Consider the following 57,167-nt stretch of genomic DNA (forward strand, 5'->3'; position numbering starts at 1 on the left):
CCCGTAGGAAGAGAAAACACTGGTGATTCCGTGAGTAGTGGCGAGCGAAAGCGGAGGAGGCTAAACCGGGCGCGTGGGATACCTGGCAGGGGTTGCGTGTTCGGTGTTGTGGGGCATTACTGGAGGAGGCTGCCGGCTCTTCAGCGTGGTTGTGTGTGTTAGTTGAACAGGTTGGGATGCCTGGCCGGAGTGGGTGAGAGTCCCGTAGGCGAAAATGCACATGGCGCGTGTGGTGGTGTTCCCGAGTAGCAGCGTTTCCGTGGAGGGTGCTGTGAATCTGGCGGGACCACTCGCTAAGCCTAAATACTTCCTGGTGACCGATAGTGGATAGTACCGTGAGGGAATGGTGAAAAGTACCCCGGGAGGGGAGTGAAATAGTTCCTGAAACCATGTGCCTGCAATCCGTCAGAGCGTGACCTTTTGGGGTTGTGTGATGGCGTGCCTTTTGAAGAATGAGCCTGCGAGTTGCTGCTGCGTGGCGAGGTTAACCTTGTGTGGGGTAGCCGGAGCGAAAGCGAGTCTGAAGAGGGCGTTGAGTCGCGTGGTGCAGACCCGAAGCGGAGTGATCTACCCATGGCCAGGGTGAAGCGCGGGTAAGACCGTGTGGAGGCCCGAACCCACCAGGGTTGAAAACCTGGGGGATGAGTTGTGGGTAGGGGTGAAAGGCCAATCAAACTCCGTGATAGCTGGTTCTCCCCGAAATGCATTTAGGTGCAGCGTTGCGTGTTGCCTGGGTGGGGTAGAGCACTGGTTGGTTGATGGGCCTTATGGGTTACTGACGTCAGCTAAACTCCGAATACGCCTGGGTTGAGCGTGGCAGTGAGACGGTGGGGGAGAAGCTTCATCGTCGAGAGGGAAACAGCCCAGAACACCGGCTAAGGCCCCTAAGTGTGCGCTCAGTGGGAAAGGATGTGGGATTGCCCAGACAACCAGGAGGTTGGCTTAGAAGCAGCCATCCTTGAAAGAGTGCGTAATAGCTCACTGGTCAAGTGGTCCTGCGCCGACAATGTAGCGGGGCTGAAGTGCACCGCCGAAGCCGTGTCAATCAAGTTTTGCTTGGTTGGGTAGGGGAGCGTCCTGCATGCAGTGAAGCGTCGCCGTAAGGCTGGCGTGGAGTGTGTGGGAGTGAGAATGCAGGCATGAGTAGCGAGAGCAGAGTGAGAATCTCTGCCGCCGATTGACTAAGGGTTCCTGGGGCAGGTTCGTCCGCCCAGGGTGAGTCGGGGCCTAAGGCGAGGCCGACAGGCGTAGTCGATGGAGAACGGGTTGATATTCCCGTACCCGTGTGCACGCGCCCATGGTGAAACGGTTGAGACTAACCATCCGCGAGCATGGTGGCTCTTCGGAGTTGTTGTGTGAGTGCATGGGACCTGATTCCGCGGTAGTCAAGTGATGGGGTGACGTAGTGGGGTAGCTGTGCCAGTGAGTGGTAGTACTGGTGTAAGCCTGTAGCCTGTCGTCTAGGTAAATCCGGGCGGCGTGAAGGGTGAGGGGTGATGCGTAGCCGTTGTGGTGAAGTCAGTGATCCCGTGCTACCGAGAAAAGCCTCTAGCGATGTGTGTGCATGGCCCGTACCCGAAACCGACACAGGTGGTCAGGTAGAGTATACCGAGGCGGTCGGGTGAACTGTGGTCAAGGAATTCGGCAAATTGCCCCCGTAACTTCGGGAGAAGGGGGGCCACGGCTGGTGATCATCCTTGCGGTGGGAGCTGGTGGTGGCCGCAGAGGCCAGGGAGAAGCGACTGTTTACTAAAAACACAGGTCCGTGCGAAGTCGTAAGACGATGTATACGGACTGACGCCTGCCCGGTGCTGGAACGTTAAGAGGACCCGTTAGCATCTTTTGGTGTGAAGCGGAGAATTTAAGCGCCAGTAAACGGCGGTGGTAACTATAACCATCCTAAGGTAGCGAAATTCCTTGTCGGGTAAGTTCCGACCTGCACGAATGGCGTAACGACTTCTCCGCTGTCTCGACCACAGGCCCGGTGAAATTGCAGTACGAGTAAAGATGCTCGTTTCGCGCGGCAGGACGGAAAGACCCCGGGACCTTTACTATAGCTTGGTATTGGTGTTCGGTGCGGCTTGTGTAGGATAGGTGGGAGACTGTGAAGCGTTCACGCTAGTGGGTGTGGAGTCGTTGTTGAAATACCACTCTGGTCGTTCTGAGCATCTGAACCTCGGACCCTGATCGGGTTCAGGGACAGTGCCTGGTGGGTAGTTTAACTGGGGCGGTTGCCTCCCAAAGGGTAACGGAGGCGCCCAAAGGTTCCCTCAGCCTGGTTGGTCATCAGGTGTTGAGTGTAAGTGTATAAGGGAGCTTGACTGTGAGACTGACAGGTCGAGCAGGTGCGAAAGCAGGGACTAGTGATCCGGCACTGGCAGGTGGAAGCGGTGTCGCTCAACGGATAAAAGGTACCCCGGGGATAACAGGCTGATCTTGCCCAAGAGTCCATATCGACGGCATGGTTTGGCACCTCGATGTCGGCTCGTCGCATCCTGGGGCTGGAGTTGGTCCCAAGGGTTGGGCTGTTCGCCCATTAAAGCGGCACGCGAGCTGGGTTTAGAACGTCGTGAGACAGTTCGGTCCCTATCCGCCGCGCGCGTAGGAGATGTGAGGAAGGCTGTCCCTAGTACGAGAGGACCGGGACGGACGGACCTCTGGTGTGCCAGTTGTTCCGCCAGGAGCAGGGCTGGTTGGCTACGTTCGGGAGGGATAACCGCTGAAAGCATCTAAGCGGGAAGCCTGTTCCAAGATGACGTCTCCCACCCTTTGTGGGTTAAGGCCTCCTAGAGATGATGGGGTTGATAGGCTCGGCATGGAAGCACAGTAATGTGTGGAGTGGACGGGTACTAATAGGCCGAGGACTTGTTCACAAAGATTGCTACGCATCCACTATACGGTGTCTGAGACAACAACTTTGGGTTGTTGATTTCTGAATAGGTTTCACCACGGTGACCGGTGTGCTGGTTGTTTTGTGGTGTATGTGGTTTGTCGGTGGTTTTAGCGGAGCGGGGAACGCCCGGTCCCATTCCGAACCCGGAAGCTAAGCCCTCCAGCGCCGATGGTACTGCACTCGATAGGGTGTGGGAGAGTAGGACACCGCCGACAATACTCATCGGGAAACGCCCCACAGTCATGGACTGTGGGGCGTTTTCGCTATTCCAGGGCGTTCCGGACATCGGCCGCGTTCCACTTCGCCCTCCAGATGACCACCTGGAGGGTTTTGTCATGCCGGAATCCTCCTCGTGGCCCCTCGGCTGTGGTGTCCCATTCGGTCGCCGCAGCTACAGTCGGCCAGATGACTAGCGGCGAGCACACCGGACCACGGAACTTGAAGCCTCGCAGTCACGAGGTGACCGACGGGATCGAACGTTCCCCGGCCCGCGGCATGTTGCGGGCGGTGGGCATGCAGGACGCCGACTTCGCGAAACCCCAGATCGGGGTGGCCTCCTCCTGGAACGAGATCACGCCGTGCAACCTCTCGCTGCAACGATTGGCGACGGCCGGCAAGGAGGGCGTGCGCGAAGCCGGTGGCTTCCCGATGGAGTTCGGGACCATCTCGGTGTCCGACGCCATCTCGATGGGACACGTCGGCATGCACTACTCGCTGGTGTCGCGCGAGATCATCGCTGATTCGGTCGAGACGGTGATGCAGGCCGAGCGGCTGGACGGCTCGGTGCTGCTGGCGGGCTGCGACAAGAGCCTGCCGGGCATGCTGATGGCCGCTGCCCGGCTGAACCTCGCCTCGGTCTTCGTCTACGCGGGTTCGACGTTGCCCGGCAAGGTCGACGACCGCGAGGTGACGATCATCGACGCGTTCGAGGCCGTGGGGGCGTGCGCGCGAGGACTCATCGGTGAGGACGAGGTGGAACGCATCGAGCGGGCCATCTGCCCGGGCGAAGGCGCCTGCGGCGGGATGTACACGGCGAACACCATGGCGTGCGCGGCCGAAGCATTGGGCATGTCGCTGCCGGGGTCCGCGAGTCCGCCGTCGGTGGACCGGCGCCGCGACGTGAGCGCCCGAGACGCAGGCCGGGCCGTGGTGGGCATGCTGGAGCGGGGACTGACGACCCGCGACATCCTCACGAAGGAGGCGTTCGAGAACGCCATCGCGGTGGTGATGGCCTTCGGCGGGTCGACGAACGCGGTGCTGCACCTGCTCGCGATCGCGAAGGAAGCGGAAGTCGATCTGCGGCTGGAGGACTTCAACCGGGTCGGCGACCGGGTCCCGCACCTGGCGGATGTGAAACCGTTCGGCAAGCACGTGATGCCGGCGGTGGACCGCATCGGCGGGGTGCCGGTGGTGCTGAAGGCATTGCTCGATGCTGGCCTGGTGCACGGTGACTGCATGACGGTCACCGGGCGCACCCTCGCGGAGAACCTCGCGGAACTGGACCCGCCGGAGCTCGACGGCGAGGTGGTGCACGAGTTGTCGAACCCGCTGCATCCCACGGGTGGCCTGACGATCCTGCGCGGTTCGCTGGCTCCGGAAGGTGCGGTGGTCAAGAGCGCGGGCTTCGAATCCGAGTCGTTCGAGGGGACCGCACGGGTCTTCGACGGCGAGCAGAGCGCGATGCAAGCGGTGGAGGACGACACGCTCCGAGCCGGCGACGTGGTCGTGATCCGGTACGAAGGCCCGCGGGGCGGCCCGGGAATGCGGGAGATGCTGGCCGTGACGGGCGCGATCAAAGGGGCGGGGCTGGGCAAGGACGTCCTGCTGCTCACCGACGGCCGCTTCTCCGGCGGCACGACCGGGTTGTGCATCGGCCATGTCGCCCCCGAAGCCACGGACGGCGGCCCGATCGCGCTCGTCCACGACGGCGATCCGATCCGCCTCGACCTCAGAGCGCGCACCCTCGACCTGCTAGTCGACGAGGCCGAACTGACCCGCCGCCGCACCGCCTGGACGCCACCCGCCCCGAAGCACCCCCACGGAGTCCTCGGAAAGTACGCCCGCCTCGTCGGCTCAGCCGCCGAAGGCGCCATCTGCTGACCCCACCAAAGTGAACGGCCCGCCCGCCCAACGACACGGGACGAACAGTCCGCTCACCCCAACTGCCCGCACCGGTACCCCGCCACCGCCGAATCGCTCACGTGCCGTTGATGGATCCGAGCGGGATCAAGTGAACGGACCGTTCGTCCAATGGGATTGGGCGAACGGACCGTTCACCCCGAAAACCCACCCCCGAATCGCCACCCGCGGGATCGAGTGAACGGACCGTTCGCCCAACGAGATGGGACGAACGGTCCGTTCACTCCAGATGACGGCACCGGCGCCGCACCGGGTGGGGCGCTCAGGTGCTGGTGGCGGGGTGGAGTGGGAGTGAGTGAACGGACCGTTCGTCCAACGGGATTGGGCGAATGGTCCGTTCACTTCGGGAGGTGTTGGGGTCAGGTGGTGGGGAGGGTCATGATCGGGGTGGTGGTGGGGGAGGGGGAGCCGCCGGGGGGTTCGATGGTGATGCCGAGTTGGGCGGTGTTGGCGGGCATGGCGGCGATGAGGGGTTCGGTGCGGTCGGCGGTGGGCGCGGTGAGCAGGCCCGCTGAGGTGGCGGTGCCGCCGGGTTCGATGAACCACAGCTGGTAGACGCGGTCACCGGGCGCGGGTGCCATGCCGGTGGTCATGAACATCGCTTTGCCCTGCTGCGCGGACAGGACCGTGGTCGCCCGCATCCCGTCGGGACCGGGCGCGTTGATCACCCGGGCGTCGGGGGACTGCAGCACCGCGGAGATCTCGGCGCCGCGCTCGCCGGCGGCGATCATGCGGTCGCGGGTCGCGTCGAGTTCCTGCTGCGCGCGTACCGCGACGATGCCGAAGACCGCGGCCAGCGCGACTCCGACGGCGGCGGCCGCGACCGACAACCGGGTTCCCCAGGGGAGGTGCGTCCGCCGCCGTCCGGTGCGGGCGAGGACCGGTGGTGGCGGGTCCTGCCGGGTCTGGCTGATCTCCGCGAGCACCCGCTGCTTGAGCTCGTCCGGCGGAGCGGTGTGCTCGGCCGCTCCGAGCCGGGCGGCCGCTTCGCGCAGTTCCCCCACTTCGAGGCGGCAGTCCTCGCAGGTGGTCAGGTGCACTTCGAATTCTGCTCGTTCGTCGTCGGGCAGCGCGTTGACGACGTAGGCGCCGGTCAACGTGGCGAGCTCGGAGCTCATCGGCCCACCCCCAGGCAGTCGCGCAGTCGGATCAGCCCGTCTCGCAGCCGTGTCTTCACGGTGGACGCGGGTGCGTCGAGCAGGCCGGCGGCTTCCCGGTAGGTGTAGCCGCGGTAGTAGGTCAGCAGCACGGATTCGCGCTGCAGCTCGGTGAGGGTGGTCAGGCAGCGTCGCACTTGCCGCTGCTCCCACCGGGTGGTGACGGATTCGGTGACTTCGTCGAACGGCCTGCTGTGCTGCTGCGCGCCGACGCGGGCTTCGCGGTCGCGCCCGGCTTGGGCGGAGCGGACCCGGTCGACGGCGCGGCGGTGCGCGAGGGTGAGCACCCAGGTCTGCACGCTGCCGCGGTCGGGCCGGTAGTGGGTGGCGCGCCGCCACACTTCGACGAGCACTTCCTGGGTGACCTCTTCGGACTGCGCGGCGTCCCGCACGACGCGTTGGATCAGGGCGAACACGGAACCGGCGAGCAGGTCGTAGAGCTGCTCGAAGGCGCGTTCGTCCCCTTTGGCGACTTCGGCGATCAGTGCGCGGGCGTCGGGTCCGTCGTCGTCGGGCGGTGTCCACCGCTGAGGTCGGGAGTGTGGTCGTTCTTGCATTCCGTGGTCCCTTCACCGCCGTGCCGGGTGGGATCGTGTCGAGTCTGCAGGGTCGAGCGCGTCGGTGTGCGGGTGGCGCCCGCGCACCTGCCGGGGTCAGGTGAGCGCTTTGCGGTATCCGAGCTGCCACACGTCGAGGTATCCGGCGCGAAATCCGGCTTCGCTGTAGGCGAGGTAGAACTCCCACATCCGGTGGAACCGGTCGCTGAAGCCTTGCGCGGTGATGTCGTCCCGGTTCCGGCGGAAGGTGTCCCGCCAGGTGCGCAGCGTGGTGGCGTAGTCGGGCCCGAAGGAGTGCCGTTCGGTGCCGCGTAAGCCGGTGTGCTCGCGGACGGTCTGCTCGATCGCGCGCAGCGAGGGGATTTCGCCGCCGGGGAAGATGTACTTGTGGATCCAGGTGTGCGATCGACGGCTGGCGAGCATCCGGTCGTGCGGCATGGTGATGGCCTGCAACCCGATGCGCCCGCCGGGCGCGAGCAACCGGTCCAGCGCGGCGAAGTAGCCGGACCAGTACTCGGAGCCGACGGCTTCGATCATCTCGACGCTGACGATCGCGTCGTAGGAGCCCGCGGCGTGGCGGTAGTCGCGCAGCTGCACGTCGACGCGTTCGGTGAGTCCGGCGTCGGCGATGCGCCGCTGGGCGAGCTCCCGCTGCTCGGTGGACAGGGTCAGCGTGGTGACGTGCGCTCCTCGTTCGGCGGCGCGGATCGCGAGCGCACCCCACCCGGTGCCGATCTCCAGCAGCCGGGTTCCGGCGCGGACTCCGGCGAGGTCGAGGACGCGGTCCATCTTGGTGCGCTGCGCCGCGGCGAGGTCGGAGGCACCGGCGGTGAAAAGCGCCGACGAGTAGGTCATGGTCTCGTCGAGGAACGCGGCGAACACGTCGTTGGACAGGTCGTAGTGCCGTTCGATGTTGCGCCGCGACCCGGTGGTGGTGTTGCGTTCGCTGCCGGGCTTGGGGGCGTCGACCCACCGCCGGAGGCCCTGCAGCGGTTTCGGCACGAGCGTGGCGAGGCGTTCGGCGAACGGGGTGAGCAGGTCGGCGGGCTGGGGGCTGTCCCACTCCTCGGCCATGTAGGACTCGCCGAAGCCGATCTTCGAGTCGGCGCCGAGGCGGTGGAAGAACGCGCCGGGGTCGAGGATCCGCATCAGCGGTGCTCCGGCGCCGCCCGCGCCGAGCCGTTCGCCACCGGCGAGCGCGACGCGCACGGGCAGGTCGCGCACCGCGTGCCGGAACACCTTCTCGGCGAAGTGGGCGCGCACGGGCGAGTGCGGTGCCGGCCCGAGCAGGTCCCACGGAGCTCGCCCGGTCGCGTCGGACCGGTCGGGCTCGGCCGATCCGGTGCGGGGCGGTGTCGGGAGGGTGATGCTCATCGGATGCCTTCCTGGTGGACGTGCGGGCGTCGGGGGACGATGCGGAGCCCGCGCAGCCACAGCGCGATGCCGTGGCGCCGGATCAGCGCGGAAACCCGGTGCGGCACGAGCGGTCGCCGCAGCACGGCTCGCGCGATGGCCTTGGTCGTGGCGGGTTCGCGGGTGCCGGTGAGCACCGCGGTCAGCAGCGGCCGGTGCTCGTCGCGCAGCCGGATGCGGACGTGCAGGCGGTCGCCGGGCGGCTGGAACCGCATCTCGTAGCGGCCCTGTTCGGGCAGGAACGGGGAGACGTAGAACTCCTTGTCCACCTCGGCTCGCCCGGAGTCGTCGGGGTGCAGCAGGTACGCGTGCCGTTCGCCGTAGGTGTTGTGCACTTCGGCGACGATGCAGCGCAGCGCCCCGTCGGGCCGGTGGCACCAGTACACGGTGATCGGGTTGAACACGTGCCCCAGCACGCGGGGATGCGCCAGCATCAGGACCCGCCCGCCGTCGAGCTCCACGCCGCGCAGCGCGAGCCAGCGCTCCAGGTTCCGGCGGATGCTGCGGCGGGGATCGCCGAGGTGGTCGGAGGCGTCGAAGTGGGCGAACGGCCGCAGCCACCGCGGCGGCCGCGGCAGGTCGTCGAGGTCGACGAGCCAGGTGTAGAGCGGGTGCCGGAAGTGGTTCGGCACGTCGCCGTGCCGGGTGTGGGTGATGGCGCCGTGGTAGATCGAGGCGCTGGTCATGCGGGCCACCCCGCGCCGAACGCTTCGGCGGCCCGGACTCCGCTGGCGCAGCCGTCCTCGTGGAACCCCCACCCGTGGTAGGCGCCGGCGAACCGGGTGCGGGCATCGCCCAGTTCGGGCAGATGGCGTTGCGCCGCAACGGAATCCGGCGTGTAGACGGGGTGCCGGTAGTGCATCCGGGCGAGGACGCGGTCCGGGCGCACCCGCCCCGCCGGGTTGAGGGTGACCAGGTAGTCCTCCGGTTCGGCGAGCCGCATCAACCGGTTCATGTCGTAGCTGACCAGCACGTGCCCCGGATCGGCAGCGCAGCTCGGCTTGTGGTGGTTCCACGAGGCCCGCGCACCGGGCGCGGCGGGGAGCACGCTCGTATCGGTGTGCAGCCACGTCTCGTTCTCCGAGTAGCCGAACGCACCCAGCACCTTGGTCTCGGCGGGCGTGGGGTCGGCCAGCAGCGCCAGGGCCTGATCGGCGTGGCAGGCCAGCACCACGCGATCGACCCGGTGCGATCGGTCGCTCTCGTCCCGGATCTCGACGTGCTCACCGGTGCGCTCCACCGACCGCACCGGAGTGCTGATGTGCACTGCGGACAGTCCGGCGGCGGCGCGGCGCACGTACTCCCGCGAGCCGCCGACCACCGTGCGCCAAGTCGGCGAGCCGGAGACGGACAGCATCCCGTGGTGGCGCAGGAACGCGAACAGGTAGCGCGCCGGGTAGCGCTTGCTCGCTTCGAAATCCGCCGACCACACCGCCGACACCAGCGGCAGCGCGAAGTGGTGCACGAAGTACCGCGAAAAGCCCTGCCCGTCGAGGAAATCGCCCAGCGTCACCGCATCCGCCTGCTCGCCGGGGGCGTCGAGCAGCCGGTTCGCGGCCCGGTGGAACCGCGCGACCTGCGCCAGCATCGCCAGGTAACGCGGGCGCACGACGTTGCCGCGCTGCGCGAACAGCCCGCCGAGCCGCTTCGCGCCCGCGTACTCCAGGCCGCATTCGGCGCAGGACACGCTCATCGACATCTCGGTGTCGCGGGTGCGGACCCCGAGTTCGCCGAACAACCGCAGCAGGTTCGGGTAGGTGCGTTCGTTGTGCACGATGAACCCGCTGTCCACTGGGACAGTGCGGCCGTCGGCGGTGGTGAGGCCATGGGTGTGCGCGTGCCCGCCGAGCCGGTCGTCGGCTTCGAACAGCAGCACGTCGTAGCGGCGCCGCAACAGGTGCGCGGCGGTGAGCCCGGACACTCCTGCGCCGATGACGGCCACGGTCTCGCTCATCGCTGCTCCTCGTTTCCCGTCGCCAGTTCACGGACGAATCGCCTGGTCAGCACTTCCCATTCGGTCCAGCGGCGCACCATGGCGTGGCCGGCGCCGGACACCCGCACGTACGTCACGGACGGCGGCCTCGGCAGCTGCAGCGCCCGGCGGGCGTAGTCGGCGGACTGCTCGGGGGAGGTGATCCGGTCGGCGTCGCCGTGCGCGATGAGCACCCGGCCGCCCGTGAGCTGCTCGATCGGCTCGCCCGGTTCCAGCCAGGGAGCCAACCCGCACACGCCGTCGACCGCCTCGTCGCCCGCCAGGCGCAGCGCCACCCGGCCGCCCAGGGAATGCCCGACCAGCACGATCCGCGCCGTCGGATGTTCTGTCTTGATGCGTTCCAGCGCCCAGCGCGCGTCGGTCAACGCGTCCAGCGCCGGTTCGTTCCACCCGCGCAGCCGGTTGCGCAGCAGCCACACCTGGGCGGCGCTGCCCGCCGTCGCCTGGCGCAACGACCGGGCCATCACGTGCATCCGCTGGTAGGCGAGCTGGTAGCGGCGCACCGGGGCCTGGCTGGTGGCCCGGCCTCCGTGCAGGACCAGCACGACGGTCCGGGGCGCGTCCGCGCGGGAGCGCAGGACGTGCACCGCGGGTCGCGGTGGGAACTGCCCGGCCGTGTCGCCGAGCCGCTGCTGGGTGTGCATACCCGCCATTCGGAGCTCGCCCCCGCCCGGACTGGTCTCAGTGATCCGGATCACGAAGACCGATCGGCACCCGCCCCTGCTCCGAATGCGGGATGTCGGCGACCGAGGAAGGGGTTCGTGTGTCCGAACTGCGAAAGCGCCAGGGTGCGGCGAGCCGGATCGAGCGCGCGGTGCGCGACCTCATCGGCATCTCGCTGCCGGTGGGGCTGACGGCGTGGGACGGCAGCACCGCCGGGCCGCCCGGCTCCCCGCGCGTCGTGTTGCGCAACCGCCGCGCGCTGCGCCACGTGCTGTTCAGCCCGGGTGAGCTGGGGTTGGCGCGGGCCTACGTGAGCGGTGATCTGGACGTGGAAGGCGACCTGGCGGAGGGCCTGCGCCGGTGCTGGGCCGCGTTCCGCGAGCAGCGCGCCGGACGGGTGCGGTTCGGGCCGGCGCAGTGGCGGCGGCTGCTGGCCGAAGCGTTCGCGCTCGGGGCCGTGGGGCCGCGACCGGCACCGCCAGCCGGTGAGGCGAAGCCGAGCGGCCGGCTGCACAGCCGCCGCCGCGACCGGGAAGTGATCGCGCACCACTACGACACCGGCAACGAGTTCTACGAGCTGCTGCTCGACCCGAGCATGGCCTACTCCTCCGGCTACTGGACCGGGGACGGCGACGATTACGGCCTCGCGGAGGCGCAGCGGGACAAGCTGGACCTGATCTGCCGGAAGCTCGGGCTCACCGAAGGGACCCGGCTGCTCGACGTGGGGTGCGGCTGGGGCTCGCTGATCCTGCACGCCGCGCGGCACCACGGGGTGCGGGCCACCGGCGTGACGCTCTCCGCGCAGCAGGCCGCGCACATCCGGGGCCGAGTCGACGAGCTGGGCCTGCAGGAACTGGTCGAGGTCCGGTTGCAGGACTACCGGGAGATCGACGACCAGCCCTTCGACGCGGTCGCGTCGATCGAGATGGGCGAGCACGTCGGCGAAAGCCAGTACCCCGTGTACGCGGCGGCGCTGCACCGGCTGCTGCGATCCGGCGGCACGCTGCTGATCCAGCAGATGTCGCGGGCGGGCAACGCCCCCGGCGGCGGCGCGTTCATCGAGGCCTACATCGCCGCCGACATGAGCATGGTCCCGGTGGGCCGCACCCTCGGGCACCTGGAAGAGGCAGGTCTGGAAATCCGCGACGTGCAGGCGATGCGCGAGCACTACGCGCGCACCGTCGCGGTGTGGGCGCGGACGCTGGAGGACGACTGGGAACGCGCGGTCGCGCTCCTCGGCGTCGAGCAGGCCCGGACCTGGCGGCTGTACTTGGCGGGCGGCGGGCTCGCCTTCGAGGAGAACCGCATGGGCGTCAACCAGATCGTCGCCGTGAAGAACGCCGCCGCGCCGCACCGGGGGAACGTCCGGTGAGCGGGGCGGTGTTCCTCGCGGCGCCGATCGCGGCCCTGAGCACGGTGCTGCTCACCTTCGCGATCGCCCGGCTGCGGGGGCGCTACGACACCATTGACTCGGTGTGGGGCGCCGGGTTCGCCGTGATCGCCGTGGTGAGCGCGCTGGCCGGTACCGGCTCGGTGACCGGGTGGGCGGTGGCGGCGCTCACCGCGGTGTGGGGCGTGCGGCTCTCCGCGCACCTGCACCACCGGAACTCGGGGAAACCGGAGGACCGGCGGTACCAGGACATGGCGGCCCGCTACGGCGAACGGGCCTGGTCGTTGATGTTCGTGCGCGTCTACCTCGTGCAAGGCGTGGTGATGTGGTTCGTGTCGTTGCCGGTGCAGGCGGCGCAGACCGTCGACGCGCCGGGACTCGGACCGCTGGGCTGGGCCGGAATCCTGGTGTGGGCGGGCGGATTCGTCTTCGAAGCCGTCGGTGACGCGCAGCTGAGCCGGTTCCGCGCCGACCCCGCCAACGCGGGCACCGTGCTCGACACCGGCCTGTGGCGCTACACCCGGCATCCGAACTACTTCGGCGACGCCTGCGTCTGGTGGGGCCTCTACCTGCTGGCGTGCCAGAGCTGGCTCGGGGCGGCGACGGTGCTCTCGCCGGTGCTGATGACGTGGCTGCTGGCCAAGGGCTCGGGGAAACCGCTGCTGGAACGCGGACTCCGCGAACGCCGGCCCGCCTACGCGGCCTACGTCGAGCGCACCAGCGGGTTCGTCCCGCTACCGCCGCGCCGGTGAGCCGCGCCCGTCAGCCGTCGAGGTGGTGCAGTGCGGCGGTGACGAGCGTCTCCACCCCGGCCGACAGAGTCGGATGCAGGTCCGGGGCGAACTGCGGCGAGTGGTTCGACGGGATGTCCTGATCGACCGTGCCCGCCTCCGACGCCGTGACGAAGCGCTGCGCGTCGGTGCCGCCGACGAACCAGAACACCGACGGGACCCCGCTCGCCCGGCCGAACTCGCCGAAGTCCTCGCTGCCCGTGACGATCGGCCCCGGATGGACCCGCCGCTCGCCGAAGACCTCGCGGAAACGCGTGCTCAGCGACTCGGTGGCGGACTCGTCGTTCACCGTCAGCGGGTAGGACTCCACGACGGTGATCTCAGGTTCGCGAGCGGCCCCGGCGGCCACCGCCTCGGCGCGGACGATCCGGCGAACCGCGTCGAGCACCTTCCCGCGGACCTGCTCGGTGAACGACCTGATGCTCAGCTGCAGATCGGCCTCGTCGGGGATCACGTTGTCCTTGCTGCCCGCGTTGAGCGCGCCGACGGTGACGACCGCCGAATCCGTCGCCGCCACCTCGCGGGACACGATGGTCTGCAGCCGCAGCACCGTGGCGGCGGCCATCACCACCGGATCGACCGTCGTCTCCGGCCGCGAACCGTGACCGCCGCGGCCGAACATCCGCACGTGAACGGTGTCGCTGGCGGACATCGCGAGGCCGGGGCGGGTGAACACGTGCCCCGCCGGCATCGGGCCGACGTGCTGGCCGAGCACCACATCCGGCGTGCCGAATCGCTCGAACAACCCGTCCTCGATCATGGTTCGGGCGCCGCTGCCGCGTTCCTCGGCGGGCTGCAGGACGAACAGCACCGTGCCCGCCCAGTCCGCCCGCCGGGAGCCCAGGACCTTCGCCGCGCCCAGCAGCCAGGTGACGTGCATGTCGTGGCCGCAGGCGTGCGCGACCGGCACCTCCTCCCCGGCGTCGTTCGTGGTGACCTGGGTGCTGGCGTAGTCCAGCCCCGTCTGCTCGCGCACCGGGAGCGCGTCCATGTCGGCCCGCAGCAGCACGGTCGGCCCCGCGCCGTTGCGCAGCACGCCGACCACTCCGGTCCGGCCCACCTCGGAGGTGACCTCGCAGCCCGCGTCGCGCAGGGCGCGAGCGCCGACGTCCGCGGTGCGGTGCTCGGCGAACCCGAGCTCCGGGTGGCGGTGCAAGTCCACGTAACAGCGCTCCAGCTCGGGCAGCGCCGCGTCCAGTTCGGGGAACGAGCCGGAAGGCATGAGCTCTCCTGTCTCCGGGTGAGGGCGTTCGGTGACTCCGCAGAGGCGATCTTCGGCCACGCGCCCGCCCCCCGCCACCAGGCACCCCCGCGAAGCGGTTCGAGTGAACGGACCGTCCGTCCAACCTCGCTGGACGAACGGTCCGTTCACCCGCCACCGCGCACCCCGCCCACTCGAACCTCCACCCGGCCCGCCAGCGGCGACGCGGGAATGCGGGTCGGAGTGAACGGACCGTTCGTCCAATCCCGCTGGACGAACGGTCCGCTCACTCCACCTAAACGCGGATCGAGCAGTCTCCGGCGTGCGACGCCGCGCCCGGGCGGTGGTTCGGGGAGCGAACCTCGGGAGTGAGCGGACCGTTCGTCCAATGCCGTTGGACGACAGGTCCGTTCACTCCATTGCTGTGCCGATCCGCTGCGTGCACGTGGGCTGGGGCCTTCGGGAGACCTCGGGTGGATGTCGGTGGTGTGGCTTTGGATGTTTGCGCTCCGTCGTTCGGCGGATCTTCGCGGGGGCCTGTGCGACGAGCGGTTCCGTTGATAGCGCGCGAATCGGACATTGGGGCAAGATCGGACGTGGGGCAGGGGCTCGTATGATGATCTTGAAACGACTGGGAGGTCGCGTTGGTGTTCAAGAAGATGCTGCGGGCGTTCGGGATCGGCGGTCCCACCGTCGACACGGTGCTCTCCGAACCGCACGTGTACCCGGGCTCCACCCTCTCCGGTGAGGTTCGCATCGCCGCCGGCGACGGAGAGGTCGACATCGAGCGGGTGACGCTGCGGTTCGAGGCGCGCTCCGAGCTGGAACGCGGAGATGAGCAGCACGACGCCACCGTCGAGTTCCTGCACGCCATCGTCGCCGAGAATTTCCGCGTCGAGGCGAACGAGCACAAGGTGATCCCCTTCGCGATTCCCGTGCCGTGGGAGACCCCGCTCAACGTCGTCGACGGCCAGCAGCTGCCGGGAGTGCAACTCGGCGTGCGGACCGAACTCGCCGTCGCGAAGAGCGTGGACAAGGGCGACCTCGACGGCTTGTTCGTCGCGCCGCTGCCCTCGCAGTCCAGGGTGCTGGACGCATTCGGCGCCCTCGGCTTCCAGTTCAAGTCGACCGACCTGGAGATCGCGCAGCTGGCAGGCATCGAGCAGCAGCTGCCGATGTTCCAGGAGATCGAGTTCTACGCGCCGCACCAGTACGAGGGCCGCATCAACGAGGTCGAGCTGACCTTCGTGGCCGACGCGGAGGGCCTGCACGTCGTCCTCGAAGCAGACCGGCGGGGCGGGCTGTTCCGCTCGGGGGAGGACGCGTTCGGCCGGTTCCACCGGACGCACGCGGAGGCGGAGCAGGTCGACTGGGTCGCGGAGCTGACCCGCTGGCTCGACGAGGTCGCCCAGCGCGGCGGACTGTTCGGCGGCGGCCACGAGCACGGCCACCACGAGCACCACGAGGAACAGCGCGGCGGCCCCGGCTGGGGTGGCGTCGCGGCCGGAGCCGCGCTCGGCGTGGGCGCGGGCATCGTGGGCGGCATGGTCGTGGGCGAAGTGATGGACGAAGCAGGCGACTTCTTCGAGGGCGACGAGGACTGACCGCCCCCGACCCGCGGCAGCTGCCACCGGCGTTGTGAGTGAACGGACCGTTCGTCCAACCGGCTTGGACGAACGGTCCGTTCACCAAATCCGCTGAGCGCGGCGCCCGTGGCGGCCACGTGGTTCGCCGCGGCGGAATGACGATGGGTGAACGGACCGTTCGTCCAGAACGATTGGACGAACGGTCCGTTCACTCCACCTGATTGCCCGGCGCACGGCGGCGTGCGCGGCTCCCTCAGTGTCGGCGTCGGGTGAGCATGTGCGTGAGCTCGGTGAGCTCCGCGGCCGGCCCCGGCTCGGGGTCGGCGGTGTTGAGGTGGTGCAGGGCTTCCGCTTCCAGCGTGCCGATGTGGGTGCGGCTCCAATCCCTGGCACCGGAGTCGGACACCAGCCGCGCGGCGCGGACGGCGTCCTGCTCGGACAGCTCGCGGCCGTCCGCGTAGAGCTCCGCCAGTTCCCGGCCCGCCGCGGTGCCGGAGTTCAACGCCGCCACCACCGGCAGCGACTTCTTCCGGTTCCGCAGGTCCGAATGCACCGGTTTCCCGGTCACCGCCGGATCCCCCCAAATGCCCAGCACGTCATCGACCAGCTGGAACGCCAGGCCGAGGCGGAACCCGAAGCGCCGCAGGTGCTCGACCCGCTCCTCGCTCGCCCCGCCGAAGAACGCGCCGAGGGCGCAACTGCAACCGAGCAGCGCCCCCGTCTTCGACCCGACCATCGTGAGGCATTCGGGCAGGGCCACGTCCGAGCGCCGCTCGAACGACATGTCGGAGCTCTGCCCGTCCACCAGGTCCAGCACGGTGGCGTTGAGCTCCTTGAGCCCCGCGATCGCCGCCGGGTGCCCGCTGCTGGTGAGCACCTCCGCCGCCAGCGTGAGCAGCGCGTCACCGGCGAGGATCGCCGGTCCGGAGCCGAACACGCTCCACGCCGTGGGCCGGTGCCGCCGGGTCAGGTCGCCGTCCATCACGTCGTCGTGCAGCAGCGAGAAGTTGTGCACCAGCTCCACCGCGACCGCCGCGGGCAGCACCTGCTGCGGATCCGCGCCCACGGCGCGTCCGGCCAGCAACACCAACGTCGGCCGGATCGCTTTGCCCTGGTCTTCGTCCACCGGCGCGCCGTGCTCGTCCCGCCAGCCGAAGTGGTGGCCGACGATGCGCTGCATCGACTCGGGCAGCGAACCGACTGCGGCGCGCAGCGCGGGGTCCAGGAAGTTCCGGCCCGTGCGCAGCGTGTCGGTCACCGTTCGCGCCCGTCCCACTTGTGCAGTCATCTCCGCCGGTCTCCTTCAACGGGTGGTTTCGACGTGTTCGAGCACCCCGAGCGCGTCGGGGACCAGCACTGCGGCCGAGTAGTACGTGCTGACCAGGTAGGACACCACGGCGTGCTCGTCCATCCCCATGAAGCGCACGTTGAGGCCGGGTTCGTACTCGTCGGGGATGCCGGTCTGGCGCAAGCCGACGACTCCGTTGTCCTCGGCGCCGGTGCGCATCGCCAGGATCGAGCTGGTTCCGGCTTCGGTGACGGGGATCTTGTCGTTGGGCAGGATCGGCACCCCGCGCCACCCGGTCACGCGCACGCCTTCGACCTGCACCGTCTCCGGCAGCACGCCCCGGCGGTTGCATTCCCTGCCGAACGCCGCGATCGCCTGCGGGTGGGCCATGAACAGCCGGGTCTTGCGGCGCTTGGAGAGGAGTTCGTCGAGGTCGTCGGGGGTGGGTGGGCCGGTGCGGGTGTGGATGCGTTGGGAGAGGTCTGCGTTGTGGAGGAGTCCGAAGTCTGGGTTGTTGATGAGGTCGTGTTCTTGGCGTTCGCGGAGTGCTTCGATGGTGAGGCGCAGCTGCTGCTCGGTCTGGTCCATCGGCGTGCTGTAGAGGTCGGACACGCGGGTGTGCACCCGCAGCACGGATTGCGCGACCGCCAGTTCGTACTCACGGGGCGCGGTCTCGTAGTCGACGAACGTCCCGCCGAGCGCCGCTTCTCCGGTGTGCCCGGAGTGGATGCCGATCTCCGCTTCACCGTGCTTGTTCTGCGACTGCACCGGACGCGACCGGACTTCGTCCAGGTGCGCGCGCAGCGCTTCGGAACGGGCCGCGGTCTGTTCGATCACGTCGCCGCGCAGTTCGAGCACGGTGCAGGTGGTGACGGTCTTGACTGTGAACTTCCAGGTCCCGTCCTGGTCGACCAGCAGGCCGGAGCCGGCGTGGTCGCCGTCGGCGAGCAGGCCGAGCACCGCGTCGTCGCCGTACTCGCCGGCGGTCAGCTTGTGCGCTTTCCCGTGCGCCAGCAGCAGGATTCGGTCCACGGCCGATCCGGCTTCGGCCAGCACTTCGCCGGGCCCGTACTCGCGTTGCACGAACCGGTCGGCTAGCGCGCCGAGCACGTCGGCGTCGTCGAATCCCCGCAACGCCGGCAGTTCCTGGAGCTCCTGCGGCACCACCCGCACTTCCCGGCCGGTGCTGACGAACGTGACGCGCCCGTCGCCGAGGGTGTAGGTGAGCCGCCGGTTCACCCGGTAGGTGCCCGAGCTCGCCTCCACCCACGGCAGGGTCCGTTGCAGCCAGCGGGATGTGATGCCCTGCATCTGCGGCGGGGTCTTGGTCGTCGTCGACAGGTTCCGCGCCGCCGCGGTGCCCAGGCTCAGTGCGGGGCGAGCGCCGGAACCCACGTCGGTCGGGTCCTCGGTGTTGGTCTCGCGGGTCATGCAGTCACCATTCCCGTTGTCGTTGCTGGAAGAACCGGGCCCCGCCGGGGCCCGGAGGACTAGCCGGGTGTTCGGCGCAGGAAGCGCTGGCGCGGAAATCCGGGCCGCCCGAGAGCCCGGCGGGCCCGGCGCGGCCGGTCGCCGGTGCCCGCGTAGCGACCGGTGACGGAGATCCACCGCAGCTCGCCCGCCGTCCACTGCTGCAACCCGCGCACGTACCGCTCCAGCCGAGTGCCGGCCGCTGCGGTGAGCTCGAATTCTTCGACCAGCACGGGAATCTCCCGATGCGCGATCGACTCGAACCGCCGCAGGCGGGCCGTGCACATGTCGTCCGCGATCGCCACCGCCTGGTGCGGGCCGCAGCAGAGGAAGGCCGCGATCGCGGTGACCACGTCCGGCACCGGGTGGGCTTCCGCTGGTCCGGCGCGGTAGCGGAACAGGTCGTGGCGCAGGGCTCCGACCTCGGCGAACGTCGTCGCCATCGTCCGCATCGGGACGGTCGCGAACAGTTCGGCCGGGATTCCCGGCGCATGCCGGTGGCGCAGGAGCGCGGCGGTGAGCTCGCCCCCGCAGGTGCGGCGCCGCGATGCGAGCAGTTCCAGCGGATCCGCCGTCTCCGCGGCGCCCAATTCCGCCGCCCGGAGTTCGAGCATCTCCGCGAGCCGAACCGCGATCTCCCTGCGCGGCCGGGAGCCGAGGTCGGCGGTGGTGCGCCGCCACACGTCGGTCAACGCCCGTTCCCACGAGGCCCCCGCGGCCCGCGAATCCGGGCGCAGCAGCTGGGGGAGCCTGCTCAGGAACTCGGCTCCTCCGCCGGAGGCGATCAGGTGGTCGTCGGCGCGCCACGACCACACTTGGCGGTCGGCGGCCAGCCCCAACTCCGCCTCGTCCGCGTCCGGCTCGGTCAGCGCGGCCAGCAGCGCGTAGTCGGCGGCGTCGAAACCCGAGGGCGTCCATTGCCGCATCGCCGGTTCCGGGGCGCCGCCGTCGAGCAGCCCGTGCTGCCGCGCCCAAGCGCGGGTGTGCCGCCTGGCCGCTTCGAGCCTGGGATTCGGATGGGTGTCGAAGGGCATGAAGAAGTCCGGCAGCCGCACCCGGTTCGCCGTGCGCTGCCTCGCCGGGGCGGGCCGGGTCGCCGCTTCGACCTCGGCCTCCGCCGCGTTCGGCCGCCACGCCAGCATCCCGGCCAGCCAATCCCGCAGACCTTGCACGTAGCGGAGCACCGTCTCGCGCTGCGCCTCGTCCCGGCAGGCCGCGAGCAGCGCGGGCAGCTCAGCGGAGGTCAGCTCGTCGAACCGCTGCGACCGCCGCGCCTGCAGATCGCCGAGCATGGCCATGGCCAGCGGGCGGGACTGCCCGAAGTGCCGTTGCAGCACGACGACGCTGCCGGAACGCTCGGCGTCCTCCGACGCGGGATCCCACGGCGATCGAAGCAGCACCACGTCGCAGAACGCGTTGTGCACCGCGCGGAAAGCCGCACCACCGGTGACCTCGGCGGGGAGCGTGGTGCGCAGTCCGTACGCCACCAACTGCGCCGCCCACGGACCTGGGCCGGGTCCGCGCCCCAGCTCCAGGTGGTCGATCGGATTGGGCACTCGGGACACCACCGACCCGGCCGACTCCGCCGGCTGCCCGCGCAGCAGGTCGATCAGCGCGGTATCGAGCTGCCACCGCCACGACGGAGCGACCCGTGCGCGCAGGTCGCACAGGCCGCGCTCGACCGGGTCAGCGGCGTCCCTGGGAACACTTCCGCCCGGCGGACCGGCCAGGTTCGCCCGCAGCTTCGCCGCGTAGCGCTCGGCCGTGGCCGCCTGGCGGTGTCGCCGCAGGTGGTGGCGCACCGCGTCCACCCACACCCCGAAGCAGGCGATCAGCGCCAGCTCCGGGCCCGGGACATCGGGATGCGTCCAGGCGGCGAGCAGCACCTGGTCCCGGATGCCGGATGCGGGAACTCCGAAGTCGGTGGAGCCTGCTGTGGGCACCACCTCTTCCGGAGCTTGTCGCCCGGAAGCGCACTGGACGGCGTCCGGTGCGCCCCCGGGCCGGGTCGGGGAGCCGGGTCCACCCGGCTCCGACTCCTGACGCGGACCGGATAAGTCCACATCGGACAGCAGCAGGCCTTGGTCCCGCGCCCATCGCGCGGTGTTCGCGTACGCGCGGTCCACGTTCGGGTTCAGCCGTGCGCCGCACGGCTCACCCCAACTCGTGATCTCCAAGGCCCGCATCCCGGATCAGCCCTCGCGACCGATCTCGACGTGCTCCAGCACGCCGAGTGCGTCGGGGACCAGCACTGCGGCGGAGTAGTAGGTGCTGACCAGGTACGAGATCACCGCGCTCTCGTTGATGCCCATGAACCGCACCGACAGCCCCGGCTGGTACTCGTCGGGGATGCCGGTCTGGTGCAGGCCGACCACGCCCTGGTTCTGCTCGCCCGCGCGCATCAGCATGATCGAGCTGGTGCGGGTCTCCGAGATCCCGATCTTGTTGCACGGCAGCAGCGGCACGCCGCGCCACGCCGGGATCTGATGGCCCTGGAAGTCCACGTTCTGCGGGTACAGGCCGCGCTTGCTGCACTCGCGGCCGAACGCGGCGATCGCGCGCGGGTGGGCCAGGAAGAAGCTCGGTTCCTTCCACACCGTGGAGAGGAGTTCGTCGAGGTCGTCGGGGGTGGGTGGGCCGGTGCGGGTGTGGATGCGTTGGGAGAGGTCTGCGTTGTGGAGGAGTCCGAAGTCGGGGTTGTTGATGAGGTCGTGTTCTTGGCGTTCGCGGAGTGCTTCGATGGTGAGGCGCAGCTGCTGCTCGGTCTGGTTCATCGGCTGGTTGTAGAGATCCGCGACCCGGCTGTGCACCCGCAGCACCGTTTGCGCCACGCTCAGCTCGTACTCGCGCGGGGCGAGCTGGTAGTCCACGTAGGTCCCGGCGAGCGGGTGCTCCCCGGTGTGCCCGGAGTGGATGTCGATCTCCGCTTCACCGTGGTCGTTCTGCGCCTTGCCGGGAGCCGTCCGCACCTGGTCGAGGTGCGCGCGCAGCGGCTCGGCGGCGTTCATCTCCTGCAGGCTCTGGTGCCGCAGGGCCAGCAACGTGCCCGAGGTGACGGCCTTGATCGTGTGGCTCCAGGTCTGGTCCGCCGAGACCAGCGCGCCCTCGCCGAAGTAGTCGCCGTCGGCGAGCACGCCGAGCACCGCGTCATCGCCGTACTCGCCACGGCCGAGCTTGTTCACCTTGCCGTGCGCGAGCAGGAACACCTGGTCCACGGCGCTGCCGGCTTCGACGATGACGTCGCCGGGCTCGAAGTTCTGCTGCACGAAGCGGTCGGCGAGCGCGCCCAGCACCGACTCGTCGTCGAATCCCCGCAGCAGCGGCAGTTCGCGCAGTTCTTGGGGGATCACGCGGACGTCCGAGCCGGTGTTGGTGAAGGTCACCCGCCCGTCGCCCAGGGTGTAGGTGAGCCTGCGGTTGACCCGGTAGGTCCCGCCCGTCGCCTGGGTCCACGGCAGCATCCGCAGCAGCCAGCGGGACGTGATGCCCTGCATCTGCGGTGGGGTCTTGGTCGTTGTCGCGAGGTTGCGCGCTGCCGCCGTCCCCAGGCTCAGCTGCGGCTGCTCGTTCTCGTCGACACCCGAATCCGCCACGGTCACGACGTACACCACCTAATCTTTCGTATGGGGTCAGGGAAACGGCGCCGAATGCGCCGGTGGAGCGGATGCGCTGGGCCGGCGGGCGGTGCCCGCCGATCCGGAGCGCATCGACCGGTCCGGATCGGGAGGGGCCGCGACACGGATCGATTCGGCAACGGCTCGACCCGATATGAACCGGGTCGAGCCGAAGTGGTTTGGGTGAATGGATAGACGCCGACGTGGAAACCGGGCATCGGCGAAATGCGTGCTCATTTCCTGGCGGGAGAGACGCTAGCACCGCCGGATGGAGCCGTACAGTCACCCGAAGGTGCTAAGCCTGGCTGTGCTGTTTGCGCCCAGTAGCGAAATCTGCGGCCATCCGCGATTCGACTTTTGCAGCCACGAAAAGTAGTTGTAGCTGTAATCAATTCATCGTTCTTTGGTCTATTTGATATCCGGAGTCATGGGGTGTGCACGGATCGGATCGGTTCGGGGTGGAGTGCTGGTCCGAACGGGGGGTGTGCGGAGGTGTTCGCTGCGAACCGGTTGCGAACCGGTTGGATCGATGCAGTACCGTTCAGCGGTTGAATGCGACCTCGACGAGTCGAATTCGGCCCTGTGGAAATAGTCTCGGGCTCGACGTGTGCTCGGAGTTCCCTGGTCGGTGCGGGGATCTCCGGGGAGCCGTCTCGTAGCCTGGTTCCGCGCGTGCGTCCGCGGGGTCGGTCGGGGGTGAAGGAGGGTGACCGGATGCGGTGGAACCTGCGGCTGGCTGCGGCCAATCGCGGCATTTGGAAGGCGGGTGACCTGCAACGCAGGCTCGCCGAGCGGGGCATGGTGATCTCGGCCGGCAAGATGTCCGCGCTGTGGTCCGGCCAGCCGGGCAGCGTCAAGCTCGACGACCTGGACGTGCTCTGTGCCGTCCTCGGCTGCGGGGTGGACGAGCTGCTGATCCCGCAGCCTGAGCGGGTAGGCGGCGCTCGTGCGGCGGAATCGGAGCATTCGGATCCGGTGTGATCGCACGCATCGCGCGGGCGTGTCGTGCGCGAAATACCCTGGGCGGACGGAATTGCGGAAGAGTGGAATCGGTGAGGTCGATCACTCATCTGTTTTTGGAGTGGTTTCGGCTCCAGTGGTGACGGCGTGGCGTCTGCCGTTCCGATTCCCGGTTCCGCAAGGGTGGGCCTGTCGGGTCGGCGGTCGCCGGAAATGGGGTGGATCTCCACTGCCGCGGCGACGAATTCCGCCACTGCCGGACGCGCGGACGACGATCCGCCCGGTACTCCCGATTGTTGGTGGCCACCCGAATCATCGGTTCTCTTCCGGCTCGGCATGATGTTGAAGCGGTGGCCGGCCTGAGGCGGTGTCTCCGTGAAAGCAACAGGTGAAACGACGTCCAAATAGGACGAATCGTGCCCCGTAGGGCTGTGGGGAAGTGGTTCGTCCACGTTGGTGCGGCTCCGGTTGCCGGGCGTGAATCCGGACGCGGAGAGTCAGTTCGTGTTTCAAGATCCACCTGATCGGGTCGATCGAGTGGATCAATCGGGTCTGGTTCGCTCCGCGACATTCCGCGCATGGCCGTCCGGCGGCTATCACTGGAGCGACCGAGTGCGATCAGAGGGGGGTCCGATGCTGGGGTTCGGACGGAAGAACAGGCGTCCCACCGAGGGTTTCGGAGATCCCCGAGCACGAGCCGGAACCCGCTGCGTCCGAGCGCTGCTGTCGCTGGGCGTCGGACTGTCCGCGGCGCTGATCCCGGTAGTTCCCGCGCAGGCCGGGCCAGGGCAGGTCGCTTCAGCCGGCCCGCACGTCCCGTGCTCCGGTGTGCATGCCGGCGACGAGCGCTGGGGGCCGGAATTCCTGCCTCGGCCGTGGCAGCAACCGGTCGGCCCGCTGCTGGCCGAGTACTCCCGCAGCGGCGACCTCGAGCCCGCCGAATTCCTCGACACCTACTGGGATTCGGCGGCGAACAGCTGGAGGTACCCGTCGCAGGACGGCTTCGAGGTGGACCCGGACGGCAACCCCGACAAGCACCCCGAAGTGCTGGACGTCGGTGACGACCTGGACCGCTTCGGCTCCGAGTACGGCTCGTTCCTCGCTCCTGCCGGGGACGACTACGCCGAGCGCTCCCTCCCGCCGCAAAGCCTCACCACCCGCGAAGCCGACTTCCCCTGCGGCTACCACCGCTACGAAGTGGCCCGATCGTTCACCGTCTGGGAAGGCCCGATCGCACCCTGGTTCGCGCAGCCCGGCGGCGGCACCCAGATCCTGCTCGACTCCGCATTCCTCCAGCCGGGCGAGGGGCAGCGGCTGAACGTCAGGTGGCTGCTGTCCAACGGGTACCTCAAGCCCGCCGACGATCTACGGTAGGCGGATGGATCGCCGCGAACTGTTCACCCTGCTGCGCGGGTCGGGTGTCGCCGAGAGCGAGCTGTGGATCGAAGGTGTGCACGAACCCCGTACGTCGCCGACGGAATTCCTGTTCCTGCGCAAGGGCGAGAACGGCTGGGACACCGGCGTGGCCGAACGCGGGGTCTGGCACGTGATCACCTCGTCCCCCGACGAGGACACCGCCTGCGCCCGCCTCCTACGCCTAGCCCAACCCTGACCCCCGCAACCCTGGTGGAGTGAACGGACCGTTCGTCCCATCACCTCGGACCAACGGTCCGTTCACTCCACGAACTCGCCCCCGTTCCGCCGACGTGCGGCCCGCGCCGCCCGGCTCCCACCCGCACCGCATCCATGGGAGTGAACGGACCGTTCGTCCCGTTGGATAGGACGAACGGCCCGTTCACTCCGAAAGATCGCTGGATCCCGCTGGAGGGTGCGCGGAAGGGGCGCCTGCCGGGAGGTGCCGTGCGTGATCAGCCGCGGCGTGCGGCAGGGGTGTTCGAGCAGCCGGTGGATTGGACGAAGGGGGCGTTCACTCCTGGTGGGGCCTCGGATCGGCGTTCAGCGTGGTGCTGGAACACGAGGGACCGCGGTCACCCGTGGGCGGGGACGTTGCTGGGCCGCGCGGTACGAGCGGCGAAGTTCGTCGAGAACCGCGGAAGGGTCGGAGCGGAGGCGCTTCGGCAACGTGTGGACCACGACGACACCGGCGGCGGTCATGAGCGTGTGGCGGAACACCGTGTTCTCGTAGCCGGTGGGCCGCAGGTGGTACTCCATCGAGTCGATCTGCCAGGCGAGTCCCACCTCGTCGATCCAGCCGTCCGGAATCCCGAGCAAAGTCCCGTCCGGGCCCAGCAGCCGCACGTTCCACTGCATGGCAGGCAAATCCGAGCTCTGCGCCAAGCGGTAAGCCCAGCTCTCGGCAGGGGAATGCACGTTGGCTCCCATTTCCTCCAGCACGACGCGACATCGGGCGACGCCGCGCCGCGAACCGGCTTTGGCCTCGGCCGCCAGAGCTTCCGGCGTCACCAAATCCCGCTGCACCGCCTCGGCCAGCAAGGCCCGGACCTGGTCCAGCGAGGGCAGGCGGCGCGCGGCGTCGAGCAACGCCCGGACGAGCGGTGCCACTCGGAAGCCATCGCGGGTGACCGGCGACGGGAGGCGCGTGGTCCGCTCGATCTCGGCGAAACCCTTGCTGGCGCGTTTGCGGGCTTCCGGAATGAGCATGTGCACTTCGTCGGTTTCGGGAAGGCGCGTCATGCCGTGCAAGCGGCATGCGGCCAGACCGGTGATCATCGCCCCGGTTCCCGCGTACCGCAGAGCGGCGTCATGGCGCTGCTCAAGGGTGGGGGTGCCGGACGACAGCATGATGACGCCCGGCAGCAGCCGCTTCCACGGGCCGCCGATCGACGCCCGGTGGTACACGGTTTGTCTTGGCACGCCGAGTTCGTCGAGAGCGCGCGCGGTGAGGACACCGTGAGTGGCGGCGGTGGCCACCCCGTCCCAGTCAACGATCGTTCTCCTCGGCATGACTCCACCATGACCAATCGGAGAACTCGTGCGCCACGTCGATTTCAAGATCTGTGGATGAATCGCCACCCTGTGGACAACTCGAGCTTTTCTGGTGGAGTGAACGGACCGTCCGTCCAAATAGGTTGGTCGAACGGTCCGTTCACTCCGAAACTGATCCGATCACTTTCGGGTCGATATTGGCGTGTCGGATGGGGTTCGCGTTCGAGCGGCATTGGGTGAACGGACCGTTTGGCCGAAGGGGTTGGTTGAACGGTCCGTTCACTCGACAACGAGGGAGCCCGTACACGGCGGCTGCTGCAGGGGAGCGGGCGTACCGTGGCACGGGAAGGGGAGTGATGAGGACGTCGCAGCAGAGGGTTTCCCGTTTGGCCGCAGGCGGGCTGCTCGCTGGGCTCGTGCTGAGCGGATGCGCCGGGTACCAGACCGATCCGGGGGTGCAGCACCACGCGCCGAGCGCGTCCCGCGACGACATCATCACCAAGATCGGGTTCGTGTCGCAGGACCAGTGCTTCACGCGTCCCGCGCAGCACGGCACCGAGCGGTGCGAGCGGTACGTGGCGCAGGTGCGCAACATCGCGCTCAGCGCCACCGAACCGACGGAACATCCTCCGCAGGTCATCGCCTCCGCGCACGAGCTGCAGCAGCGAGTGGAACGACTGCTCCGACGTGGATGCTTCCCGCCGAATCCAGAGACGGAGCAGGTGTGCACCCACGACCTGATCACCCTCGACCGCGCTCTCGGAGATCTCCGCACCGCGCTCACCGCCACCCCGCCTGGGTGATCGACGTTCACTCTCCGTTGGGAAAACCCCTGGCATAGCGCACAAATCGGTGCTTTCCACGGCCACGTGACCACACGCGCGGCAGCGGGTTGATACTGCGGTGGTGACGAGTTCGGTACGTGTGGGAGTGGACATCCGCCCGTTCCGCGCCTGGGTTCTCGCGCCCGAACGCCTGCGCGGCCTCGCGGACCGGCACGCCACGCCGTGGGATCGTGTCGACGTCGGGAATTCCGTGCGGCTGCTCGGCGAGTGGAAACGGCTCGCGGTACTCGCTCGCGACGAGCGTCCCGCGATGTACGTCTACGAGCAGTCCGGGCCGCTCGGAGTGCAGCGCGGCGTGATCTCCGCCGTGCACCTGGACAGCCGGCTGTTGCCGCACGAGGACGTCACCCCGGCCCATACCGACGGCATGGTCGAGTTGATGCGGGCGGGGGAGATGAGCATGCCGCCCATCCTGCTCGGCTATTCCGGGACGGACCGCATCGCCGAACAGCTGGACGCGGCGACCCGGCGACGGCCGTTGACCGAGCTGCGCACCCCGGACGGGCAGGAGCACCGCGTGTGGCGACTCGCGGAACGGGAGATCTGCGGGCAGATCATCGATGCGCTGCACCAGCGGGCCGCGCTCATCGCCGACGGGCACCACCGCCACGTCGCCGCCCGCCGGTTCCGCAGGGACGTCCACGCCGCTGGGCACGGCCGTGGTCCGTGGGACTACCTGCCCGCGTTGCTCGTCGACACCAAACGCAGTCCGCTGCGGTTGCGGCCGGTGCATCGGGTGTTGCCGCACGCCGACCCGTGGAAGGTGCTCGCCGCCGCGCAGCAGTGGTTCCAGATCACCGCGCTGAGCGGGCCGCTGGAGGAATGGCTGGACGTGCTGCGGGCGCGGGCATACCACGGACCGGCGTTCATCGTGGCGACACCGGACAGGGCGTTCCTGCTCGACCGGCCTGATGCGCATTTCCTCTCCGGGCCGTGCGGGAGGTTCCCGGAATCGTTGCGGTCGATGCACATCTCCGTGTTGCAGGCTTTCCTCGACACAGTGCGGGACTCGCCTGCAATGGCTGTGCACTACGAGCCGAGCGCGCCGAGGGCGTTGCACGTGGTGCGCGAAGTCGGGGGGATCGCCGCCATCACGTTCCCGCCGAGCAAACTGGACCTGTCCGCGGCGGCGGCGACCGGGGTGCGCCTCCCGCCGAAGGCGACGGCGTTCGGCCCCAACCCGCACCCCGGCCTGGTCCTGCGCACGCTGCCCAGCCCCCGCCTGCCCTGACCGCTACGCGAGCGGCACATCAGCGGACCGGATACCGCGGCGGCTAGGAAATCCGGTGAAGTGAACGGACCGTTCGGCCAATCCCATTGGCTGAACGGTCCGTTCACCCAATTCGATCGACCACCCGCACTGATCTTGACGCGCTTGAGAAGCCCACGTGCGAGAGAAGTGAACGGACCGCTCGTCCAATGCTATTGGGCGAGCGGTCCGTTCACTCCGCCTTGGTCAGGCGGGGGTTGTGGGGTGGAAGCGGCGGAGGCGGAGGCTGTTGGCGACGACGAAGGCGCTGGAGATGCCCATCGCCGCCCCGGCGATCATCGGGTTGAGCATGCCTGCGGCGGCTAGCGGGATCGCGGCCACGTTGTAGGCGAACGCCCAGAACAGGTTGCCCTTGATGGTCCGCAAGGTGCGGCGGGACAAGCGGACCGCGTCCACCGCCGCCCGCAGGTCGCCGCGGACCAACGTGATGTCGGAGGCTTCGATCGCCACGTCCGTGCCGGTGCCCATCGCCAGGCCCAGGTCCGCTCGGGCCAACGCGGCGGCGTCGTTGATGCCGTCACCGACCATCGCGACCGCACGTCCTTCGCCTTGGAGCCGGGTGATGACCGCGGCCTTGTCCTGCGGCAGCACCTCGGCGATGACCTCGTCGATGCCCACTTCGGCGGCCACGGTGCGCGCCACGGTCTCGTTGTCGCCGGTGAGCAGCACCGGGCGCAGGCCGAGGCCGCGCAGCCGCCGGATCGCCTCGGCGGAGGTCGGTTTCACGGTGTCGGCGATTTCGAGCACGGCCCGCGCGGCGTCGTCCCAGGCCAGCACGACGGCGGTGTGCCCGGCGCGTTCCGCGGTGCTCTTCGCCTCGTGCAGCGCGTCCGGGAGCGCACCGTCGAAGATCCTGCCGATGCTGACCTGGTGGCCCTCGACGGTGGCGCGCACCCCGAGCCCTTCCACGTTGCCGAATTCGGCCGCGACGGGGAGTTCGCCGACCCGTTGCGCCGCGCCGAGCGCGATGGCCCGCGCGATCGGGTGCTCCGAGGCGTGCTCGGCGGCACCCGCCAGCCGCAGCGCCTGCATTTCGTCGGTGCCGTCGGCGAGGTGCACGCCGACCAGCGACATCTGCCCGGTGGTGACGGTGCCCGTCTTGTCCAGCACGACCGTGTCGATGCGCCGCGTCGATTCCAGGACTTCGGGGCCTTTGATGAGCACGCCGAGTTGCGCGCCGCGGCCGGTGCCGACCAGCAGTGCGGTCGGGGTCGCGAGTCCGAGGGCGCAGGGGCAGGCGATGATGAGCACCGCGACGGCCGCGGTGAACGCGGTGTCCGCGCCGCCGCCGGCCAGCAGCCACCCCACCAAGGTGGCCACGGCGAGAACGATGACGATCGGGACGAACACCGCGGAGATCCGATCGACGAGGCGCTGCACCGCCGCCTTGCCGGTTTGCGCTTCTTCGACGAGCCGCGCCATCTGCGCGAGCTGGGTGTCGGAGCCGATGCGGGTGGCGCGCACGATCAGTCGTCCGCCCGCGTTGACGGTGGCGCCGACAACGGAGTCGCCGGGACCCACTTCGACGGGAACGGATTCACCGGTGACCATGCTGGTGTCGATCGCCGAACCGCCCTCGTCGACGATGCCGTCGGTGGCGATCTTCTCGCCGGGGCGGACCACGAACCGGTCGCCCACGGCCAGCTGGTCCGTGGGGATGCGTTGTTCCCGGCCGTCGCGCAGCACCGCGACGTCCTTCGCGCCGAGTTCCAGCAGCGCGCGCAGCGCCGCGCCGGCGCGCCGCTTCGATCGGGCTTCGAAGTACCGGCCGGCGAGGATGAACATCGTGACGCCGGCGGCCACTTCCAGGTAGATCGACCCGGAGCCGCTGCCGGAGCCGGTGCTGAAGTCGAAGTCGTGGGTCATGCCGGGCATGCCGGCGGTGCCGAACAGCAGTGCGTACAGCGACCACAGGAACGCGGCGAGCGTGCCGAGCGAGACCAGGGTGTCCATGGTGAACGCGCCGTGGCGCAGGTTCGTCCACGCCGCGCGGTGGAACGGCGCACCGCCCATGACGACGACGGGAGCGGCCAGCGTCAGCGAAATCCACTGCCAGTACGTGAACTGCAGTGCGGGCACCATGGCCAGCACGATCACCGGTATGGACAGCGCGGCGGTGGTGATCAACCGGTCGCGCAGCGCGGTGGTCGTGTCCTGCTCCGCGTCGTCCGGGGAGGTGTCCTCATCCGGGGGTGCGGGGACCGCGGCGGTGTACCCGGCGGCTTCGACCTGGTCGATGAGCCGCTGAGGGTCGAGCTCGGCGGGGTAGCTGACGGCGGCCTTCTCGGTGGCGTAGTTGACCGTGGCGGTCACGCCGTCGAGCTTGCCGAGCTTGCGTTCCACGCGATTCGCGCACGAAACGCAGGTCATGCCTCCGATGATCAGCTCGACCTGCTGTCCGGTGGCGCCCGGTGCAGTCGATGCTCCAGTGCTCATCGTGCGATCTCCTGTTCACCTGCCGCGCGGATCCGTTCGGAAGGGACGTCCGCAGTGGACTTGTCGGGATGTGCCGCGAGGCGGCGGGAGCGGCGGAACCGCTCCCGCCGGGATGCCTACGCGTTCACCAGCTGGTAGCCGGCCTCCTCGACCGCACCGCGCACCGCGTTCTCGGGCAGCGGTTCGGTGCTGGTCACGGTCACCGCGCCGGTCGCGAGGTCCACGGCGACGTCGGAGACGCCGGAGAGCTCGCTGATCTCCTCGGTCACCGAGCTCACGCAGTGGCCGCAGGTCATCCCGGTCACGGTGTAGGTCGACTGGCTCATGTACGTCCCTTCCTCGTGGTCGTCTTGCTCGCGGGCGTCGTGGGCGGCGCCCGGGTCGTGCCGGAGGCGGTCGTGCGCCGTCCGTCAGGAGCGCACCAGCCGGGCGATCGCGGCGCCGGCCTCGGCCACCTTCTCGTCGGCGGCGTCACCGCCTTCGGCGAGCGCCTCGGTGACGCAGTGCTTGAGGTGCTCGTCGAGCAGTCCCAACGCGACCGACTGGAGCGCCTTGGTGGTGGCGCTGATCTGGGTGAGCACGTCGATGCAGTACTTGTCGTCCTCGATCATCTTGGCGAGGCCGCGGACCTGTCCTTCGATGCGGCGCAGCCGCTTCGCGTACTCGTCCTTGTCCTGTGTGTATCCGTGCATCGAGCTCTCCCCGGTCCGGCGCCAACGAACACAGGTATACCCATGGGGGGTATGGGTGTCAACTGTGGTCCGGCACGTGGGCATCGATGCGTCAGGTGTGGAACGTGCACGTCAGGGGCGTGCGGTGCATCGCCGGGGTGGGGCGTGTCCGGCGTGGCCTCGCGCCGGTCCGTGCGCGGCGGATCACCGGTGGTCGATCGCAGGGCCGACCCCTCCCGGAGCGATACCTACTAGAGGTAGGTTTCGGGGTGGCCGCCATGTGATCGCCCGTTCCGGGCGGGAGGAGCATCCGTGCACCGAACGACCCGCGTGACCGTCGCGCTGCTGTTCGCGGCCTGGACCGTGGACTACGTCGACCGGCTCATCATCAACGTCGCGCTGCCGTCCATCGGCGAGACCTTCGGCCTCGACCACGGCGAACGCGGACTGGTCGTCTCGGCGTTCTTCCTCACCTACGCGCTGATGCAGATCCCCGGCGGACTGCTCGCCGATCGCTACGGCGGAGTGCGGATGGCCGCGCTGGCGCTGCTGCTGTGGTCGGTGTTCACCGGACTCACCGCCTTCGCGTGGTCGTTCACCGCGCTGCTGGCCGTGCGGTTGTGCTTCGGAGCCGCGCAAGGCCTGTTCCCCGGAGCCTCGGTGAGCGCGCTGAGCGCCCGCAGCGTTCCTGAACAACGGCTCACGGCCAACGGCTGGATGCAGAGCTCCAACGCCATCGGCGCGCTGCTGGCCGCCGTGGTGGGCTCGGCGCTGCTGTCCGTGTGGGACTGGCGGATCGCGTTCCTCGCGGTGGCAGGGCTCGGCCTGCTGGTGTTCGTGGCCGTGGTGCGGTGGATGCCGGAGCCGCTGTCGCCGGACCTGACCGGGCCGCGCCGGGTCGCGGGCGGCACGAGGCGGGTGCTGCGTTCGCCCGCGATCTGGGCCTTCGCGGTGATGTTCTTCGCCTACGACGTCGTGAGCTGGGGGATCAGCACCTGGACCACCTCCTACCTGGTGGAACGCCACGGGCTGCCGATCGGTGCGGCCGGGATGGTCGTCGTCGGTCCGACGCTGCTCGGCGCGATCGGGATCGTGGTCGGCGGCCGGCTGTCGGACCGGTTCGGTGGACGTCCGCGGCGGGTGGTCGTGCCCAGCATGATCGCGGTCGGCGTCCTGCTGTTCCTGCTGCCGCGGATGCCCTCGGTGCCGCTGTTCGTGGCCTGCGTGACGTTGCTCGGGGGTGTGGCCGGGCTGGCCTACCTGCCGTGCTTCTCGGTTCCGCTGCGCAGCCTGCCCGCGGCGCTGAGCGGAGCCGCCGCCGGAGTGATCCTCTTCGGCGGGCAGCTCGCCGGGGTGCTCAGCCCCAGCGTCTTCGGCTACGTCGTCGAGCACGCCGGCTACACCACGGCGTTCACCGCACTGCTCGTCGGGCCTGCCGTCGCCATCGCGGTCGTGCTGGGAGTGCCGCAGACCACCGAGCACTTCCTGCGCCGCTTCGACGGGCAACCGGTGCGCGACAGCGCGGTTTCGCCCGGCTGAGCGGAACGGCCTCCGGCGCGAGCGCGTGCTGGCGGAGGTGAGCGGATGCCGGTGCGCGTCGATCGGCTCCACCCCTCGCCGTGAGCGCACCAGGGCGATCGAGTGCGCCGTCGGGCTGGGTCCGAAGTGAGTGAACGGACTGTTCGTCCCATCCCACTGGACGAACGGTCCGTTCACTCCGCCACGAGCAACCGCGCGCACGTCCGCGTTTAAGCGCGGTGGTGAGCGTCGGGTCGGCGGCCGATCGTCGAGCGCTTCCGAGTGAACGGACCGTTCGCCCAACGGGATTGGACCAACAGGCCGTTCACTCCACCCGGCCTTCGTGGTGCGCGGGTGGCTGCGCGGGGTGGGTGAGCGGACCGTTGGTCCAGTGAGTTTGGGCGAACGGTCCGTTCACTTCGGAAGTGGTGGTGCGGTTCGTGGGGGCGATGGGTTTGGGGGTCACCTGGGGCTTTGACTTTTGTACTCGCTCGTACAATGATTGTACGAGCGAGTACAAAACACGGGAGGTAAGCGTGACCGCTCAGAGCGCGAGCAAGGTGCAGATGTCCGAGGAAGGGGTGGCGCCCGCCGACGCCCGTCCCGAATTCACCTTCGAGGAGGCCAAGGGCGACCTGCGCCGCAGGCAGAACCCCAAGGCCGACAAGTACAAGAACGCGAAGTTCCTCTCCGCCACGGTGCCGATCAACCGCGAAGCCGCCGACCACGTGCTGCCCGCCGGCGTGAAGATGGACGAGTCCAGCACCGCGACGCTGTTCGTCGTCGACTACCCCTGGACGAACTTCAACAGCACCTACCACGAGGCCGCGCTGTTCCTGAACGTCAAGCACGGTCCGTTCCGCGCCGCGCACTGCCCGTGGATCGTGGTGGACGACGACACCGCGCTCATCGGGGGCAGGGACACCCTGGGCTTCCCGAAGAAGATCGCCGAGATCGAGTGGTCCGAGCAGGACGACGGCGTTGAGACCGTGGTCCGCCGCCGCGGCGTCGAGCTGATCCGGATGAGCGGCAAGTTCGGCGAGGAGGTCGACTCGGTCCCGCCGATCTTCAACCAGCCGTTCCGCAACGTGATCGGCACCGTCGGGCTCTCCGTGCCCCGGCTGGTCACCTTCAGCACCGTCGACCACCCGCTGGAACAGCGCAGCGCCGACGTCGACCTCACCGTCGGCGGCTCGTACACCGACCCGCTGGACACCCTCATCTCCGGCCCGCCGCTGAATGCGCACTACCGCCGGGTGAACATGAGGGTGGGCAAGTTGCCGCTGCCGGTGGGCCTGGTGTCGCCGACCTTCCTGCTGCGCATGCACCCGATGCGGGACAGCTGAGCGAAGGGAGCCGGGCCGTGACCGGTGCCAAGGGGGAGAAGCCGGAGCGCGCGCAGCACCTGCCGCTCGCGGTCCGCAAGGAACTCGTGCTCGACGCGGCACTGCGGGTGTCGCTGCGCGACGGGGACGCCGTGTCCATGGACGCCGTGGCCGCCGAGGCGGGTGTGGCGAAGACCGTGCTGTACCGGTGCTGGAGCAACCGCGACACGATGCTGCAGGCGCTGGACCAGCGGGAGAGCAGTCGGCTCGCCGAGCAGCTGACGACCGCGCTGGACGCCGCGCAGGCGGAGTCCGACCCGGCGCGCGCCTTGCACGGAGTTCTCGTGGCGTACTTCGCCGCGGTCCGCGACTCCCCGGACAGCTATCGGTTGCTGTACGGGACGCGGGTGCGGGCGGACCGCGCGCAGGCCGTGCAGGGCTCGAGGTCCCGCGCGATCACCCGGCTCACCCCGGTGCTGCGCGGTTGGCTGGACGGCTCCGATTCCCTCCCCGGCAGTGAGCGCCGCGCGAACGCCCTGGCCGCGCTGGCGGTCGGCGCGGCCGAGTCCGGCGCCCGGTTGCTGCTCGACCCCGAATCCGACTGGAGCCCCGAGGAGCTCGCCGACTCGGTGCGCACCCTGTTCGCCGGCGGCGTTCCCGCCTTCGACGACTGACGTTTCCCCGTCCGCGGGCTCTTCCCGCACCGACCGACGATCGTTCGCTTCTCCCCCCATGCCGTTCAACGGTTCGCGTTCGCCTGGCCGAGATGGCCCGGCGACGTGATCGACCGTGCCCGGAGAACACCGCCGGGCCTCGGAAACGTGAGCTCGACCGACATCCGAAAGGACGTTCCGATGAAAGCTGTCCCGGCGCTCACCGAACACCCGTCGTCCGCTGACCTCCCCACCACGATGCGCGCGGCCCGGTTCGACGCGGCGACCCGCGAGCTCGCGATCCGCCAGGTGCCCGTTCCGCTGCCGGGGCCGGGTGAAGTGCTGGTGCGAGTGGCCGCATGCGGAATCTGCCAGTCCGACCTGAGCCAGCTCGACGGTCACATCGCACCCCGGCTGCCCGAGATCACACCAGGGCACGAAGCCGCCGGCGTGGTCGCCGCGCTCGGCGAAGGAGTGCGCAACCGGCAGGTGGGCGACCGGGTGGTGCTCGCCGCCGGGAAGGAGTGCGGCGACTGCTCGGAGTGCCGGACCGGTGGCGGCACCGACCGGTGCGAAGACCTCCAGGTGATGGCGTTCCACTACGACGGCGCTTGGGCCGAATACGTGCTGACCGCTGCCGTCTCCCTCGTTGACGTCCCCCGGTCGGTGCCGCTGGAGCACGCGGCCGTGCTCGCCGACGCCGTGTCCACCCCGTACGGAGCCATCGACACCGCGGAGCTGCGCGCGGCGGAATCGGTGGGGATCTGGGGTTTGGGCGGGCTGGGCACGCACCTCGTGCAGCTGGCCCGGATCTGCGGCGCCTCGCCGATCATCGCCCTGGACCCGTTGGCGTCGGCGCGGGAGCGCGCGCTCGAGCTGGGAGCGGATTTCGCGCTGGACCCGGCCGCCGCGGACACGGCCGCTCGGATCAAGGAGATCACCGCCGGGCGGGGGCTGCGCGCGGCGTTCGACTGCGTCGGGCGCAGCACCACGTTCGCGCAGGCCGATGCCGCGCTGGGGCATCGCGGCAGGCTCGTGCTGATCGGGATCTCGCCGGATCAGCTCGCGGTCGGTCGTGAGATCCACTTCGTGCGCAACCGGCACAGCGTGATCGGCCACACCGGCTACCGGATGCGGCACCTGGAGGACCTGGTGGAGCTGACCGATCGCGGCCGGCTCGACGTGTCGGGGTCGGTCACCGCCGTGCTGCCGCTCGACGAGGTGGCCGAGGGCGTCCGCAGGCTCCGCGACCACGACGGCGACCCGATCCGCATCCTGCTGGCGCCGTGACGGCTCGGAGTGAACGGACCGTTCGCCCAATCCCACTGGACGAACGGTCCGTTCACCCACCCCGAACTCGGTCGTTGACGGCGTGCGCGTTCGGCGGCGGCCCGCGTCGTTCGGGGCGGGGTTGGAGTGAACGGACCGTTCGTCCCATGTGATTGGGCGAACGGTCCGTTCACTCGGAAAGCTCGGTCGGCGCCTTGGTGCGGGGTGGGTCGGGGTGAACGGACCGTTTGTCCGAGGGGATGGGACGAACGGTCCGTTCACTCCGGTCGGGTGGGTGCCGTGTGGCGGTTGTCCAGGGGGCGGGGGCGTGGTCGGTTGGGGGAGTGGAGGTGGGGTGGGGCGTGGGTGAGGGTCGGCCGACGATCTACGACGTGGCGCGGCGCTGCGGTGTCGCCGCGTCGACCGTGTCCCGTGCGTTCAGCAATCCGTCGCGGGTCAACGCCGCCACCCGCACCCGGATCCGGGCCGCGGCGGTGGAGATCGGTTACGAGCCGCGCCCGCTGGCCAGGGCCGAAGCCCCGGGCCGGTCGCGCACGTTGATGCTGGTGGTCACCGACATCGCCAACCCCTACTACGCCGCGATGATCAAGGCCGTGCAGTCCCGCGCCATCGAGCGGCACTACGCGCTGGCGCTCACCGACAGCGATGAGTCGCCGCAGGTGGAGGCGGGGAATCTGCGGCACCTGCTGGCGAATTCGACCGGCGGCATCCTCGCCACGTCCCGGTTGGCCGACGACGCGGTGCGGCAGCTGGCGCGGCACCGCCCGCTGGTGATGGTGAACCGCGTGATCGACGGCCTGCCGAGCCTGGTGGTGGACACGGCGGGCGGGATGCGCACGGCGGTGCGCCACCTCGCGGCGTTCGGGCACCGCCGCATCGCGTACCTGTCGGGTCCGCGCAATTCGTGGATCAACGGCCAGCGGTGGACAGCGGTGCACGAGGAGGCCGCGGCCTTGGGCGTGCAGTCGGTGTACCTCGGGCCGCATCCGCCGACCAGGGAAGGCGGGCGGGACGCGGCGGAAGCGTTCGTGCTGGACGGGGCGACCGCTGCCATCGCCTACAACGACCTCGTCGCCATCGGAGCGATGCAGCGGGTGCGGGACGTGGGGCTGCGGGTGCCGGTGGATCGCAGCATCGTCGGGTGCGACGACATCTTCGGCGCCGACCTGGTCGGGCTGACGACGATCGCCGGGCCCGCCGGGCAGGTCGGCGGCGCCGCGGTCGACCTGGTGCACGCGGAGCTGACCGGCGCCGCGACCTGGTCGCGGACGTTCGACGCGCACCTCGTTGTCCGCGATTCGACCGGACCGGCACCGGCAACCGATGGCAACTAGTTGTCGAGCGTGCGTTCCGCGGCCGATTCTGCGGGCATGGCTAGTGGTTCCACTCCGCTCGCACCGCATCCGGATCGGCTGCTGCCCAGCGATCCGGTGCAGCGCCCCATCGCCCGGCGCCTCTACGCGGCGGTCCGCGACCTGCCGCTGATCAGCCCGCACGGGCACGTCGACCCCGAGCTGCTGGCCGCGGACCGGCCGTTCGCGGACCCGGCGGCGCTGCTGGTGACGCCCGATCACTACGTGACGCGGCTGCTGCACGCGCACGGCGTCGCGTTGCACGAGTGCGGTCTGCGCGGCGGGCCGGAGGAACCGGCGCCGCCGCGGGAGGTGTGGCGGGCGTTCTGCTCGCACTGGCACCTGTTCCTGGGCACGGCGTCCCGGCAGTGGCTGGAGTCGGAGCTGCACGACGTGCTGGGCGTGGCGGTGCAGCCGTCCGCGGACACCGCCGACGCGCTGTTCGACGAGCTCACCGAACGGTTGGCCCGGCCCGAGCTGCGGCCTCGCGCGCTGTTCCGGTCGTTCGGGATCGAGGTGCTCGCCACCACCGACGATCCGGCCGACGACCTGCGCCACCACCGCGCGCTCGCGGAGGATCCGAGCTGGCAGGGCCGGGTGGTGCCGACGTTCCGCCCGGACCGCTACCTCGACGCGACCCGACCGGACTGGCCGGCGGCGTTGGATCGGCTCGCGGCGGTCAGCGGCATCGACACCGGCGACTACCGCGGTCTGGTCGCGGCGTTGGAGGCGCGGCGGGAGTTCTTCCGCGCGCACGGCGCCACCGCGACCGATCACGGCGCCCCGGATCCGCGCATGGAGTTCCTGCCGGAGCAGGAGGCGTCCCGGCTGTTCGCCGAGGTGCGCGCAGGGCGCGGTGACGCGGCGCTGCTGTCGAGGCAGCTGCTCGGGGAGATGGCGCGGATGTCCAGCGAGGACGGCCTGGTGCTGGCGCTGCACACGGGGAGCCTGCGCGACCACCACCCGGAGACCTTCGCCCGCTACGGCCCGGACACGGGCCACGACATCCCGACGCGCGCCGAGTTCACGGAGTCGCTGCGCCCGATGCTGCGGCGGTTCGGCACCGATCCGCGGTTCCGGACGGTGCTGTGCACGCTGGACGAGTCGGTGTTCTCCCGGGAGCTCGCCCCCATCGCCGGGTTCTACCCGTCGGTGTACTTGGGTGCGCCGTGGTGGTTCCTGGACGCGCCGCGCGCGATGCGGCGGTTCCGGGACGCCGTCACCGAGACGGCCGGTTTTCACCGCACCGCCGGATTCATCGATGACACCAGGGGTTTCTGCTCCATCCCCGCTCGGCACGACACCGCGCGCCGGGTGGACGCCGGGCACTTGGCCTCGCTCGTCGCGGAACACGTGCTCAGCGAGGACGACGCCGCGCGGGTCTTGCGCGATCTCAACGACCGCCAGCCCCGCACCGCCTTCCGGTTGTGATCGTGCGCCTGCACCGGGACGCCGAACCCGCCCCCGTCCGCGCCGTGCACTGCGGTCTCGGCGCGTTCCACCGCGCGCACCAGGCCGTGTGCACGGCCGCCGACCCGGAGTGGGGCATCGCCGCCTACACGTTCCGCAGCACCGAGCTCCCCGCGGAGCTCAACGCGCAGGGCGGGCTGTACTCGCTGCTGGTGCGCGGTGAGGACGTGCGCACCATCGGCTCGATCAGCCGGGCGCACGCGGGTGCCGAGCGGGAGCGGTGGCTCTCCGACCTCGCCGCGCCGGAGGTCGCGGTGGTCACGCTCACCGTGACCGAGGCGGCCTACCGGGTACCGCGGGAGGGGGAGGATTCCGCGATCTCCCGGCTGGTTGACGGGTTGCGCGCGCGGTTCCGCGCCGCCGCCGCGCCGATCACGTTGGTGCCCTGCGACAACGTGCCGGACAACGGAGCGGCGCTGCGCTCGGTGCTGCGGGCGGCGGTGGCGGGGCAGGACGCGGCGTTCGCGGCGTGGGTCGAGGCCGGGGTGTCGATCGCGAGCACCGTGGTGGACCGGATCACGCCCGCCACGACGCCCGCCGACGTGCGGGCCGTGCACGAGCTGACCGGTGTCCGGGACGCGGTGCCGGTGGTGACCGAGCCGTACGCGGAGTGGCTGCTGGCGGGCGATTTCCCCGGTGGCCGGCCTAGCTGGGAGCGGGCGGGCGCGCGGTTCGTCGACTCCGTCGACGACTACCAGCGGCGCAAGTTGTGGCTGCTCAACGGCGCGCACAGCCTGCTCGCCTACGCCGGGCTCGGGCGTGGCCGGAGCTCGGTGCGGGAGGCGATGGACGACGCGGTGCTCGCCGGGCTGGTCGAGTCGTGGTGGGACACCGCCGCGCGGCACCTGCCGCTGCCCGCGGCGGAACTCGACGAGTACCGGTCCGCGTTGCGGCGGCGCTTCGCGGCCCCCGCCATCGAGCACCGGCTGCGGCAGATCGCCGTCGACGGTTCGCAGAAGATCCCTGTGCGCATCCTGCCGGTCCTGCACCGCGAACGCGGCGCCGGTCGGCTGCCGGAAGCCGCGGTGGCGGTGCTCGCCGCGTGGATCGCGCACCTCCGCGGCGGTGACGTCCGCGATCCGAGGTCCGCGGACCTGGTACCGGCGGCGCGTTCCGGTGCCCGCGCGGTGCTCACGGCCCTCGACGCGGACCTGGCCTCGGACGACGAGCTGATCGCGGCGATCAACGCCGAGGTCCCGAGCGCCGTCGGCGACGAGCCCTAGCGGCGTGCGCGCTGTCGTGGCGCGACCCCGTGGCAAGTAGTGACAACTGATTGCCGCCGGTGCCGCGCCTCCCTAGCTTGAACGCACTCCGCACCGCCCGAGAGCCGCGACGGCGGCGAACCCGCACAACGACGTGAGAGCCGGATTCCTCCGGCCAGGGAAGGGAAACCACATGCACCCGTTGGACTGGGTGATCATCGCAGGCTATCTGCTGATCATGCTGGGGATCGGTGTCTGGGCGCATCGCCAGGTCGCCGACACCGCGGACTTCTTCACCGCGGGCGGCCGGATGCCGTGGTGGCTGGCCGGGATCTCGCACCACATGTCCGGTTACAGCGCCGTCGTCTTCGTCGCCTACGCCGGAGTCGCCTACGACCAGGGCATCGTGTCGTACGTGGTGTTCATGTTCCCGCTGGCGGTCGCCACCGGAATCGGCGCGTTCCTGTTCGCCCCCAAGTGGAACCGGCTGCGCACGCACTACCGCATCGCCTCCCCGCTGGAGTACCTCGCGCAGCGGTTCGACGTCCCCACCCAGCAGGTGCTGGCGTGGAGCGGTTCGCTGCTGAAGGTGTTCGACGTGGCGGCCAAGTGGTCGGCGGTCGCGTTGCTGCTCAACAAGTTCGTCGGCATCCCGCTCGGCTGGGGCATCGTGATCACCGCGGCGGTGACGTTGGTGTACTGCACCGCGGGCGGGTTGTGGGCCGACGCGCTCACCGAGCTGGGGCAGTTCGTGATCCAGGGCGTCGCCGCGTTCGCGATGATCGGCGCGGTCGGCATCGCCTTGGCGGACCGCGGGTTCAGCTACGCCGATTTCTGGTCCGCGCTGCCGGAAGGCCACACCTCGCCGACCACGAGCAGCTATCCCGCGTACTTCCTGCTGGTGTACGTGCTGGTCAAGACGTTCGAGTACAACGGCGGCATGTGGAACCTGGCGCAGCGCTACATCGCGACCCCCACCTCGGCGGCGGCGCGGCGCACGGCGTTGCTGTCCAGCGCGCTCTACCTGGTGTGGCCGATCGTGCTGATGCTGCCGATGTTCGCGGCACCGCTGCTGGTGCGGGTGGAGAACTCCGAGGACGTCTACGCGGAGATGGCGTTGCAGTTCTTACCGGCCGGGCTGCTCGGGCTGGTGCTGGTCGGGGTCTTCTCGCACACCATGGCGATGGCCGCGTCCGACGCGACCGCGATCTCGGCGGTGATGACCCGCGACGTGCTGCCGCACGTGTGGCGCCGAGCCCGGGGCTTCACCGACGAGCAGTTCCTCCGGGCGGGCCGGGTGCTCACGGTGGTGTTCGTGTTCCTCAGCGTGGTGCTGGCGCTCAACGCGGAGAACCTCGGCGGTGTGCTCGGCATCATCGTCGCCTGGGTGGGCGCGCTGATCGGGCCGATCTCGATCCCGATGATGCTGGGCATGCTGCGGCCGTTCCGGCACGTCGGGCCCACGTCCGCGCTGACGTCCTGGGCGGGTGGACTGCTCACCTTCGCGCTCACCAAGTACGTGCTGGGGCTGTCCGAGGCGATCACCGTGGTCTCGCCGGTGCTGGTCTCGTTGCTGCTGTTCGTGGCGGTCGGCTCCTGGTACCGGGACGCTCCGCCCGCGGCCGAGGAGATCACCGGCGCGCTCACCCGCGACCCCGATCCGACCGGTGCGGAACCCGCCGCGACGTGAGCCGGACGCGCCGCGACCGCGACGTGCTCGCGGTCGCGGCGCGCGGATCAGACGTGGGTCACCAGCAGAGTCACGCCGAGCTCGTCGCCGCAGTCGACGAAGACGGGCCCGACGCCGTTGCCGATCTCCTCGCGGAGCGTGGCCTTGGCCTCGAATCCGTTCGGGTCGGAATCGACGATCTCGATGTTCTCCAGAACGGGCTTGCCGCCCACTTCGCTGATGAATCCGCGCAGTTCCTTCCCGCCGCCGCAATGGCCGGTCAGGGTCACTTCCTGGCCGCGTTCGGTGGTCGGGTTCGGGCTCACGTTCACGACGGCGCGAGCGCCCTTGGGGGGAAGGTCCGTCGTCTGAGCCGCACTGGTCACGTTGCTCTCCTGCTGGTCCTGCGAGCTGTTCGCCGCGTACGCCACACCTGCTCCTGCCGCCATCAGCGCGATTCCGGTGATCGCACTGGAAATGCTCGTCAACTTCTTCGAGTTCGCCACGCCCTCCCCTTCGATCGTTCTTCCGGATTCATTGGGAAAGTCGAATCGAGTGGGGTTTCAGGTTCTCCGGATCGACGTGCCGTGGATCACTCGAGCGGGGGTGCGGGCGAATCGCGGAAGGTCTCCACGCAGGCCGCCCCCGTGCACGCCGGGTCGACCGGATAGGCCTCGCTCGCGCGGTCCGGGAAGATCGCGAGGGCCAGCACGATGCCGAGCAGCACCGGCAGCGCCGCCGTCCAGCGGGCGCGGCGCAGCACCAGCAGCAGGAATCCGCCCGCCCCGAGGCCGCCGAACAACACCAATTGTCCAATGTGGACGTCGAGTGCGACGGTGGTGTACGGGGAATTCGGTCCGCGCAGCACGGGCGACAGCAGCTCCACCGCGATCGGCAACCCGCCCTCCGGGGTGAACATCTGCGGCCCCTTCTGGAGCACCACCGTCACCGCGAACGCCGCGAGCGTAGCCATCGCGGGCGTGACCGGGACCGGCAGCGCATTCCCCAGTCCCATCCCGGCCACCGCGCCCGCCACCAGCGCGAGCGCGCCGATCAGCAGCGGTGCCACCCAATCGGCCGAGTACCAGCTCGCGCGGCTCGCGACGCGCGCCGCGCCGAACGCCAACGGCACCAGCATCGCCACCACCAGGCAGCCCGCCACGGGAGCGACCAGCAGTGCCATCCGGTGCCAGGCCGGGCGCGGAGTGCCCGCCAGCACCTCGTCCAGCCGGGCGCGGCGCCGCGCACAACCCAGCCATGCGCCCACCCCGACCACCACCGGCCAGGTGGCGACCAGCTGGTGGCGCTGCCACAGCACCAGCGCCGTCCACTGCTCGTCCCACTGCGCGCCGCCGTGCGCCCACGGGCCCGTCATGTTCAGCAGCACCACGGTCGGCAGCAGGAAACCCGCCGCGCACCAGAGCGCGCCGGACCGGCGCAGCTCGATCAGCAGCAGCCGCCCGATCACGCCGCCGACCCCCGCCGCGCGAGCAACGCCGAATAGCCGCGCTCGCTCGCGGTGTCCCCGTCGTCGGAATCGGTGCCCGCCGCCGCCAACTCGTCCGGAGCGCCCCGGAAGACGAGCCGGCCCTCGTCGAGCAACAGCACCGAATCGCAGGCGGCGGCGACGTCCTCCACCAGGTGCGTCGAGACGACGACGCACGTGTCGGAACCGAGCTCGCGCAGCAGATCCCGGAACCGCATCCGCAGCGTCGGGTCGAGCCCCGCCGTCGGCTCGTCCAGCAGCACCACGCGCGGATCGTTGACGATGGCCTGCGCGATCCCGGCCCGGCGCACCATTCCGCCGGACAACGTGCGCATCCGGTCATCCGCCCGATCGGCCAGCCCCACCCGCTCGATCGCCCGCTGCACCGCTCCCGGAACCTCCGCGGTCGGCATCTCCTTGAGCCACGCCAGGTACGTCACGAACTCGCGGACCGTGAACCGGCGGTAGTAGCCGAACTCCTGCGGCAGGTACCCGACGCGGCGCCGCACTTCCCGCAACGCGGGCGAACCCGCGGGCACTCCGAGCAGCTCCAGCTCACCGCGTCGCGGGCGCAGCACGGTGGCCATCGCCGAGAGCAGGGTGCTCTTGCCCGCCCCGTTCGGGCCGAGCAGCCCGTGCACACCGGTGCCCAGCTCCAGATCCAGCTCGTGCACCGCGATCCGGCGGCCCGCCCGCAACGTGAGACCCGCCGCGCGGACCTCGTGCGCGTACGTGGTCGGCGCCGTCTCGGCGGCGGTCACTCGTCGTGCCACGATCTCCCCTTTCATCCTCCGGCGAGGCGGGTGAACGCCTCCGCTCGCGCCACCAGCACCACTGCGGAGACCACCGCGATGCCCGCCCACACCGGCGTGGTCGTCCACGCCAGCACCGCCGCGGGCAGCTCGGCGACGAACAGCGCGCCGCCGACCAGCAGCAACCAGGTTCCCGCCACCCCGAGCGTCGCCCGGTGCACCCCGACGGCACTGCCGAGCGCCAGCGACGACGCCGTGCACGCCGCACTCGGCAGCAGCCACAGCAGCGGAGAAGTGCCGACCAGCAGGCTCGCGCCCGTCAGCAGCGGCACCACCGCCACCAGTGCCGCGAACGTCCGGCGCAGCACCAGCGCCAGCCCGGCACGCGGCGTCGCCACCACCAGTTCGTGCATCGGATCGAGCCCCGTGGACCAGGCCGCGGCCACGCCCAGCACCGGGACCACCGGCGCGAGCAGCAGCAGCGGCGAATCCCCGTCGGGCCCGCCGGAGACGAGCGCGACCAGCACGGCGAACGCCGCCACCAGCAGCGCACCGGCGATCCACGGCACCATCGCGGGCGCCGCCCACGTGTCGAGCGCGTGCCGGAACCGGCGGTGCGGCGCGGGCGCGACGCGGCCGAGCCGCGGGGCGATCCCCTCCCACGCGCCGAGGACCAGCGCGGACACCTGCTCGTCCGGCACCTCCGCGAGGCGGGCGCGGCACTCGGCGCACGATTCGAGGTGGCCCTCCAGCGCCCACTCCTGCTCCGGACCGATGGTGGTGTCGCCGCGGACGTAGCCGGCGATCAACTCCTCGGAGGCGTGCTCGGTCATGTCAGGGCCTCCCGCATCGCGATCCGCGCGCGTCGCGCTCGGGTCTTCACCGTTCCTTCGGGGAGTCCCAGCAGAGCCGAGGTCTCCCGCACCGACAGGCCGTCGAGCACCATCGCCTGCAGCACCTGCCGCAGCTCGGGCGCCAGCCGGTTCAGCGCGCCCCCGAGCTCGCCGCTGACGGCGCCCTCCAGCGCGACCTCCTCGGCGGCGGGCGAGCTCGGCGGTTCCGCCGCGGCCGGAGGTGGGGCGGCGTGCCGGGCGCGGCGGCGGAACGCGTCCACCAGGCGGCGCGAGGCGATCGTCCACAACCACCCGGCCGACCCACCGTCCACATCGGATCCGGTGAAGGTGCCGGCCGCTCGCCACACGGCGACGAAGGTCTCCTGCAGCACGTCCGCGACGATCTGGTCATCGGCGCACCGCCGCCGCAGCCGCACCGTCAACCACGGCGCGGTCCGGCGGTACAGCTCCTCGAAGGCTCGCTGATCGCCCTTGGCGACCAGCCGCACGAGCGCGCCGTCCTCGGCCCGCTCGATCGTCGCTCGACCCCATCCCACCTCCCGCAAGACGCCCCACCCCCGCCGCAGGTTCTCCCCGGCGCTGTGCCTTGGGTCACACCTAGTGAACGGCCCATCCGCCCAACCAGATGGGACCAACGGTCCGTTCACCCATCCCGAACCCGGCACGTCGGCTGGTATCGCCGGATCGGAGTGAACGGACCGTTCGTCCAAGGAGATTGGGCGAACGGTCCGTTCACTCCACTGGAACCGCGCTGCTTCGGCGTGTGCCTCGAACTGGGGTGCCGGCTGGGTGGGGAGGGGATGTGGGTGAACGGACCGTTCGTCCAGTGGGATTGGGCGAACGGTCCGTTCACTTGAGGCGCGATGCGCCCCGGTGCGGGTCAGGCGGCGGGGGTGTGGGTGGCTCGGCTGATCTGGTCTTGGAGGGATCGGCGGAGTTCGGGGTGGTCGGGGCCGGTGCCGATGTCGGCGGGCATCGGAGCGGGTGCCGAGGTCACCGGGCCGTCGACGGGGAACACCTCGTCCTCGCCGAGCAGCGGCACGGAGGGGCACACGGCGTCGGCCGGGCGGGAGCCGTGCAGCAGGAACACGTTCACCATGCCGTCCACGCAGGGGTTGTTCGCCATCGCGTACTGGCCGTGCGTCGGGGAGTCGTCCACCGAGACCATGCTGACCCCGCCGGCCGCGTCCACGGCGGCGCCGCCCTGCTCGTAGGCGGTCTGCGGGTCGAACTCGCCTTGGACGACGAGCACGTTCGCCGCGACTTCGGGCGGCAGCTGCGGCAACTCCTGGCGCGGGGCGTCGGACCAGTACCCGCAGGTCTCGCTCAGCCCGTAGGCCCAGCCGTTCAGCGGCAGGTCCGGTCCTTGGTGGTCGCTGAGCTCTTCGTACCACTGCGCGGAGCGGGTCGGCTGGTCACCGCAGGCGACGGCGTACCGCGTTCCGGACACCGGCGCGTAGTCCTCGGCGAGGCCGTCGGCGACCCGCTGCGGGGTCAGTTCGGTGAGCGGGACGCCGAAGTTCGCCCGCGCCTGCTCGTCGAGCATCGTCTGCAACGCCGCGGAGCGGGCCGGTTCCGGTGGCTGTCCGTTCATCTCGTTGATGCCGGCGATGAGCACCGAGCTCGACAACGCCCAGCCGATCTCGCTGCCCACACCGACGAACATCGCGTCGAAGCTGTCCGGGGCGATGCCCTGCGCGGCGTAGAACGCGCGCACGTCTTCCCAGGTGCGCCGCGCGGAGTCGACGTCGGTGCCGACGAGTTCGGGGAACTGCCGGGTCGTCCACGGCAGGTACACGTCGTCGAACCAGCGCTGGCCGATGCGCGGGAAGTCCTCGAACGCGGCCTGCAACCTGCCTTGCCAGTTCACGTTCGAGTCGAGGATCATCCGGCCCGAATTGTGCGGGAATAGGGAGGCGTATTTCGCGCCGAGCCAGGTCCCGTAGGAATAGCCGAGGTAGTTGAGCTTCTCCTCGTGCAGGAGTGCGCGGATGAGATCCATGTCGTGGGCGGTCTGCCAGGTCGTGATGTACGGGGCGACCGCGTCGCTCTGGCAGGCTTCGGCGATGGCGCGGGGAGTTTTCTGATGTTCGGCGATGCTCTCCGCGGAGCGGTCCCGCGCGTCCAGGTCGGTGCCTCGGGGTAATCGGTCGAGGGGCACGTCGCACAGGAATCCCGGCTGTTGCGGTGCGTCCGCGCCTTCGTGGCCGGTGCCGCGCGGGTCCATCCCGATGAGGTCGTACCCCTGGTGCAGGTCCGGTTCGATCCCGGCGATCGAGCCGGCCATCGAGCTGCCCTGCGCGCCGGGTCCGCCGGGGTTGACCAGCAGCGATCCTTGTCGTTCGCCGCCGGCTCGCACTCGGCTGATGGAGACCGCCAGGTCGGGTCCGGCTTCCGGGTTCGCCCAGTCGCGGGGCACGGTCACGACGGCGCACTCGGCGGGCAGGGCGCCTTCGGCCGGTTCGAACGGGCAGGGGCCCCAGGCGAGCTGCTGGCCGGAGTACTTCGGCGGGGCGGTGTTCTCGGCGGCAGAGGCGACGCCGGGCAGGCCGGTCACCGCCAGTCCCAGGCAGGCGGCGGTGAGCGCCGCCCGCTTCGCTGAATCACGCATCGAACCTCCAGTGAGAAGTGGTCGGATCGATTGTTCGCGGGCGAGATCTCATTTGTGCATTGGTCTCGTGGATGAATTGTTCCGCGGCGCTTCTAGTTCGCGGGAATGAGGCGGATGGCCGAAAGTACGAAATGCGCCGGAAGAGCTTGCCGCGGATTCTTCGCGACGATTAGCTTTCCGGCCATGACGACTTCGAACGTGCACATCCCTTCCGCTCCGTCGACCATCAACTCCGCAGTGCTCGCCTACCTCGCCTCGGCGGTGATCCCGATGGTGTGGGGAGCGATCGAGCTGTTCTCCGGTTCGCAACCCCCGGTTCCCGGCGTGCCGCCGGAGCTGAACTCGATGCTCGTGAACCTCTCGCTGGGAATTTCCGTGGTGTCGGTGCTGGTCTACGTGTGGTTGAGCCTGAAGTTGCGGGCCGGGCGCAACTGGGCGCGGATCGTCCTGGCGGTGTTCGTGGTGCTGCAGCTGCTCGCGCTGTTCGGCCCGGTGGGGGCGGCGTCCTACGTCGGGACGGGCCTGGCCGCGGTGGGCCTGGTGCTGAGCTTCCTGCCCGACTCGAACCGGTACGTCGTGGACGTCCAGGCGCCGCGGTGATCTGCGCTCCCCGCTGGGATAAGGTCGGTGATCATGAGCAGTCCGTGGTTCTTCGGGCCGCCCGCCCGCCGCGGGTTGTTCGCCGTGGAGGCCGTCGCGCTGGTGGTGGCCTGCGTCGCGGACGCGGTGTCGATGGCGTGGATCGACGCGAGCATCTCAACGACCGCGGCACTGCTGATTCCGCCGAGCGGCACCATAGTCGCGTTGCTGGCCGTGCTGCGGCGGCGGTTTCCGGCCCACGTCGGCGTGCTCGCCGCCGCCGCCATCGTGCTGAGCCTGCTCAGCACGGTGATCAGCGAAGGGCTCGGCTACGCCGGGTTCGCCACGGGGCAGGTGCCGGCCGGCGCGGAGGTCGTGGGCTTGTCGTTGCTGGTCGGCGCGTGCTGCCGCCGGTTGCGTCCGCGGCCCGCGGTGCTGGTCGCGGTGGGCAGCTTGATCGCGCTGGTGCCCGCCTCGCTGCTGCGCTACGACGGCACCGCGCTCACGCTGATCGCCGTGGCGGCCGCGTTGACCTGGGGCATCGCGCTGTCGATCGGCTTGGTGCTGCGCGACGCCGACAACCGCAGGCGCGGTGAGCTCGCCGAGGTCCGCACCGGTGAGCGGCTGCGGCTGGCTAGGGAGCTGCACGACCTCGTGGCCTTCCACGTGAGCGGCATCGTGGTCCGCACGAACGCCGCCCGCGCCCTGGCGAGCAATCCGCGGGTCTCGCCGGAGGATCCCGTCGAGGTCTACACCGAGATCGAGCAGGCGGGGGCCGAAGCGCTGGCCGCGATGCGCAGGCTCGTCGGTATGCTCCGCACCGACGATGACGATTCCCTCCCGCACGGCACCGGTTTCGGCGAAGCGGTGCGGCAGGCCGCGGGCGTGCACGCCACCGTGGACGTCGCGGCCGACCTCGACGAGGTGCCGGTGAACCCGGAACTCGCGACCACGGCGCACCGGATCGTGCTGGAGGCGCTGACCAACGCGCGCAAGCACTCCCCGGACGCCGCTGAGGCCCGGGTAACCGGCCGCCGCGAAGGTGCGGATTTCGTGCTCGTCGTGGAAAACGACAACGTGCCGTCGGTATCGCCGGACCGCACGGGTTCCGGTTACGGGCTGGTCGGCATGGCCGAACGCGTGCAGGCCGTCGGCGGGACCGTGCAGGCCGGTCCCGCACCGGGGCGGAGGTGGCGGGTGACCGCGCGGTTCCCGATCGCACCTCCGCAGGACGCCGGCGGCAACGGCCAAGGAGGCCCCCGGTGACCATTCGCGTTCTCATCGCCGACGACCAGACCCTGGTGCGGACCGGGTTCCGGCTCATCCTCAGCGCCGAGCCGGAACTGGAGGTCGTCGGCGAGGCCGCGGACGGTGAGGCCGCCGTCAACTTGGCCCGGGAGCTGCGGCCTGACGTGACGCTGATGGACATCCAGATGCCGAAGGTCGACGGGCTGCAGGCGACGCGGCTGCTGGCCGGGCCGGACGTGCCGGATCCGCTGCGCGTCGTCGTGGTCACCACCTACGACGTGGACGAGAACGTCTACGCCGCGCTGCTGGCCGGGGCGCGCGGCTTCCTGCTCAAGGACGCGGGGGCGACGTTGCTGGTCAACGCCGTGCACGCGGCGGCCGACGGGGAGTCGATGATCTCGCCGTCGGTGACGACCCGGCTGCTGTCGCACTTCACCCGGCCCGAGCGCCGCCGCATGAACCGCCGGGACGCGCCGCTGAGCGAGCGGGAGCTGGACACGGTGCTGGCGGTGGCGCGCGGGGCGACGAACGCGGAGATCGCCGCCGAGCTCCACGTGTCGCTGTCCACCGTGAAGTCGCACTTGGCGAGCGCGCAGCAGAAGCTGTCGGTGCGCAACCGCACGGAGATCGCGATCTGGGCCTGGCAGCAGGGCCTCGTCAGCTGACGTCGGTCCGCACCACGCGGGTGCGGGCCACGATGTCGCCGGCCCGCTGGTGCTGCGGTGTCACGATGATCAGCACGATGCCGACGAGACCGAAGAACATCGAGTCCGCGGCCGTGAGCACCCATCGCGCGTTGTACTGCCCCAGGCCCGGCTCGTCCCCGCCGAGGTCGATCAGGCGCAGCTTCAGCCAGCGCATCGCGGGGGTCTGGTCGCCGTGGCGGTGCGGGAACCACACGTGCCACCACCAGGCGAGCGCCACCATCAGCACGAAGTAGACGGAGAAACCGCCGACCAGGCTGGTGGTGGCCGAGGCGCCGAACTGCCGCACCAGCCACGCGAACGGCAGCACGAGCGGCACGAGCACGATCGAGATCGTGGTGCGCAGCAGCGAATCCAGCACGATCTGGCCGAAGCGCCTGCGCAGGAACGCGGGGCCGGTGTTCACCGGGTCCGCGGCGGAGTGCTGGTCGCCCTGTTCCACACCGGTCGGCACCATGCGTTCTCCCCAAAGCGGCAACGATTCGCCGATGGTACTCGGGGCCTGCGGTCGCCGGTCACGGCCCGCTGCGCGTTCGGTTCCGTTGCCGGGCAAGGGAACCACGTCCGCGTCGTCTCGTACTTTCGGCCGGTGGTGCCGGTTCCGGTTCGTCCTCGGGCCCGATGTGCGGGCGGCTCCGCTCCGAGAAGCTCAGTGCTGACAGCGAACGAGAGCGCACCGCACGGTGCGGAGTGAACGGAGCAGAACATGTCCAAGACGACCCGCCGCAACCTGGTCAACTTCCTGGTACTCGTCATGGCCGCCATCGCCGTGGTGCCGAGCCTGATCGGCACCGCGGAGTGGGTGACGATGAACTACGTGGTCGCGGGAGCGCTCGCGCTCGCCGTGGTGTGGTTCGTGGTCGACCTCGCGCGGTCGACCACCGGATCGTTGCGCTGACCCGCCGCAGTGGCGGGCACCGCGACGTCTCCGGGATCGTGGCGGTGCCGCGACGAACGGCTACGGTGACGCGCGACGGCCGCCGTCCACCGGTGCCCTTTCGGGCGACTCGTGACCGATGTCTCCCGGCCTGGGAAATCGCAGGTTTCCCCAACAAATGGACGTTCGGCGCAGCCGAAGGTTGAGTTCGCGGCGAAATTTCTGCCTGATAGGGCAGGAGTGATCGCGAGGCGGTAACGATCACCGTGATCGCCCTGTTGCCGGGCGCGGCGGCTCCGGTAGATCTGGTACCGCCGGTGGGTCCCCGTTCCGGGGGGTTCGGGTCCGTCGGTGCGTGTCGTGTTGTGGATGGTGAACTCCGAGGGGGAGTCATGAGCGGCGGAGAGGAAGCCGAGCTGCGTCCGATGCAGGTCGGAACCGAGCAGGCGCAGCCGATGATGGCCGCCAAGCAGCGATTGCAGGCTTCGGCGGCTGCGGTCGGCACGCTCCGGACGGACGTGGCGGCCGGTCGGTTGAAGCTGGATCCGGAGGCGGGGCGCGAAGTCCAGGACCTGCTGACCGAGCAGCTGGACCAGGTCGACGCCTGGCTGCGCCGCTCGGACGACCTCGGCCGCCGCGCGCCGCTGGGGCAGAACCCCGTGGGCGAGGCGATGGCGGGCAAGTTCGCCGACCGGGCCACCAGCGAGGGCGACTCGTTCACCGGCGTGCTCACGCAGTACCGCCAGGTGCTCGACGAAGCGCAGGACGCGGTGGCCGAGGCGATGCGCCGCTACCAGACCGCGGACGAGCACGCGGTCGACATGTTCCAGAACCTCAAGTCGCAGCTGTGAGCCGCGCGTCGTGGCGGCCGGGGGCACTCGCCCCGGCCGCTTTCGTGCTGCGTCGGCGCCGATCGTGCGCTCCGCCGGTACCGGACCGTTGAGTCCCGAGTCGGGTGTTCACCCGGGTGCGAGACGCCGCGTGAACATCAACGAGCGGAAACGGGTGCGCGATCGGCTGCGGAGGCCGTCGCAGGGAAGTGGCCGAGGTGCGGACGCCGGATGCGGACGCGGTGCGAGGGGAACGAGAGCATGACGCAGGAAGAGCAGTCCACCGCGGAGCCGATGCGGGCGAGGTCGGCCACGCTCGTCGCCGGCTCGGACTTGGTGCTGCGGGACACCCAGAACTGGAGTTCGCGCAGCCATCGCGAGCTCTACGAGGCGGTCCACCAGGGCAACGAACCCGGCCGCGTCGGTGAGCTCGCGCAGGACTGGGCGCGGATGGGCGCGGAGATCGGGGAGTCCTCCGAGCGCATGGCCGAGCGGCTGCGCGGCACCGAGGAGGGGTGGCAGGGCGAGGCGGCGAAGTCCGCTCGCGGCGCCATCCACGAGCTCGCCCGCTGGACGTCCGACGCGGGTCAGACCGCCGGTGACCTGGGCCAGCGGATCGGCGAGCAGGGCCGGGTCATGGAAGACGCCAAGACGAACATGCCGGAGCCGAAGGACGTCGAGTTCCGCGACGAGATCGTCTCCCTCTACGGCGTCCTGGGCGGTGGCAGCGGGAAGAGCGTGCTGGCGGGCCTGCTGGCCGCGACCGAGGACATGAAGGAGCAGGCGGTCAAGGCGGATTCCGCCCACGACGAGGCCGTCGCCGTCATGGAGCGGATGGAGATCTCGTCCCGCGTGGTGGACGGCAGCACCCCGCGCTTCGAGCCGCCGCCGGACCCGATCCGCGACGAGCAGAAGCAAGGCGTCAAGGCAACCCTGTCTCAGCCGCGGGAACCGCTCTCCGCGAACCCGCAGGTGACCGACTCCGCCGGGGCGCCGAGTCCGGGCGAGGTGCCCGGAGCTCAGCAGCCGGGTGGGCCGCCACCGGGTGGCGCGGAGGAGACGAAGCGGATGCCGGTGCTGAACACGCCCGCGTCGAACGTTCCGGCGTCGAACGCCCCGGCCAGTGCTCCGCACCTGGAGAGCACCCCGCAGCTGCACGGCGACAAGGGCGGCCCGCAGGGCGGCCCCGGCGCTCGCGTGCCGTCGCTGGACGGATTCGGCGGCGGTGACGGGAAGAACCAGGGCAGGCGTCCGCTGGACCGCAAGACCGGTCCGGACGGCACCAGCCCGCAGGGCAGCCGTCCCAGCGGAACCAAGCCGAGCAACGTGGACCCGCCCACCATCAAGCACCGCCCGCTGCCGCCGCTGCCCGGCACCGACACCGGCGGCGGTGGCCCGGTCGCGCCGGGCGGTCGCGTGCCGACCGGTCCGGGCAGGCCCGGTGGCGGCAACGGCCCGGGGCCGAACGGTCGTTCCGGGTGGAGCGGGGCGATCCCGCCGATCCCGGGCACGTCCGGTCCTGGTGGGGCGGGTGGCGGCCTGGGAGCCGGAGGCTCCGGCGGGTCGTCGGGACCTGGCGGGTCGTCGGGCTCGGGCGGTTCGAACGTGGGGGCCGGTGGCCGGTCCTCGGTGAGCATGGGGCCCGGTGGCGGTCCCGCGGGCGGCCCGGTCGGCGGTGGCTCGGCGAGCGGTTCCGGTTCGGCCGGTGCCGGTGCGGGCGGCATGGGCGCGCCGGGTGCCGCGGCCGGGCGCGGTCGTGGTGGCGAGGACGAGGAACGCCGGGCGAAGTACGTGGAGAGCACGCCGATCGTCGAGGTTCCTGGCGCGGACCTGCCGCCGCCGGTGATCGGTGGCGGCAAGCCGAAGAAGAAGGACTCCTGAGGACCAGACGATGAGCAGCGAACCGGATTTCGCGTTGTCCGCCTACGAATTCGACCTGGTCATGGGGTCGCTCGGGCTCGGCCGGGCGCCGTACCCGCTCCGGGTGCCGAGCATCGGGGCGACGATGGAGGAGCGCGCCGAGCTCGCCGGGGAGGTGCTGCGCAAGCTCGCCGCCCGCGATCTCGCTTCGGGCGATCGGCTCGACGCCGAGCTGGAGGGATTGCTGCGGCTGCTGTCCGACCACGAGTTCTCGGTGGACGTCGTCGGTGCGGCGGACGGGCCGGTGCGAGCGCTGGCCGCGGTGAACGCTCGTGGTGGCGTGCTCGCGATGCTCACCGACGATCAGGTCTGGTTGTGGGGGTTCCGGCCGCGGGCGCTGGCGAGCGTCGCGGTGGGCGTGCTCGCTCCGGCGGATGCGGGGCGGGGCCGCGGGTTCACGGTGCGCAAGGAGACGTTGGCCAAGGTCGCCGACAGCGAGGACGACTTCGGCGACGATCCGTTCGGCGGAGATCTCGACGACCGCACGGCGCTGCTGCGCGCCGGGATGCCCGCGGAGGACGTCGACGCGCTGCTGGAGCTGGCGACCAACCGCCGGGCGGGCGGGCAGATCGGTGTCTCCGGCGGCGGACGGCGGGCGGCGACGCTGGTGACCTGGTTCGACACCCACCAGGGTCGGTACCTGGTGGTCAACGAGGGCGAGTGGCTCAGCATCATGCCCGCCGACCACGGTCGCATCGAACAACGCGTCGCCGACGTGATGTCCACAGTGGACTTCGAGGACCTGCTGGACCGCTGAACCGGCCGAGCCGGTCATCCGTGCGGCGGATCCCGCGCGGACATTCATCGTGAGGAGTTTCGGCCATGGCCTACGAAGTCGTCTCCGAGGACTTGAGGGCGCACGCGAGTCACTTGGACGCGCTGACCGACCGCTTGGGCACCGCGCTCTCGGCGGCGCAGGAGGTCAGCATGTCCGACGAGGCCTACGGGCTGCTGTGCTCGTTCCTGCCGCCGATCGTGAATCCGACGGAGGAGGAGGGCGTCAACGCGCTCAAGGCCGCGCGCGAGGGCGTCGAGGTGACGGCGGAGAACATCCGCACCACCGCGAAGGAGTACGACGCCAACGACGACGACAACGCCGAGTCCTTCCGGAAGTTCGAGAACCAGCACTTGCCCGAGGGCAAGTCGGAGCAGCAGTTCACGCGCATGAACGGGGCGAACGGCGGTTCGGCGCCGCAGCAGTTCGGGTCCGAGCAGCAGTTCACGCCGAGAAACGCGCCGTATGGCGGTGTGGAGCCGGGGCAGGTGTCGCAGCAGCACGAGGTGTTGCAGAGCACGGATGCGACTTATCAGCAGGCCACGCCCCGGAACGCGCCGTATGGCGGTGCGGAATCGGGGCAGGTGTCGCAGCAGCACGAGGTGTTGCAGGGCGTTGACGCGACTTTCCAGCAGGCCACGCCGACTTACCAGCACGCCACGCCCCAGAACGCGCCGCACGGTCGGCAAGCACCCGACGAAGCCTGAGCGGCACCCGACGAAGCCTGAGCGGCACCCGAACGTTGTCAGCAGTACTGAGCTTGTGATGGAGGCGGAGCATGTCCGGACCCGGTGGATTCGCGGCGCTCGGCAGCGACCCGGACGAGGCGGAACGGCGCATCGAGCAGTGGGCGCAGGGCTTCGCGGAGAAGGCCCAGCGCTACCAGGCGGTGCGCGAGCAGACCGAGCAGATCCGGCTCACGGCCACCGGCCCGGACGGGCGGGTGAAGGTGACGGTGCGCGCCGACGGCAGCGTCACCGACGTGCAGTTCACCGAGAAGATCCGCTCGATGCCGCTGCAGGAGCTGTCCGCGCAGATCATGGACACCATGCGCAAGGCGCAGTCGGACATCGCGGCCAAAGTCGGCGAGGTGATGACCGAGCAGCTCGGTGACGAGGACCAGCAGACCCGGTCGATGATGCTGGACAACCTCCGGGAGCGGTTCCCCGAGGAACCGGACGAGCCCGAGCCCGACCAGCCCGATTCCGGGAAGTGGGCGCCGCCGGAGGACGACGAGCAGTCGAAGCCGCCGCCCGCGGCCCCGCCCGCACCGCCGAACGCGACTCCGCCCCCGGCTTCGAAGAAGCCGCCGCGGCGCAGGCCGGTCGATGACGACGACGGGGACTTCGGCCCCGACTTCGACCCGCTGCGGGACTGACGCGCCCGGACGATCACGAAGCGGATCACGGGACCGGCCCGTGTTCTCGGCGCCCTCGTGGTGCCCCCGTTGTCAGCACATGCCGGGCAACCCGGCTCACACTCTTGAGGTGATGGCCCCGTGGCGAATCCACTGGTGGCGGAGCGCGAGGATTCGACGAAGTCCTTCAGCGGCGTCCCGATCCTGGAATCGGTCGATGAGACGAAGAAGGCCATCGAGCAGGGGGACTGGGCCGCCGGTGTGCTCGGCGCGACCGGCACCGCGCTGGACGCGCTCGGCATGGCGATGGACCCGTTCGGTTCGATCCTCGCCGCCGGCGTGGGGTGGTTGATGGAGCACGTCGGCCCGGTCTCGGACGCGCTGGACGCGTTGACGGGCGATCCGGACGAGATCAAGGCGCATTCGGAGACGTGGAAGAACATCTCCGGTGAGCTGGCCGCGATCAGCACGGACCTGACCGACATGGTCAAGGCCGACACGGCGGGCTGGACGGGGCAGGCCGGGGACGCCTACCGCAAGCGCAGCGAGGACACCGCCACGCTGCTGGAGGCCGCGAAGAGCGCGGCCGACGGTGCTTCGAGCGGCATCGGTACCGCGGGTGAGGTCGTGGCGGCGGTCCGCACGCTGGTCCGCGACATCATCGCGGAGCTCGTCGGCCACCTGGTGAGCTGGGCGCTGCAGGTCATCGCGACGCTGGGCATCGGCCTGACCTGGGTGGTGCCGCAGGTGATCGCGGAGGTCGCCAAGGTCGCGTCGAAGATCGCCGACATCACCATGAAGCTGGTCAAGGCGATGAAGGCCCTCGTCCCGATGCTCAAGAAGCTCGGCAAGGGCTTCGGCGAGGCCTCCGACGCGCTGAAGAAGATCAAATCGGACGGTTCCTCCGGCCCGCCCCCGAAGTCCCCGCCGCCCGGCGGCGGCAGCCGCGGCGGCCCGGACGGCCCGGCCTCGAACAACTCCGCGAACGCGGAGAAGACCCCGGACCCCACGCCCCCGCCGAACAACGACAAGGGGCCGGACCAGACGAACTCGACGGGCTCGGACAAGTCGTCTGACGGCGGTTCCCCGGCAGGCGGTAACGGCAACAAGGACGACAAGTCTCCCGACGGGACCAATCCGGCGGGCAGCCGGAACATCCGGGACAACAACCGAGGCGCGGACCGGGAACGCACCCCGGACAAGAACAAGAACACCTGCGGCGACCCGATCGACGTGGCCAGCGGTGATGTGGTGCTCCCGCAGGTCGACGTGGAGCTGGCGGGTGTGCTGCCGCTGGTGCTGCGCCGGGTGCACCTGTCGTCGTACCGGGTGGGGCGGTTCTTCGGCCCGAACTGGGCATCCACCGTGGACCAGCGATTGGAGGTGGACGAGGCGGGTCTGTCGTTCGCGGGCGACGACGGCACGCTGTTGTTCTACCCGCACCCGACGCC

The 57,167-nt window shown here is 70.1% G+C and carries 49 protein-coding genes and 2 rRNA genes (2 of these 51 cut by a window edge); 29 read left to right on the top strand and 22 right to left on the bottom strand.

Annotated elements, in window-relative coordinates:
- The 3 genes from BJ969_RS03880 to ilvD all read left to right on the top strand — a co-directional run.
- A 23S ribosomal RNA gene (locus tag BJ969_RS03880) occupies window positions 1-2,873 on the top strand; it begins 209 nt to the left of the window's first position.
- A 117-nt stretch (window positions 2,874-2,990) separates the two neighbouring features.
- A 5S ribosomal RNA gene (rrf, locus tag BJ969_RS03885) occupies window positions 2,991-3,108 on the top strand.
- Window positions 3,109-3,298: 190 nt separating this feature from the next.
- A complete protein-coding gene (gene ilvD / locus BJ969_RS03890; RefSeq protein WP_184477372.1) occupies window positions 3,299-4,993 on the top strand; it encodes a dihydroxy-acid dehydratase in 1,695 nt (564 codons plus the stop codon).
- A 398-nt stretch (window positions 4,994-5,391) separates the two neighbouring features.
- Here the strand turns inward: ilvD and BJ969_RS03895 are convergent, their stop codons facing one another.
- The 6 genes from BJ969_RS03895 to BJ969_RS03920 all read right to left on the bottom strand — a co-directional run bounded on the left by BJ969_RS03895 (window position 5,392) and on the right by BJ969_RS03920 (window position 10,805).
- Window positions 5,392-6,150 carry an anti-sigma factor gene (locus tag BJ969_RS03895; protein WP_184484758.1) on the bottom strand — a complete coding sequence of 253 codons (759 nt, stop codon included), beginning with the start codon at window positions 6,148-6,150 and terminating at the stop codon, window positions 5,392-5,394.
- Window positions 6,147-6,746 carry an ECF RNA polymerase sigma factor SigK gene (gene sigK, locus BJ969_RS03900; RefSeq protein WP_184477375.1) on the bottom strand — a complete coding sequence of 200 codons (600 nt, stop codon included), beginning with the start codon at window positions 6,744-6,746 and terminating at the stop codon, window positions 6,147-6,149. The genes BJ969_RS03895 and sigK overlap by 4 nt, the downstream gene beginning before the upstream one ends.
- 96 nt (window positions 6,747-6,842) lie before the next feature.
- Window positions 6,843-8,120, bottom strand: coding sequence for an SAM-dependent methyltransferase (locus BJ969_RS03905; protein ID WP_184477377.1), 1,278 nt, complete (start codon window positions 8,118-8,120; stop codon window positions 6,843-6,845).
- Complete coding sequence (locus tag BJ969_RS03910) at window positions 8,117-8,845, bottom strand: DUF1365 domain-containing protein (RefSeq protein WP_184477379.1); 729 nt, start codon at window positions 8,843-8,845, stop codon at window positions 8,117-8,119. Before BJ969_RS03910 ends, BJ969_RS03905 begins: the two co-directional genes overlap by 4 nt.
- Window positions 8,842-10,113 carry an NAD(P)/FAD-dependent oxidoreductase gene (locus BJ969_RS03915; protein WP_184477381.1) on the bottom strand — a complete coding sequence of 424 codons (1,272 nt, stop codon included), beginning with the start codon at window positions 10,111-10,113 and terminating at the stop codon, window positions 8,842-8,844. Before BJ969_RS03915 ends, BJ969_RS03910 begins: the two co-directional genes overlap by 4 nt.
- Complete coding sequence (locus tag BJ969_RS03920) at window positions 10,110-10,805, bottom strand: alpha/beta hydrolase (RefSeq protein ID WP_246456672.1); 696 nt, start codon at window positions 10,803-10,805, stop codon at window positions 10,110-10,112. The genes BJ969_RS03915 and BJ969_RS03920 overlap by 4 nt, the downstream gene beginning before the upstream one ends.
- 110 nt (window positions 10,806-10,915) lie before the next feature.
- On the opposite strand from BJ969_RS03920, the gene BJ969_RS03925 reads away from it, so the two are divergent.
- Together BJ969_RS03925 and BJ969_RS03930 are read left to right on the top strand one after the other, a co-directional pair.
- On the top strand, window positions 10,916-12,187 hold the full coding sequence (locus BJ969_RS03925; protein WP_343071208.1) for a class I SAM-dependent methyltransferase: 1,272 nt from the start codon (window positions 10,916-10,918) through the stop codon (window positions 12,185-12,187).
- The gene (locus tag BJ969_RS03930) at window positions 12,184-12,957 is read left to right on the top strand and encodes a DUF1295 domain-containing protein (RefSeq protein WP_184477385.1); all 774 of its coding nucleotides are present in this window, start codon (window positions 12,184-12,186) and stop codon (window positions 12,955-12,957) included. The genes BJ969_RS03925 and BJ969_RS03930 overlap by 4 nt, the downstream gene beginning before the upstream one ends.
- Before the next feature lie 10 nt (window positions 12,958-12,967).
- Here BJ969_RS03930 and BJ969_RS03935 read toward each other — a convergent pair whose 3' ends face one another.
- The gene (locus tag BJ969_RS03935; RefSeq protein WP_184477387.1) at window positions 12,968-14,218 is read right to left on the bottom strand and encodes an amidohydrolase; all 1,251 of its coding nucleotides are present in this window, start codon (window positions 14,216-14,218) and stop codon (window positions 12,968-12,970) included.
- Window positions 14,219-14,844: 626 nt separating this feature from the next.
- On the opposite strand from BJ969_RS03935, the gene BJ969_RS03940 reads away from it, so the two are divergent.
- Window positions 14,845-15,801: a sporulation protein gene (locus BJ969_RS03940; protein WP_343071209.1), complete on the top strand. Its 957-nt coding sequence runs from the start codon at window positions 14,845-14,847 to the stop codon at window positions 15,799-15,801.
- Window positions 15,802-16,036: 235 nt separating this feature from the next.
- Here the strand turns inward: BJ969_RS03940 and BJ969_RS03945 are convergent, their stop codons facing one another.
- The 4 genes from BJ969_RS03945 to BJ969_RS03960 all read right to left on the bottom strand — a co-directional run bounded on the left by BJ969_RS03945 (window position 16,037) and on the right by BJ969_RS03960 (window position 22,140).
- On the bottom strand, window positions 16,037-17,071 hold the full coding sequence (locus BJ969_RS03945) for a family 2 encapsulin nanocompartment cargo protein polyprenyl transferase (protein WP_184477391.1): 1,035 nt from the start codon (window positions 17,069-17,071) through the stop codon (window positions 16,037-16,039).
- 15 nt (window positions 17,072-17,086) lie between these two features.
- Window positions 17,087-18,502 (bottom strand): family 2B encapsulin nanocompartment shell protein, encoded by a 1,416-nt coding sequence (locus tag BJ969_RS03950; protein ID WP_184477393.1) that lies wholly within the window; start codon window positions 18,500-18,502, stop codon window positions 17,087-17,089.
- Window positions 18,503-18,561: 59 nt separating this feature from the next.
- Complete coding sequence (locus BJ969_RS30745; protein WP_184477395.1) at window positions 18,562-20,484, bottom strand: terpene synthase family protein; 1,923 nt, start codon at window positions 20,482-20,484, stop codon at window positions 18,562-18,564.
- A gap of 249 nt (window positions 20,485-20,733) precedes the next feature.
- Window positions 20,734-22,140: a family 2B encapsulin nanocompartment shell protein gene (locus BJ969_RS03960; protein ID WP_184484763.1), complete on the bottom strand. Its 1,407-nt coding sequence runs from the start codon at window positions 22,138-22,140 to the stop codon at window positions 20,734-20,736.
- Between the two features lie 729 nt (window positions 22,141-22,869).
- On the opposite strand from BJ969_RS03960, the gene BJ969_RS03965 reads away from it, so the two are divergent.
- From BJ969_RS03965 to BJ969_RS03975, 3 genes are all read left to right on the top strand, one after another.
- On the top strand, window positions 22,870-23,136 hold the full coding sequence (locus tag BJ969_RS03965; RefSeq protein ID WP_184477397.1) for a helix-turn-helix domain-containing protein: 267 nt from the start codon (window positions 22,870-22,872) through the stop codon (window positions 23,134-23,136).
- Window positions 23,137-23,943: 807 nt separating this feature from the next.
- Entirely contained in the window at window positions 23,944-24,489 is a 546-nt protein-coding gene (locus BJ969_RS03970) for a glycohydrolase toxin TNT-related protein (RefSeq protein WP_221315703.1), read from the top strand.
- A 4-nt stretch (window positions 24,490-24,493) separates the two neighbouring features.
- Window positions 24,494-24,727 (top strand): hypothetical protein, encoded by a 234-nt coding sequence (locus BJ969_RS03975; protein ID WP_184477401.1) that lies wholly within the window; start codon window positions 24,494-24,496, stop codon window positions 24,725-24,727.
- A gap of 344 nt (window positions 24,728-25,071) precedes the next feature.
- Here BJ969_RS03975 and BJ969_RS03980 read toward each other — a convergent pair whose 3' ends face one another.
- The gene (locus BJ969_RS03980; RefSeq protein ID WP_246456673.1) at window positions 25,072-26,040 is read right to left on the bottom strand and encodes a type IV toxin-antitoxin system AbiEi family antitoxin; all 969 of its coding nucleotides are present in this window, start codon (window positions 26,038-26,040) and stop codon (window positions 25,072-25,074) included.
- Window positions 26,041-26,408: 368 nt separating this feature from the next.
- Between BJ969_RS03980 and BJ969_RS03985 the strand changes: the two genes are divergently transcribed.
- Complete coding sequence (locus tag BJ969_RS03985; RefSeq protein WP_184477403.1) at window positions 26,409-26,825, top strand: hypothetical protein; 417 nt, start codon at window positions 26,409-26,411, stop codon at window positions 26,823-26,825.
- A gap of 103 nt (window positions 26,826-26,928) precedes the next feature.
- Window positions 26,929-28,098 (top strand): DUF1015 family protein, encoded by a 1,170-nt coding sequence (locus BJ969_RS03990; protein ID WP_184477405.1) that lies wholly within the window; start codon window positions 26,929-26,931, stop codon window positions 28,096-28,098.
- Between the two features lie 225 nt (window positions 28,099-28,323).
- Here BJ969_RS03990 and BJ969_RS03995 read toward each other — a convergent pair whose 3' ends face one another.
- The 3 genes from BJ969_RS03995 to BJ969_RS04005 all read right to left on the bottom strand — a co-directional run bounded on the left by BJ969_RS03995 (window position 28,324) and on the right by BJ969_RS04005 (window position 31,265).
- Window positions 28,324-30,573: a heavy metal translocating P-type ATPase gene (locus BJ969_RS03995; protein ID WP_184477407.1), complete on the bottom strand. Its 2,250-nt coding sequence runs from the start codon at window positions 30,571-30,573 to the stop codon at window positions 28,324-28,326.
- 116 nt (window positions 30,574-30,689) lie between these two features.
- Window positions 30,690-30,899, bottom strand: coding sequence for a heavy-metal-associated domain-containing protein (locus BJ969_RS04000; protein WP_184477409.1), 210 nt, complete (start codon window positions 30,897-30,899; stop codon window positions 30,690-30,692).
- 84 nt (window positions 30,900-30,983) lie between these two features.
- The gene (locus BJ969_RS04005) at window positions 30,984-31,265 is read right to left on the bottom strand and encodes a metal-sensitive transcriptional regulator (RefSeq protein ID WP_184477411.1); all 282 of its coding nucleotides are present in this window, start codon (window positions 31,263-31,265) and stop codon (window positions 30,984-30,986) included.
- Between the two features lie 291 nt (window positions 31,266-31,556).
- On the opposite strand from BJ969_RS04005, the gene BJ969_RS04010 reads away from it, so the two are divergent.
- From BJ969_RS04010 to BJ969_RS04045, 8 genes are all read left to right on the top strand, one after another.
- On the top strand, window positions 31,557-32,783 hold the full coding sequence (locus tag BJ969_RS04010; RefSeq protein WP_184477413.1) for an MFS transporter: 1,227 nt from the start codon (window positions 31,557-31,559) through the stop codon (window positions 32,781-32,783).
- Between the two features lie 515 nt (window positions 32,784-33,298).
- Window positions 33,299-34,108 (top strand): acetoacetate decarboxylase family protein, encoded by an 810-nt coding sequence (locus BJ969_RS04015; protein ID WP_184477415.1) that lies wholly within the window; start codon window positions 33,299-33,301, stop codon window positions 34,106-34,108.
- A 17-nt stretch (window positions 34,109-34,125) separates the two neighbouring features.
- The gene (locus BJ969_RS04020; RefSeq protein ID WP_184477417.1) at window positions 34,126-34,761 is read left to right on the top strand and encodes a TetR family transcriptional regulator; all 636 of its coding nucleotides are present in this window, start codon (window positions 34,126-34,128) and stop codon (window positions 34,759-34,761) included.
- 180 nt (window positions 34,762-34,941) lie between these two features.
- Window positions 34,942-36,030: a zinc-binding dehydrogenase gene (locus BJ969_RS04025; protein WP_246456674.1), complete on the top strand. Its 1,089-nt coding sequence runs from the start codon at window positions 34,942-34,944 to the stop codon at window positions 36,028-36,030.
- Between the two features lie 341 nt (window positions 36,031-36,371).
- Window positions 36,372-37,364, top strand: coding sequence for a substrate-binding domain-containing protein (locus BJ969_RS04030; RefSeq protein WP_184477419.1), 993 nt, complete (start codon window positions 36,372-36,374; stop codon window positions 37,362-37,364).
- A 36-nt stretch (window positions 37,365-37,400) separates the two neighbouring features.
- Complete coding sequence (uxaC, locus tag BJ969_RS04035) at window positions 37,401-38,813, top strand: glucuronate isomerase (protein ID WP_184477421.1); 1,413 nt, start codon at window positions 37,401-37,403, stop codon at window positions 38,811-38,813.
- A 2-nt stretch (window positions 38,814-38,815) separates the two neighbouring features.
- A complete protein-coding gene (locus BJ969_RS04040) occupies window positions 38,816-40,075 on the top strand; it encodes a mannitol dehydrogenase family protein (RefSeq protein ID WP_343071211.1) in 1,260 nt (419 codons plus the stop codon).
- A gap of 172 nt (window positions 40,076-40,247) precedes the next feature.
- Entirely contained in the window at window positions 40,248-41,744 is a 1,497-nt protein-coding gene (locus BJ969_RS04045; RefSeq protein ID WP_184477423.1) for a sodium:solute symporter family protein, read from the top strand.
- A gap of 47 nt (window positions 41,745-41,791) precedes the next feature.
- Here the strand turns inward: BJ969_RS04045 and BJ969_RS04050 are convergent, their stop codons facing one another.
- From BJ969_RS04050 to BJ969_RS04075, 6 genes are all read right to left on the bottom strand, one after another.
- Window positions 41,792-42,229, bottom strand: a complete 438-nt coding sequence (locus BJ969_RS04050) for a hypothetical protein (RefSeq protein ID WP_184477425.1) — start codon at window positions 42,227-42,229, stop codon at window positions 41,792-41,794.
- 86 nt (window positions 42,230-42,315) lie between these two features.
- Window positions 42,316-43,191 carry a hypothetical protein gene (locus BJ969_RS04055; RefSeq protein WP_184477427.1) on the bottom strand — a complete coding sequence of 292 codons (876 nt, stop codon included), beginning with the start codon at window positions 43,189-43,191 and terminating at the stop codon, window positions 42,316-42,318.
- The gene (locus BJ969_RS04060; protein WP_184477429.1) at window positions 43,188-43,997 is read right to left on the bottom strand and encodes an ABC transporter ATP-binding protein; all 810 of its coding nucleotides are present in this window, start codon (window positions 43,995-43,997) and stop codon (window positions 43,188-43,190) included. Before BJ969_RS04060 ends, BJ969_RS04055 begins: the two co-directional genes overlap by 4 nt.
- Window positions 43,994-44,794 (bottom strand): anti-sigma factor, encoded by an 801-nt coding sequence (locus tag BJ969_RS04065; protein WP_184477431.1) that lies wholly within the window; start codon window positions 44,792-44,794, stop codon window positions 43,994-43,996. Before BJ969_RS04065 ends, BJ969_RS04060 begins: the two co-directional genes overlap by 4 nt.
- On the bottom strand, window positions 44,791-45,351 hold the full coding sequence (locus BJ969_RS04070) for a sigma-70 family RNA polymerase sigma factor (protein ID WP_184484769.1): 561 nt from the start codon (window positions 45,349-45,351) through the stop codon (window positions 44,791-44,793). Before BJ969_RS04070 ends, BJ969_RS04065 begins: the two co-directional genes overlap by 4 nt.
- 344 nt (window positions 45,352-45,695) lie before the next feature.
- Complete coding sequence (locus tag BJ969_RS04075) at window positions 45,696-47,426, bottom strand: alpha/beta fold hydrolase (protein WP_184477433.1); 1,731 nt, start codon at window positions 47,424-47,426, stop codon at window positions 45,696-45,698.
- Window positions 47,427-47,609: 183 nt separating this feature from the next.
- Here BJ969_RS04075 and BJ969_RS04080 point away from each other — a divergent pair, with 183 nt between their 5' ends.
- From BJ969_RS04080 to BJ969_RS04090, 3 genes are read left to right on the top strand one after another with little or no spacing between them, the layout of a single operon-like run.
- Window positions 47,610-48,026, top strand: coding sequence for a hypothetical protein (locus BJ969_RS04080; RefSeq protein WP_184477435.1), 417 nt, complete (start codon window positions 47,610-47,612; stop codon window positions 48,024-48,026).
- 33 nt (window positions 48,027-48,059) lie between these two features.
- A complete protein-coding gene (locus BJ969_RS04085; RefSeq protein WP_184477437.1) occupies window positions 48,060-49,271 on the top strand; it encodes a histidine kinase in 1,212 nt (403 codons plus the stop codon).
- A complete protein-coding gene (locus tag BJ969_RS04090) occupies window positions 49,268-49,918 on the top strand; it encodes a response regulator (RefSeq protein WP_184477439.1) in 651 nt (216 codons plus the stop codon). Before BJ969_RS04085 ends, BJ969_RS04090 begins: the two co-directional genes overlap by 4 nt.
- Here the strand turns inward: BJ969_RS04090 and BJ969_RS04095 are convergent.
- A complete protein-coding gene (locus BJ969_RS04095) occupies window positions 49,911-50,414 on the bottom strand; it encodes an RDD family protein (protein WP_184477441.1) in 504 nt (167 codons plus the stop codon). The genes BJ969_RS04090 and BJ969_RS04095 overlap by 8 nt on opposite strands.
- Window positions 50,415-50,663: 249 nt before the next feature.
- Between BJ969_RS04095 and BJ969_RS04100 the strand changes: the two genes are divergently transcribed.
- The 7 genes from BJ969_RS04100 to BJ969_RS04130 all read left to right on the top strand — a co-directional run.
- Complete coding sequence (locus BJ969_RS04100; RefSeq protein WP_184477443.1) at window positions 50,664-50,855, top strand: hypothetical protein; 192 nt, start codon at window positions 50,664-50,666, stop codon at window positions 50,853-50,855.
- A gap of 371 nt (window positions 50,856-51,226) precedes the next feature.
- Window positions 51,227-51,685 (top strand): hypothetical protein, encoded by a 459-nt coding sequence (locus tag BJ969_RS04105; protein WP_246456675.1) that lies wholly within the window; start codon window positions 51,227-51,229, stop codon window positions 51,683-51,685.
- Between the two features lie 240 nt (window positions 51,686-51,925).
- Window positions 51,926-53,545, top strand: a complete 1,620-nt coding sequence (locus BJ969_RS30465; RefSeq protein ID WP_184477445.1) for a WXG100 family type VII secretion target — start codon at window positions 51,926-51,928, stop codon at window positions 53,543-53,545.
- A 10-nt stretch (window positions 53,546-53,555) separates the two neighbouring features.
- The gene (locus BJ969_RS04115; RefSeq protein WP_184477447.1) at window positions 53,556-54,341 is read left to right on the top strand and encodes an ESX secretion-associated protein EspG; all 786 of its coding nucleotides are present in this window, start codon (window positions 53,556-53,558) and stop codon (window positions 54,339-54,341) included.
- A 65-nt stretch (window positions 54,342-54,406) separates the two neighbouring features.
- Window positions 54,407-55,066, top strand: a complete 660-nt coding sequence (locus BJ969_RS30750) for a type VII secretion target (protein ID WP_184477449.1) — start codon at window positions 54,407-54,409, stop codon at window positions 55,064-55,066.
- 71 nt (window positions 55,067-55,137) lie between these two features.
- Window positions 55,138-55,737: a YbaB/EbfC family nucleoid-associated protein gene (locus tag BJ969_RS04125; protein WP_184477451.1), complete on the top strand. Its 600-nt coding sequence runs from the start codon at window positions 55,138-55,140 to the stop codon at window positions 55,735-55,737.
- A 120-nt stretch (window positions 55,738-55,857) separates the two neighbouring features.
- Window positions 55,858-57,167: the beginning of an RHS repeat-associated core domain-containing protein gene (locus BJ969_RS04130; protein ID WP_343071212.1), read on the top strand. It continues 3,421 nt past the right edge of the window; only the first 1,310 of its 4,731 coding nucleotides appear in the window; the start codon lies at window positions 55,858-55,860; its stop codon lies off the right edge, out of view.

This window comes from Saccharopolyspora gloriosae, from assembly GCF_014203325.1.
In the GTDB taxonomy this organism is placed as follows: Bacteria; Actinomycetota; Actinomycetes; order Mycobacteriales; family Pseudonocardiaceae; genus Saccharopolyspora_C; species Saccharopolyspora_C gloriosae.

Bases quoted from the DNA above. Each gene is read 5' to 3' on its own strand.
- ilvD (WP_184477372.1), top strand. From the start codon at position 3,299: ATGACTAGCGGCGAGCACACCGGACCACGGAACTTGAAGCCTCGCAGT.
- BJ969_RS03895 (WP_184484758.1), bottom strand. From the start codon at position 6,150: ATGAGCTCCGAGCTCGCCACGTTGACCGGCGCCTACGTCGTCAACGCG.
- sigK (WP_184477375.1), bottom strand. From the start codon at position 6,746: ATGCAAGAACGACCACACTCCCGACCTCAGCGGTGGACACCGCCCGAC.
- BJ969_RS03905 (WP_184477377.1), bottom strand. From the start codon at position 8,120: ATGAGCATCACCCTCCCGACACCGCCCCGCACCGGATCGGCCGAGCCC.
- BJ969_RS03910 (WP_184477379.1), bottom strand. From the start codon at position 8,845: ATGACCAGCGCCTCGATCTACCACGGCGCCATCACCCACACCCGGCAC.
- BJ969_RS03915 (WP_184477381.1), bottom strand. From the start codon at position 10,113: ATGAGCGAGACCGTGGCCGTCATCGGCGCAGGAGTGTCCGGGCTCACC.
- BJ969_RS03920 (WP_246456672.1), bottom strand. From the start codon at position 10,805: ATGGCGGGTATGCACACCCAGCAGCGGCTCGGCGACACGGCCGGGCAG.
- BJ969_RS03935 (WP_184477387.1), bottom strand. From the start codon at position 14,218: ATGCCTTCCGGCTCGTTCCCCGAACTGGACGCGGCGCTGCCCGAGCTG.
- BJ969_RS03945 (WP_184477391.1), bottom strand. From the start codon at position 17,071: ATGACTGCACAAGTGGGACGGGCGCGAACGGTGACCGACACGCTGCGC.
- BJ969_RS03950 (WP_184477393.1), bottom strand. From the start codon at position 18,502: ATGACCCGCGAGACCAACACCGAGGACCCGACCGACGTGGGTTCCGGC.
- BJ969_RS03965 (WP_184477397.1), top strand. From the start codon at position 22,870: ATGCGGTGGAACCTGCGGCTGGCTGCGGCCAATCGCGGCATTTGGAAG.
- BJ969_RS03975 (WP_184477401.1), top strand. From the start codon at position 24,494: ATGGATCGCCGCGAACTGTTCACCCTGCTGCGCGGGTCGGGTGTCGCC.
- BJ969_RS03980 (WP_246456673.1), bottom strand. From the start codon at position 26,040: ATGCCGAGGAGAACGATCGTTGACTGGGACGGGGTGGCCACCGCCGCC.
- BJ969_RS03995 (WP_184477407.1), bottom strand. From the start codon at position 30,573: ATGAGCACTGGAGCATCGACTGCACCGGGCGCCACCGGACAGCAGGTC.
- BJ969_RS04000 (WP_184477409.1), bottom strand. From the start codon at position 30,899: ATGAGCCAGTCGACCTACACCGTGACCGGGATGACCTGCGGCCACTGC.
- BJ969_RS04005 (WP_184477411.1), bottom strand. From the start codon at position 31,265: ATGCACGGATACACACAGGACAAGGACGAGTACGCGAAGCGGCTGCGC.
- BJ969_RS04025 (WP_246456674.1), top strand. From the start codon at position 34,942: ATGAAAGCTGTCCCGGCGCTCACCGAACACCCGTCGTCCGCTGACCTC.
- uxaC (WP_184477421.1), top strand. From the start codon at position 37,401: ATGGCTAGTGGTTCCACTCCGCTCGCACCGCATCCGGATCGGCTGCTG.
- BJ969_RS04045 (WP_184477423.1), top strand. From the start codon at position 40,248: ATGCACCCGTTGGACTGGGTGATCATCGCAGGCTATCTGCTGATCATG.
- BJ969_RS04060 (WP_184477429.1), bottom strand. From the start codon at position 43,997: ATGAAAGGGGAGATCGTGGCACGACGAGTGACCGCCGCCGAGACGGCG.
- BJ969_RS04065 (WP_184477431.1), bottom strand. From the start codon at position 44,794: ATGACCGAGCACGCCTCCGAGGAGTTGATCGCCGGCTACGTCCGCGGC.
- BJ969_RS04075 (WP_184477433.1), bottom strand. From the start codon at position 47,426: ATGCGTGATTCAGCGAAGCGGGCGGCGCTCACCGCCGCCTGCCTGGGA.
- BJ969_RS04080 (WP_184477435.1), top strand. From the start codon at position 47,610: ATGACGACTTCGAACGTGCACATCCCTTCCGCTCCGTCGACCATCAAC.
- BJ969_RS04085 (WP_184477437.1), top strand. From the start codon at position 48,060: ATGAGCAGTCCGTGGTTCTTCGGGCCGCCCGCCCGCCGCGGGTTGTTC.
- BJ969_RS04095 (WP_184477441.1), bottom strand. From the start codon at position 50,414: ATGGTGCCGACCGGTGTGGAACAGGGCGACCAGCACTCCGCCGCGGAC.
- BJ969_RS04100 (WP_184477443.1), top strand. From the start codon at position 50,664: ATGTCCAAGACGACCCGCCGCAACCTGGTCAACTTCCTGGTACTCGTC.
- BJ969_RS04105 (WP_246456675.1), top strand. From the start codon at position 51,227: ATGAGCGGCGGAGAGGAAGCCGAGCTGCGTCCGATGCAGGTCGGAACC.
- BJ969_RS30465 (WP_184477445.1), top strand. From the start codon at position 51,926: ATGACGCAGGAAGAGCAGTCCACCGCGGAGCCGATGCGGGCGAGGTCG.
- BJ969_RS04115 (WP_184477447.1), top strand. From the start codon at position 53,556: ATGAGCAGCGAACCGGATTTCGCGTTGTCCGCCTACGAATTCGACCTG.
- BJ969_RS30750 (WP_184477449.1), top strand. From the start codon at position 54,407: ATGGCCTACGAAGTCGTCTCCGAGGACTTGAGGGCGCACGCGAGTCAC.
- BJ969_RS04125 (WP_184477451.1), top strand. From the start codon at position 55,138: ATGTCCGGACCCGGTGGATTCGCGGCGCTCGGCAGCGACCCGGACGAG.